Raw genomic sequence first — 57671 nt, forward strand, 5'->3', positions numbered from 1 at the left:
CTGACACACCATCGCGAGCAGGCTCGCTCCCACAATGGATGGGTTTGTTCCTGGTGATTTACTTGCCGGCGTTGATGGTCACCGTCTTGATCGCCCCCAACTCCAGGTCCCACTTCTTCAGGATCGCCTGGTAGCTGCCATCGTCGATCATGCTTTGCAGGGCGACTTTCACCGCTTCGCTCAGCTCGGGCTTCTTCTTGCTCACCCCAAGGCCGGTGAACTGCGAGGAGATCGGCAGGCCCACGGTCTTGTACATGTCCTTTTCCTGGGTCTTGAGATACGGCAGGGTTTCGCTGCCCTGCATCGCCGCGTCGATGCGGCTCTGGCGCAGTTGCGCACGGGCGTCGGCGGAGCCTTCGGTGCCGATCACGTTGATCGCGGGCTTGCCGGCGGCTTCACAGTTGGCCTTGCTCCACTCGGCGATTTCCGCCGGGAAGGTGGTACGTCGGCTGGTGCCGACTTTCTTGCCGCACAGATCGATGATCTCGTTGGTGTCCTTGTTTTTCTGCAAGGTGTAGAACTGCGGGCCGCTGGTGAAGTAGTCGACGAACGTCACGCTGGCCTGGCGTTCGGCGGTGTCGGTCATGCCCGACAGAACCATGTCCACGCGGTCGGTGGTCAGGGCGTTGATCATTTGCTCGAAGCCGGTTTCCTGCCACTTGATTTTCACGCCCAGGCGTTCGGCCAGGGCATTGCCCAGGTCAACGTCGACGCCGGTCAGGGTGTTGGTGGCCGGGTCCTTGAAGTCCATCGGCGGGTAGTTCGGCATGATCGCGACCACGATCTCACCCTTGGCCTTGATGCTGGCCGGAAGTTCGGCGGCGAAGCTGAAGCCGGAAGCCATAACGCCTGCGAGTACTGCTGGAATAACGAAGTTCTTCATGGGTCGTTCTCTTATGAGTGTTGTTTTCACGCCAATCGGCGTTCAGGTTCGAACGGCAGAAATGAAGCTTTGAGTGCGAGGGTTTTGCGGACTTATTAGTATTTCTTCGGGGCTTCCTGCCTCCACGATCTGCCCGCCGTCCATGAACACCATGCGATTGGAAACTTCGCGGGCGAAGCCCAGTTCATGGGTGACGACGATCATGGTCATGCCGGTCTGCGCCAGATCGCGCATCACCGACAACACCTCACCGACCAGTTCCGGGTCGAGTGCCGAAGTGGGTTCATCGAACAGCATCAGCTTGGGTCGCATGGCCAGCGCACGGGCGATGGCGACACGTTGCTGCTGACCACCCGACAGTTCGATCGGGTAGCTGTTGCGCTTGTCGGCCAGGCCGACGCGGGCGAGCAGTTCCAGGGCTTCTTCGGTCGCCTCCTTGGGCGAACGCTTGAGCACCTGGCACGGCCCTTCGATGATGTTTTGCAGCACAGTCATGTGCGGAAACAGGTTGAAGCGCTGGAACACCATGCCGGTGGACAGGCGCTGGCGGGCGATCTGGGTTTCGGTCAGTTCGTGCAGCTTGTTGCCGACCACGCGGTAGCCCACCAGTTCGCCGTCGACCCACAGGCCGCCCTTGTCGATCTTTTCCAGCTGGTTGACACAGCGCAGCAGGGTGCTCTTGCCGGAGCCCGACGGGCCGATGATGCACAGCACTTCGCCCTGATCGACTTCGATGTTCACGTCCTTGAGGGCGTGGAACTGGTCGTAATACTTGTTCAGGCTCACGGCCTTGACGATGCTTCTCATGTCGGATTCCTCAAGAACGCTTGCCGGCGCCGCGAGCGAAACGTCGCTCCAGACGGCTTTGACCGAAGGACAGCACGGTGACGGTGGCCAGGTACCAGATACCGGCGACGATCAGCAGCTCCATCACGCGGGCGTTGGCGTAGTAGATGTTCTGAGCGTTGTAGAGCAGTTCCGAGTACTGGATGACGCTGGCCAGCGAGGTCATTTTCACCATGCCGATGAACTCGTTACCCACCGGCGGAATGATGATCCGCATGGCCTGGGGCAGGATGATCCGACGCAGTGCCTGCAGGCGCGGCATGCCGATCGACTTGGCCGCTTCGTACTGTCCGGTGTCCACCGAGAGCAGGCCGGCGCGCACTACCTCAGCGGTGTAGGCGCCCTGGTTGATGCTCAGACCCAGCAGGGCGGCCACGAACGGCGTCATGAGGCTGACGGTGTCGAGCTCGAACACGCCCGGAATGCCGATGGTGGGGAAGATCAGCGCCAGGTTGAACCACAGCAGCAGTTGCAGGATCAGCGGCGTGCCGCGGAACAGCCAGGTGTAGGTCAGCGCGACATAGCGCAGGATCGGGTTGGCCGACATGCGCATGATTGCGGTGATCACCCCGAACACGATGCCCAGGGCCATCGCCAGCACGGCCATGACGATGGTGTTGAGCAATCCCCACATGATCGCCTGGGAGGTAAGAAACTGTCCGATGTACGACCATTCGATCTTGCCTTCGGCGAAGGCGCGCACCAGGCCCAGCAGTGCGATGACGATCAGGGCGGCAAAGAACATCCGCCCGTAGTAGCGCCGGGGCACGTGTTGATACTGGGTGATGTCGAACTGGTTTTCCGCCAGTTTGCGCTCGGCCTGGAGTCGTTGTGCCTGTGTCTGGCTCATGTTGTTTCTCCGTACACCGCCCGTTCAAACCGGCGGCATATATGGTTGTTCAGGTGAAACACTGTCCCTGTGGGAGCGGGCTTGCTCGCGAATGCGGTATGTCATTCAACGAGGATGTCGACTGACAGTGCCTCTTCGCGAGCAAGCCCGCTCCCACAGGGGTTTTGTGTCTGCTTCAGAGGCGGAACCCCTGATAGTCCTCGGTCCAGCGCTGCTGCGCGGCGAGGGCGGTTTTCAGGCGACCGATCTGCTCGCGCACCTGTTGCGGCGCGGTGCCGCCCCAGCCATTGCGGGCGGCGATGGCGGCTTCCAGGGTCAGGCTTTCGCGAACTTCCGGCGTCAGGCGCGGGTCGATTTCCGCCAGCAGCGCCGGCGAGGCTTCCCACAGCTCGATATCGTGTTTCTCGCAGGCCTTGACCAGCGCGCCGGTGATCTCGTGGGCTTCCTTGAACGGCACGCCACGCACCGCCAGCCAGTCGGCGACTTCGGTGGCGAGGGTGAAACCAAGCGGTGCCTGACGACGCAATTCCTCGACGTTGACCGTCATGGTCGCCACCATCCCGGCCATCGCCGGCAGCACCAGCAGCAGGGTGTCGACGCTGTCGAGCACGTGATGCTTGTCTTCGCTCAAGTCGCGGTTGTACGACAGCGGCAGGGATTTGAGCGTGGACAGCAGACCGGTCAGGTTGCCGATCAGGCGACCGGCCTTGCCTCGCGCCAGTTCGGCGATATCCGGGTTCTTCTTCTGCGGCATGATCGAACTGCCGGTGGCGTAGGCATCGTCCAGAGCGATCCAGCGGAACTGGCGCGACGACCACAAACAGAACTCTTCGGCCAGACGGGAAATGTTGACCCCCAACATGCTGGCGATGAACAGGAATTCAGCGACGTGATCGCGACTGGCGACGGCGTCGATGGAGTTTTCGCACACCCCGCTGTAACCCATTTCCCTGGCCGATTGCTGCGGCAGGCGGGCGATAGCGGAGCCGGCCATGGCTGCGGCACCCAGTGGCGACAACGAGGTGCGTGCGTCCCAGTCGACCAGGCGCTGCACGTCACGCAACATCGATTGGGCGTGGGCCAGCAGGTGATGAGCGAAGACGATTGGCTGCGCCTGCTGCAGGTGGGTGAAGCCGGGGCAGATGCTCTCGACGTGTTGTTCGGCCTGATTCACCAGCGCCTGTTGCAGCGCCAGCACTTCCACGGTCAGGGTGCGGACGTGATCACGCAGGAACAGGCGCAGGTCGTTGGCGGTCTGGTCGTTGCGCGAGCGGCCGGCGCGCAGCTTGCCGCCCAGGGCGCCAAGGCGCTCGGTCAGCAGGCGTTCGATGAACGTGTGGACGTCTTCGTCGTCCAGGGTCGGCGCGATGCTGCCAGCGCGGAAATCGCTGCCGATCTGCTCCAGGGCGTCGAGCATGGTCCGGGTTTCCTGCTCGCTCAGAAGTCCTGCGCGCTGCAATTCCCGGGCATGGGCCTTGGAGCCGGCAAGGTCGTACGGCGTCAGGCGGAAGTAGCGCTCGGGGCAACGGGAGAGGGCGGCCAGGGCTTCGGACGGACCGCTTTTGAAGCGAGCACCCCAGAGACGGTCGGTGGTTTGAGACATTGTTGTTTTCCTCGTCGATAACGCGAACTGAAAGCGTGTGCCAGACCTGAAATCCGCGGCGAAAAACATTCGCTCAAGATCAGATCAATTCAAATTCAAGGGCAGGGGAACAGCGCAGTTGCAAAGGGGCGAGAGCTGATCGAGATGTCAGCTTTTAATGCTTGCAGATCAGTGGTTTGGCACTGATGTGCGGGATTTTTTGGCAGTTGCCAAGCCTGGTTTTCTGTGTTCATTATTATTTAGGCCAGCTATGTTTTTGTTGTTGGGCACAGATTGTTGAATTGGGCGCCAGAGGTAAATAAGCATTATGGAAACCCCACTTTCCAATTCCGGAAACCCGCCGCTGAAAGCCACGCAACGGGCGCCGCTGGCCCTCAGTGGGCTGGATTTCAAACTGCTCAAGGTGTTCAAGGCGGTGGTCGAGGCTGGCGGTTTCAGCGCGGCGCAGAACGAATTGAACGTGGGTCTGGCAGCCATCAGCAAACAGATCTCGGACCTGGAAATCCGCATTGGCATGCGCCTGTGCACCCGCGGTCGTGAGGGCTTTCACCTGACTGAAGAGGGGCGCATTGTCTATCAGGCGTCCAATGACTTATTTGCTTCCGTTGACAACTTTCGTGATCGACTTAGTTCAGCACAAAACGAACTTGTCGGTGATCTTGGTGTGGGGGTTATTGATAATACGATTTCCGATGCGTCATCGCCGTTAGTTGCTGCGCTTAGAGTGCTGAGCGAACAATATCCGAAAATAAGATTTCAACTTCAGGCCTCTCAGCTCGATGAAGTGGAACGGGGCGTGGTAGAGGGTCGGCTGGTGGCCGGGATCGTGCCGGTTTATCAGCAGCGGGAGGAGTTCGACTACTACCCGTTATACGAGGAACGCTCGGAGGTTTATTGCGCTGTCGGCCACCCGTTGTTCACTATTCCGGCCGATCAGATGAGCAGCGACATGCTCAAGGATTACGAGTGTGTTAATCACCGCTATGCGATTCATCGAGACAAACTCAACTTCGCTCACTACGACAGTTCCTCTGCCTCGGCGACTCAGGTCGAGGCCGTGGCACTGTTGATCAGGACCGGTCGCTTCGTCGGCTTTCTGCCGCAACATTACGCGGCGCAGTGGGTGGCGCAGGGACAGTTCCGGGCACTGTGTCCGGAACTGATCCACATCGCGACACCGTTCAATCTGATCCTGCGTCACAACGTTGTGCGCAGTCCGCTGGTCAAGGCATTCGCCCAGGCGCTGGGCGTGGATCTGAAGTCCACGACCTGAGGACGTCAGGCGACGCCCTGCGCCGGCCACTGCTGATGCGGGATCGGCAAATTGCGCGACTCACCGCGACCCATCGGGAAGTACATGAAGCCGTTGCGTGACAGGCGCTCGGCGTCATACAGGTTGCGTCCGTCGAAGATCACCGGGGCCTTGAGGCGCTGGCGGATCAGGTCGAAATCCGGGGCCTTGAACTGCTGCCATTCGGTGCAGATGATCAGCGCATCGGCGCCGTGCAACACCGATTCCGGGGTGCCCATGAGCATCAGTTTCGCCTCGTCCGGATACAGGTTCTGGGTTTCCTGCATCGCTTCGGGGTCGAACGCACGTACGCTGGCGCCGGCGGCCCACAGGGCTTCGAGCAGCGCGCGGCTCGGTGCATCGCGCATGTCGTCGGTGTTGGGCTTGAACGCCAGGCCCCACAAGGCGAAGGTCTTGCCGCGCAGGTCGCCCTTGTAGAAGGCTTTGACGCGTTCGAACAGCTTGTGTTTCTGCCGCTGGTTGATCGCTTCCACCGCTTGCAGCAGGTCGCTGGAGCAGTGGGCTTCCTCGGCGCTGTGGATCAGGGCGCGCATGTCCTTGGGAAAGCACGAGCCGCCGTAGCCGCAACCGGGATAGATGAAGTGGTAGCCGATACGCGAATCGGCGCCGATGCCCAGACGCACCGATTCGATGTCGGCGCCCAGGTGTTCGGCCAGTTCGGCGATTTGGTTGATGAAGCTGATCTTGGTCGCCAGCATGCAGTTGGCGGCGTATTTGGTCAGCTCGGCGCTGCGCAGGTCCATGAACATCACGCGGTCATGGTTGCGGTTGAACGGCGCGTACAGGTCGCGCATCACGTCGCGTACCTCATCGCGTTCGCAGCCGATGATGATCCGGTCCGGACGCCGGCAATCGGCCACGGCCGAGCCTTCCTTGAGAAATTCGGGGTTGGAGACGATATCGAACTGCAGCAGGCGGCCGACCTTGATCAGGCATTTGTCGATGTGCTCGCGCAGTGCATCGCCAGTGCCCACCGGCACCGTGGACTTCTCCACCAGGATTACCGGTTGCTCACGGTGACGCGCCACCGCTTCGCCGACCGACATCACGTGACGCAAGTCCGCCGAGCCATCCTCGCGGGACGGCGTGCCGACGGCGATGAACAGGACCTTGCCATGTTGTACGGCAAACTTTTCGTCGGTGGTGAACTGCAGGCGTTTGGCGTCCAGGCTTTCACGCACAAGACTGGCCAGCCCTGGTTCGAAGATGCTCACGTGACCCTGTTGCAACAACTCGACCTTTTTCCGGTCAATGTCCATGCACACCACGTCATGGCCGACCTCAGCCAGGACGGCTGCCTGCACCAGACCGACGTAGCCGCTACCGAATACACTGATTTTCATGGGCAATTCCTGTCCTGGTCCTCTCAGGATCAGAATTAGCAGCCCCATGTTTCAGTTCATCTATCGGTTGAATGGGTCTTGGTCGGATCGACAATTGACTTTCCAGACCATGACCGGCAGCGTAACGACCTTATTTTTTGCGTTTTTTGTATTTTTTCATTCAAGGCTGTTTCGTTTGACTGACTTACCCGCTGTTGATGCAACCCTCCCCAAACCCAATCCGCTGACGATGTATCTGGCGCGACTGGCGCCTTCCAGCCAATTGACCATGCGCTACGTGCTGCAGGACGCTGCCGACCGCCTGGGTTTCGAAGACGTGAACATCGAGGAAATTCCCTGGCACGGCTTGCAGCCTGAGGATGTGATTGCGCTGGTGGCGACGTTGCGTGCCGATGGTTACGCGCCCAACACGTCTTCGCTGTACGTCAACGCGGTGCGCGGGGTGATGAACGAGGCGTGGCGCATGAGCCTGATCAGCCAGGAGCATCTTCTGAAGATGCGTTCGGTGAAGGGGATTGCCGGTACGCGCCTGTCCCAGGGGCGAAATCTGCGGCGTTCGTTGATTCGCGAATTGATGGATGTCTGTGCGGCCGACCCCCGGCCTCAGGGCCTGCGGGATGCGGCGGTGATCGCGATTCTGTATGGCTCGGGGATGCGCAAGTCCGAATCGGTGAACCTGGAGCTGAGCCAGGTCGATTTCGCCGAGCGCAGCCTGCGGGTCACGGCCAAGGGCAACAAGCAATTGATCAAGTACGCGCCGGCCTGGGCGTTCGCCAAGCTCGATGCCTGGCTGGAGTTTCGCCGCTCACAGCTCAAGGAAGGGGAGGAGGACGATGCCTTTCTCTTCAACCGCATTCGCCGCGGCAGTCACATCACCCGCGAGCGCATCACCAAACACGCGATCTATTACATCGCCCGCCAGCGTGGGACGCAGGTCGGGGTCAAGATCATGCCCCATGATTTCCGCCGCTCGTTCATTACCCGGGTGATCGAGGAACATGATCTGTCGATTGCGCAGAAGCTGGCGCATCACAGCAATATTCAGACGACAGCCAATTATGATGTGCGCGATGACAATGAGCGGCGTCGGGCGGTGGATCGGTTTGATCTCTGATTTTGACCTTGCAGATCTATCCATTCCACACCTGTAGGAGCCGAGTTGTTCGCGATGCTTTTGGGTTGTGCACATATCCATTGCTGCCGGCGCGGCTGCTTTCGGTTCCGCCCTGACGGTCGGGTCACTTTTGGCAAACGCCCCAAAAGTAACCAAAAGGTCTCGCCCCAACGTTCGGTCCCTCGCCAAGGCTCGGGATCCCTTCGCTCCGGCATTCATCCGGGGGCATCGCCTCCGGTTTGCTTCGCTGCACCTCCTCTCGATGTGTGCGGCTTCGCCGCACGGCGCTGCGCGCCTTACCCCCGGATGAACGCCTCCACTCAGCCTGCCGAAGGGCGGGTGGATCAAAATCAAAAGCTAGAGCTCTCGAGGCGAGCTGACACTCGACCTGTTTGTTGGCACCGCGCGCATTCCGTAGGGGCGGGGCTTACCCGCGAAGGCGGTATGACATTCGCCCCCAATTTTGCGGATGCACCAAGAACCTCTGTGGGAGCGGGCTTGCTCGCGAAGGCGGCCTAGTAGCCGACCTGATCTCTCGGATGTACCTGGACCCATTGTGGGAGCGAGCCTGCTCGCGATGAATGCTCAGACACCGCGGGGTATCAGCCAGTCAGCGTTATCGTTAACGAACATCGCGAGTGAACTCGCTCCTACAGTGGTTCGCAGGCGCTCACAGAGTTTGTGTTTGACCACAAAACCGGTTTACAGCCAGAAACTCACCGCATACCACCCCAACACCCCCATCACCAGCGTATACGGCAATGCCATCCACACCATCCGCCCGTAGGACAACCGAATCAGCGGGGCAATTGCCGAGGTCAGGAGGAACAGGAAGGCGGCTTGGCCGTTGGGGGTGGCTACGCTGGGCAGGTTGGTGCCGGTGTTGATGGCAATGGCCAAGGTCTCGAAGTGTTCGCGGGTCATTTCGCCGGCGAGGAAGGCGCGTTTGACTTCAGTGATGTATATGGTCGCCACGAACACGTTGTCGCTGATGGCCGACAGCAGGCCGTTGGCGATGTAGAGCATGCCCGGCTGCTGCGATGGGGGCAGGGAAATGACCCATTGAATCAGCGGCGTGAACAGTTGCTGATCCTGGATCACCGCCACCACCGCGAAAAACACCACCAGCAGCGAGGTGAAGGGCATCGCGTCCTTGAACGCGGAGCCCAGGCGATGTTCGTCGGTGATGCCGCTGAACACGGTGATCAGCACAATCACCATCAGCCCGATCAGACCCACTTCCGCCACATGAAACGCCAGCGCGGCAATCAGGATCAGTGCCGCCAGGCCCTGCACAATCAGTGCTGCACGCTGGCGGGTGGTGCGTTCGGCATTGTCCTGCGCCGCGTAATCCGCCAGCACGGCGCGCACGTTGTCCGGCAGCAGGGTGCCGTAACCGAACCAGCGCAGCTTCTCCAGCAGTACGCAGGTCACCAGGCCTGCCGCCAGTACCGGCAGTGAAACCGGGGCGATCTTCAGGAAAAACTCGGAAAAGTGCCAACCCATCTCATGGCCGATCAACAGGTTCTGTGGCTCACCCACCAGGGTGCAGACGCCGCCCAGTGCCGTGCCCACCGCGCCGTGCATCAGCAGACTGCGCAGGAAGGCGCGGAACTGGTTGAGATCGTCATGATGAAGATGGGGCAGGTGCTGATCATCGCTGTATTCGCTGTCCTGACGCGGATCGTTGCCCGAGGCCACGCGGTGATAAACCGAATAAAAGCCCACGGCGGCGCTGATGATCACCGCGGTCACGGTCAAGGCATCGAGAAACGCCGACAGAAAGGCCGACAGGAAACAGAACATCAACGCCAGCAAGGCCTTGGAACGCACGCCCAACAGCAGGCGCGAGAACAGGAACAGCAGCAGATCCTTCATGAAGTAGATGCCGGCCACCATGAACATCAGCAGCAGGATCACCGGGAAGTTGTGCACCAGCTCGTCATACAGCGCCTGCGGCGTGGTCATTTTCAGCAGCAGGGCTTCGACCAGCAACAGGCCGCCGGGCATCAGCGGGTAGCATTTGAGTGCCATGGCCAGGGTGAAGATGAACTCCAGCACCAATAACCAGCCCGCCGCCACCGGGCCCGCAGTCCACAGCACCAGTGCATTGAGAAGCAGAAAACCGACAATACACAGTTTGTACCAGCGGGGAGAGTTGCCGAGAAAGTTGTGGGCGAACGCTTGGGCCATGGAGCCGGACATCGGCTACTCCTTGTTTTAAGAAGCGCGCAAGTTGCCGTAAGCGAGCGAGAAGTTCAAGCGTAGGAAAAATTACAGTCAGCCCAGATAACGGACGACGATTGCGTGGTAGTTACCGTCCAGGGAATAACCGCCGACGACGATATTGCCGTCGGCCTGAACAGCCAGTGAAGTGGCGGTATCGAGACTGCGACCCAGGCGAGTGCGAATCCATCCCGTGCAGTCGCCGAAGTTGCGGTCCAGTTGTCCGTCGGGCAAGTAGCGGCCCAGCATGAAGTCCGCATCGACGCCGCCAATGGTCGCGCCGGCCGTGACTACTGTGCCGTCGGGTTGTGCCTGGGCGGCGGTCCACTGACAGCCGATGCGACCGACTTCCAGCAGGTGCGGCAGACCGTCATTGCAGTGCATGTCGGGGCGGCCATTGACGTGAATTTTCAGTGAGAGACAGCGCATGGGATCGCGGCTGCTGCCGAAGCACTGCACCTCCCCGTTATCGTGCTGGATGATCTGGCTGACCTGGGCACCGTGGCCACAGGCCTTGAACGTCATGAAACCATCTACGGCAAATCGCTCGTCCAGGCTGCCATCGGCGTTGTAGCGCGCCAGCAGGCCTTCCTCCGGGAAGTTGACCGAGCCTCCCACCAGAATTCGTCCATCGTGCTGCACCCGCAGGCTGTTGAGCCAGGTGTTCATCAGCAGATGCCGGACCACCACGAATCCGCGGCCGTTGAAGCTTGAGTCCAGGGTGCCGTCGACGTCGAGGCGAATGAGCATGCCGGCATGATCGGCCAGTTCGAAATGGTGGTTGGCGATCAGCACGATGCGGCCATCCTGCTGAACCCCGGCATCACAGGCTTCGGCGCCCGGTACGCCGGGAGGCAGCCAGAGGTCTCGAACCCCGTGGGACAGCTTGCCCGGCAGGCGCACGACGCAGCGTCCGTTGTCGCCAAAGCCTTGCACCGGTCGCCCTTGGGAGTCGAACAAGGCCACGGCGGGGAGGGTGCGGTGGGCATTTTCATAGTGCAGACCGATCAACAGAATGCGGCCGTCCGGCAATGCATGGACTTTGCCGGCCATAGCCTCGAAGCCAGGTTCGAACTGCCCGATGACGCTGCCCTGCGTGCCGAAGCTCAGGTCGGCCGAGCCATCCTCCAGCAGACGGGCCAGGCCGAATCGGCTGCCATCCGGCACGCCGACCTTGGCCGCCACCAGCAATCGGCCCTGCCCATCGATGGCAATACCGTTGGCCATGCTGGAAATGCTGCCGGCGAAGTACACCTGGGTTTTGCCGTGGTTGGCGAAGGAGATATCGAGATGGCCGGCGCTTTCGAGTGTCGGCTGGAGGGTCAGAACAGACGGGACTGCCATGCACGCTTCTCCTTGCGAGTCGTCTTTATCCACGGCTCTATCCATGGATTTGGAAGTGGCGACTTATAAGGAGGTTATTCAAGCTCTGAAAGCTTTAATGCACAACTGACAGAACTAACAGACGGAGAGTCGCTGTGTGCCACAACAGTGTCTTTTCGAACCAAAGCCAAGCCTGCAAAGGATTCAAGCAGGCGAAAGTTCAATTAGAAAAGTTTCGCAAGTACGCCTGTTTACCAAACGCAGGGCAACTAACGACGGGAGGAGGGTGGGTGCGGATTACCCCGGGGTAATCCGCAAAACGATCAGTGCGGCATCGACCAGGACTGCAACTTGTAGCCTTCCTGGCTCAGTTCTGCACGGGCCTGTTCAAGCAGGCGTTCGAGTTGCTGAGGGTCGGTGTAGGCGCTGCTGGGGATCTGCTTGCGGCCTATACTGTTGTTGGTGCGGTCGATGACGGTCAGGCTGAGTTCGCCGTTGCCGTCCTGTGGCGCCCAGGCCACGCATTGGAAGGGCTTAAATGCGCGGTCGGCAATCAAAAGAGCTTCGTTGATACGCAGCGGGGCATTCATAGGATGGTCTCTCAATAGGCCCAATCAAGTGATGTGCCGACAGTTGGGCTTACCGTTCGGCTGGTTACTTGTACTGATGCGCGCAACAGTGGTTCGGGTCACACATAACGAAAAGAAATTTCAACTTTCTTTCACCGGCATAACACCAACGCTCGTTTTGAAAGCTGAATGAAAGGATCCAAAGTCGGTAGGTAACTAACAAAGCGCCTTCTTATAACTATTTACGCAGCAACTCTATAGTCAAACGTTACAAGGTGCCGTCAAATTCTTGCTAACGTTACAGTCGGGTCCGCCAAATGACTGTTTTTAATAATATTTCCTAGAATTTGGCGCCAAGGAACAGTCATGAATGAAGCGCCTGCCTTAAGACGTCTATTAGTGGTTGACCCCTGCGACGACTGCCATCGTCTGTTACCTGGATTACGCTCCGTGGGTTGGGATGTCGACAGTTGTTCATTGGAAAACGCCGCCGATCGAACCTGTGACGTGGGCCTGCTGCGCTTGCAGCCTTTTCATCTGGAGCGACCGGATGCGGTCAAGGAATTGATCAGCCGCAGCAATACCGAGTGGATCGCGGTACTCAATCAGGAAGTGCTGCGTTTGCAGAACGTGGGCGACTTCGTCTGTGAATGGTTCTTCGATTTTCATACCCTGCCGTTCGATGTTTCCCGGGTTCAGGTAACTCTGGGGCGGGCATTCGGCATGGCCCGCCTGCGTGGGCAAGGCACTGTCCATATTGATCAGCCCGAGCATGAGCTGCTGGGCGACAGCAAGCCGATTCGGGAACTGCGTAAACTGCTGAGCAAACTGGCGCCCACTGAGTCGCCGGTGCTGATTCGCGGTGAAAGCGGCACCGGCAAGGAACTGGTCGCACGGACGCTGCACCGACAGTCCCAACGGCACAGCAAACCCTTTGTCGCGATCAATTGCGGGGCGATCCCGGAGCACTTGATCCAGTCCGAATTGTTCGGCCATGAAAAGGGTGCTTTCACCGGCGCCCATCAACGCAAGGTCGGGCGTATCGAGGCGGCCAATGGCGGCACCCTGTTCCTCGATGAAATCGGTGACTTGCCGCTGGAGTTGCAGGCCAATCTGTTGCGCTTCCTGCAGGAAAAACACATCGAGCGGGTCGGTGGCAGTCAGCCGATTCCGGTGGACGTGCGGGTGTTGGCGGCGACTCACGTCGACCTTGAGGCGGCGATCGAGAAGAAACGCTTCCGGGAAGACCTGTATTACCGCCTCAACGTGCTGCAGGTGGTGACTGCGCCGCTGCGGGAGCGTCATGGTGACCTGTCGATGCTGGCCAACCATTTTTCCCACTTCTACAGCCATGAAACCGGCCGCCGTCCGCGCAGTTTCAGCGAGGATGCGTTGATTGCCATGGGCAAGCACGATTGGCCGGGCAACGTTCGTGAGCTGGCCAACCGCGTGCGCCGTGGCCTGGTGCTCGCCGAAGGGCGGCAGATCGAGGCGCGGGACCTGGGGCTGATCAGCCAGCAGGCCGTCGCCACGCCGATGGGCACCCTCGAAGACTACAAGACCCGGGCCGAACGCCAGGCGTTGTGCGATGTATTGAATCGCCACAGCGACAACCTCAGCGTCGCCGCCAAGGTCCTGGGCGTGTCGCGGCCGACGTTTTACCGGTTGCTGCACAAGCATCAGATCCGTTGACCCACCAATCTGTAGGAGCGAGGCTTGCCCGCGAATGCGTCAGGTCAGCCAACATCAATGTTGACTGTGCCGGCCTCTTCGCGGGCAAGCCTCGCTCCTACAGGTATCGTGATTCCCCTGTAGGAGCGAGTTCACTCGCGATGGTCGTCAACGATGACGCTGGGCATCTGGCACCCCGCAGTATTCTCTGGTTCATCGCGAGCAAGCTCGCTCCTACAGGTATCGCGCAAAAAAGAGCCCCGCTGCGATTGAACATCGCAGCGGGGCTTTTGCTTGCCGATCAGAAGTAGTACGGGAATTTCAGGCTGAACTGGAAGTCCGGCGCATCGTCGGTCATGCCGATCGACAGGTTGGGAACGATGGTCAGGTTGTCGGTGGCCGCAATGGTCATGCCGATGTTGAAGTAACCGGCGTTGGCGTCGCTGGACGTCACCGATTCCCAATCCCCGCCATCCTGCTTGATCTTGCTCTTGCGCTGCACCACGTCAGACACCGAGAACGACATACTCATCTTTTCGTTCAGAGCGAATGCGATACCGGCACCGATCTGGAAGCTGTCGCCGATGCGAACCTTGCCCGGCGTATCCACGTTGACTGTGGAACTGATGTCGTCGAAGGATTCTTCGAAGTTGTGGGTATAGGACAAGCTACCGAACAGTACCGCCGGGTCAAAGGTCTTGACCAGCGAGATCCCCGGCGTGATCGACCACACGCCGTTGCCGGTCGGCAGGGTGTCAGGCACGAACAGGTTGGAGTTGGCGTCCGTCTGACGCAGCTTGATGCCGAACGGGTCCTTGCCGGTTGGCGCCTTGACCCGCAAGGTCACGACGGCATCGGGCGTGTTCACCGACTCGTCCATGAACTTGTAGGCGATACCGAAGTTGACGTCGCCAATGGTCGGATCGCGGGTGACCGTGTCTTCGGTCGTGACGTTCGAGGCGCCACCGTTGCCGCCACCGGACTGGTAGGTGGATTCGCGGTAGATCACCGGCACGTTCAAGTCGAATTGCCAGCGATTGTCGAAGTTGTAGCGGCCGGTCAGGTCAAGGGTCCAGGTATCGGCCTTGATCCGGTCCAGGTTGATGTTGCCAAGGAAAATCGAGTCCAGGGCGAGAAAGCCGTTGAGGATCAGCTGGCGCGTATCGTAACGCGAATAGGTGAGGCCGGTTTCGAAGCTGAACTTGCCGCCGCCGAAGAAGCCGCTGGCCTCGTCATACAGGTTGGAAACGCTTTGCGCCGGCTGCGAATCGTCCGCCAGCGATTGACCGTAGGAACTGCCAGTACCACCCCCACCTGCACCACCTGATGCGGCTGCGGCACCTGTCCCCGTAGCGATTTGCGAATTGCCTTTCATGTCAGCCGGCGACTTGGCCAGGCGTTTTGGAGCGGGAGATGCTGGTTGATCTTCGACCTGGCGGACCCGTTGTTCGAGGACCGCCAGGGCTTTTTGCTGTACTTCGTATCGTTGCTTCAACTCCAGAAGTTCCTGCTTCAGAAGCTCCACCTCCGCATCCGGTGCTGCCTGCACCATCACCGCCGGGAGAAGAGCGCCCAGACAAACAACTGCGCGCAGTGGTACTGATCGATACATGAATCAAGCCGTCCCTAAATGCCCAATGGTCGAGACTCAGCGTAGTTCAATATCCAAGGGTGCGAAGTGCGTTGAGTTGAGTCAGATTGCAGTCCAATGCGCCAGCACTCGGGCCATTATTATTGAGAACCACGTTGAGCTGAGTAAGGTTGCTGACCATGTTGCTGTTACCCAGTAGCCGGGTATTTTGCAGCAGGCCGCCCTGGGCGACTTGTTGCATGGCAGAACCCTGATTGTTGTTGGCCGTAATGGCCATCTGTATACCACCGCCCGTTGCGGACACTGCAACGTTGCCTGCAGCATTGCCGCCGGTAATGGTCTGGCCTGCCATCAGCGCCTGACCCTGGCTGGGTACCAACGCCGGGGCCGTACTGGCCTCTTTGACGTCGATGCTGATGTTGTTGTTGGAACTGTTGCCATCGCCCGCGGCACGTGTGACTTGAGTAATGCCCTGGGTCACGGTGAGGTTGGCGCCGCCGGTCACGCTGCCGGTGCCATGCTCCTGCGAATTGCCACTGTTACCGCCACCGCTGTGCGAGTAGGTAGAAACATAGAACTGGGGTTTTACCGTTGCGGCCTGAATCTGCATCGAAGTCGATGCGCCGATCATGTCGCCACTGGCGTTGCGCCAGCTACTGCTCATCACTACACCGAAGCTGATAATCCGCCCCGGCATCACATAACGACCACGCAGCTCGGCCAGCTCCTGGTCCTTGATTTCGATGGGTTTGAATCCGTTTGCAAAACCTGAGGTGCTCGCTACCAGACAGGCAGCGGCCAGCCAATAAGAGGTTTTCATCTGCTGCTCCCGGAGCATCCTGCTCTATCATCTTTTAGGCGATTAAAAGAAGTCGCTCTGTATGAAGCCGAAATCCATCAGTTCCGCATCTTTGACCGGGTTGAAACTGTCCAGCTTGTTCTTGGCCGTCAGGGGTTCCGGTGGGCTGCGCAAGGCATTTGCCTTGTCGTAACCAGGACCTACGATGGCAAAGACGATGCCGTTCCAACCTTTGACAAAGTCCTCGTGGGAGTAGCGTTTATGGCCGAGTACCGGGTCGCCGATGTAGACCCAGTCCTTGTCGGCCCGCTGCAGCACCACGAAGTGCTTGTAACCGCGAATATCCACCAGTACCACCACCGGGATCGTCACTGAATCGAGTCTTTCCGGCGGAATCTTGTAGCCCCGGGCACGCATGCCGATGCTTTCAACGTAGCGCTTCATGTCCAGCATGGAGAAACCTTGAGTACGAACAAGGTCCTGGTCAGCATTGACCAGCATGCCTTTGATGACGTGCTCCTCATCGACGTCGAGCCAATAGGCCTGGCGCAGTACCGTTGCCAGTGCGGCGGCGCCGCAGCTGAAATCGGTTTTTTGTTCGACGATGTCCATGAACTTGCGCTCACGCAGACTCTGCACCTGCTTGTACACTAGTACGCCACCTGGAAGGGCGGCAACCGGCATCTGTGCAGCCTCGGTCAGGCCGGACAGACAGAGCAGGGCAACGAGAGCAGTCTTGTGCATTGTCGATACGCCTTGGGACTGTGGAAAAAAGCCCCGTTGCCGGGGCTTTCCTTTGTATCGCGATTACTGGCAGGCGCGGCAGCCGGCAGCGATCGACAGCGAGTTGCTTTGTTGGTTGCCTACACCGGCAGCGTTGTTGAAGCCCGCGTTGCCGTTGAAGTTGTTACCAACGTTAGTCATGTTAGCAGTGTTGGTAACTGGGTTTTTCCAGCCGTCTGCAACCATGACCTGTTGGGTGTACTGACCAGCCAGATCGAAGGTGCCCATGGCCTGGAACTTGAACTTGTCATCGCCATTGTTGCCGCCGTTACCGCCGTGGCCGCCCCGGTCGTTGTTGCCATAACCACCGCCGCCGTGGCCGCGATCCTCTTCGACGGTACCAGTGCCTTTGGCCTGGAATTTGCCATCAGCCTTGAAGGTGCTCTTGAGGGTTTCGGTTTTCCAGGTTTGGGTGCCATAGTTGCTGACTTCCAGACCGCTGGAGGTCTGGTTGGCCGCAGCCGCAGCGCCTGCTACACGGCCGCCCGATACGGCGATCGCCAGGTTGTTTTTCTGTTGGTTGAAGTTGCCGGCAGCGTTGTTCACACCGATGTTGCCGGAGCCGCCGTTACCCACATTGCTCATGTTGGCAGAGGCAGTGCTCGAGTAGTTGTAAACGGTGTTGGCGGTGTTGTTCTGAGTGGCGCTGGACACGGCGATTGCGGAACCGAAGATGAAGCTTTCGTCAGCAGTGGCCAGAGCAGCGGCGTTGTCTTGTTGGTTGCCGTCGCCAGCGGCGTTGTTCATGCCGGCGTTGCCGTTGCCGCCATTGCCTGCGTTGTCCATCCGGGCGTCATTGCGGGTGCCCTGGTTCAGTACGCCGTTGCCGTTGCTGTCCTGTGAATCAAGCACGGCGGCCCCAGCGCCTGCGGTGATGGACAGAATTTCTTCGAAGGTAGGGTGCTTGGGCTGCTGGTTGCCATGCCCATTGCCGTTACCGTTGCCATGACCGCGATCATCATCGCGACCGCCTGCTTGTGCTGCGATTGCCATCACTGCTGCGAGAGCGAAAACCAGTGGTTTTAAGGCCATTGAAGGTTTCATGGTGTTTCTCCGTGCTTATTAGTTGGTTAAGTGTTGGTACTTTCTAATCGCACTGCGGTTTGGGTCAGTCAGCGACCCGGATGCTCAGGGTGTTAGCCATTCGGTTCCCCACCCCTGCACTCTGGTTCACCTGGATTACCCCGCGGCTGCCGGTGAAGGCCTGGTCGCTTGTGACGACCTGGCGACTGCCGGTTTGGGTGCCAGTTGCTCCTGAGCTTGGTAGCAACGCCACGTTCTGTTGAGAAAGGGCGCTATCGTCAACGGCTTGCGGACCGGCACTGATGCTGATGCGCATGGCGTTGGCCATCTGGTTGTTGGCCCCGGCGCCCTGGTTGACGCCCAGTACACCGTTGCCATTACTGAAAGAGGTGCCGCCGATGTTGGCCGTCGCGTTGATTGACCGGTCGGCAGGTGTGGTGATTTTCTGATTGATGCTGGTGGTAGCGCCGGCTTCGGTGCCGATGGCAATGGCGCGAACGTTGGTCTGTTGCTGCTGATCGCCAGCTGCCTGGTTGACGTTGAAGTTGCCTTTGTACTGGGAGCCGGAGTTTTGGATGTTGGCGGTATCGACTGCGTTGACTTTTGAATCGGCCATGGCGGTGGTGCAGGCGAACATGGCGAGGAAGAGGACGGTACGCTTCATGTCATTGACCTCCGGCCATTCTGGTAAGTGGAGCAAGGCCGGTGCTCATGGCACGGTTGATGGTTCCGGAAATCGCGCCGCCGCTACCGCCACCGTGGCCGGCGTTCATGCCAGGCATGCCATTTGGATTGGTGACGGTGTTGAGGCTTTGCAGGCCATTCAGAGCCTGGCCGTTACTGCCGCGAAGCGCAGCACCGCTGGTGACCCCGGCAATGTCGGCATCGCTCAATTCGCCGTTGATGCGAGCTGAAGGATTGGTGTTGACTGTGGTGGGGTAGGGGTCTTTGCCACCGGCACGGCCGATAGGTACCGGTTGCACGTCACGTGTCAGCACGATGACGCCGTTGCCTTCGGCTTGTACATTCAGACTGAGTACCGAGGTAGCGGCACTTCCTATCAGGAGGAGGCAGGTCAAGCCTTTATTGAATGTCCCCACGGCAGCGATTCCTTCTTGTTGTGGGCTGGCCCCTGGTCAGCGTTGTGAAGGAGAGAGCGAAAGCTGTGCCGGTTTTTGAAATCAGCAGTAATTCAACGACTTGCAGATTTTGTCCGGGAGTGGGGTATGCGATCTGTTTCAACGCTGAGACAAGGCCAAGGGCCCGAAGCCGTCTAAATCGCTTGCAATGCTCTGGAACGGGGGTTTGCGAGGTGGTGTTTCAAAGGCTTAACAGCGCGGACTGAAACAGGGGCAGGAGCGTTCAATCTGGCCCTTTGCGGGCAGATGGGTGTTTCACCAACGGACACTTTTACCCCGCAATAGGGGAAAACGGCGGGGAATTTGCCCCAATATCAGGGGCAGGCAGCGAGCAGTCTTGATACCGCCATGAAGGCTTGGAATTGGCGCTCGGCCCAGTCGCCTCGCAGAATCTGCAGCGGTTGTCGGTGGGATTGGAGCCAGGCGAGGGTGTCGTCGAAGAAGGTCTGACGTTCATGCAATTGGGGTTGGCAACGCATGCCGTCGTCCGTCCAGTCGACGTTTTCCGGTGACAGCAGCAGGTGCAGATCGTAGTGACGCGCCAGCAGGGCCTGTTCGATCCAGGCCGGGCAATCACCGAACAGCGCCTGACTCCAGAGCATGTTGCTCAGCAGGTGTGTATCGAGGATCAGCAGATCCGGTTGCTGGGTGCGGGCCTCGTCCTCCCAGCGCAACTGGCCGCTGGCGATCTCCGGGATATCGGCCAGGCAGGTATCACGCTGGTGATGCTCGATGAACCAGCGCACGTATTCGCCTACGACGATCCCGCCAAAGTGCTTCTGCAACTCGGCCGACAGCCAGCTCTTGCCGCTGGACTCGGGGCCCGTAAGTACCAGTACTTTCATGTGCGCAGCGCCGGAGCCGCGCGCCAAGTGCGCCAGCCTTGCACCGCTAGCAGCAGGAACAGGCCGTAGAGCGCGGCCGTCAGGTGCAGATCCTTATAGATGAACAGTCCGACGTAGATCACATCCACGGCGATCCACAACGGCCAGCACTGCACGCGTTTCTGCGCCATCCAGACCTGCGCCACCAGGCTGAAACCGGTGAGTGCCGCGTCCAGCCAGGGTTGGGCCGCGTCGGTCCAGTGGGCCATGGCTGCGCCCAGCAACAGGCTGGCGACCGCGCCGATCAGCAGGCCGTAGAGCACGGAAGAACCTTGCAGATGGCTGACCTCGCGCCCGTGGCGCATGTCGCCCGCGCGGGTCCATTGCCACCAGCCGTAGATTTGCAGGGCGGCGTAAATCACTTGCAGCAGCATGTCCGAGTACAGCTTCACTTCGAAGAAGATCCAGCTATAGATCAGCACCATGACCAGGCCGATCGGCCAGCACCAGGGGTTCTGTTTGACGGTCAACCAGACGGCAATCACGCCCAGGGTGGCGGCAAACAGTTCGAGCCCGGTCATGCAGGTTCCTTGGGGGAGAGAAGAGGGCGCGGATTGTAGCGCCACAACCTCAAGTACGGAACTGGCGCAGCAACCCGTTCAACTGCTCGCTCAAATCCTTCAGGCGCACACTTGCCGCGCTCGACTGTTGGGCCGCCAATGCCGTGTTATGGGACAACCCGGCCGCCTGAGTGACGTTCTGGTTGATGTCTTCGACCACATGCGCCTGCTGCAGCGTCGCGCTGGCGATCGAGGCATTAAGGCCGGTGAGGTTGCGCAGGGCCTGGCTGATGGCATTGAGGCTCTCGCCGGCCAGGCCGGCCTGTTCGATGGTGAGTTGCGAAGCCCGGCTGCTTTCGCCGATCACTTTGACCGCCGCTTCCGAATGATTTTGCAGGCGTTCGATCATCGACTGGATTTCCGCCGTGGACTTCTGGGTGCGCTGAGCCAGCAGGCGCACTTCATCGGCCACCACAGCAAAACCTCGGCCTTGCTCACCGGCTCGGGCCGCCTCGATGGCCGCATTGAGCGCCAGCAGATTGGTCTGCTCGGCGATGGAGCGAATCACCTCCAGCACACTGCCGATCTGGGTACTCTCTGCCGCCAGGGTCCGAATCACTTCCACGGCCTGATCGATGGTCGAAGACAGCGTATCGATCTGTTGCAGGCTGCCATCGATATTGACCTGGCCCTGTTGCGCCTGGGTTTCGGCATCGCGCATTTCGCTGGCGGCCTGTTCGGCGTTCTTCGCCACATCATGTACGCCATAAGTCACTTCATTCATCGCCGTAGCCACCAGTTCCATCTGCTGCGACTGCTGCTGGCTGCGCTGCTGGGCCTGGGTGGCATCGTTGCCCAGTTCACTGGAAGACTGGCCCAGCGCCGTGGCGGACGTCTGCAATTGACCGATGACCCCGCGCAGCTTGGCGGTGAAGGCGTTGAAGTGATGGGCCAACTGAGTGATTTCATCCTTGCCGTGGGTGTCGAGATTGCGGGTCAGATCGCTTTCGCCACTGGCGATGTTGGCCATGGCGTTGACGGTCTCGCGCAGTGGCTGGGCGATGCTGCGGGCAATCATGAACACCAGCAGCACCATGATCACGGCGATCGCCAGGCCGATGGACGACGCCTTCCACACCTGGCCATAGAACTCGGCCTGCATGTCATCGATGTACACGCCCGAGCCGATCACCCAGCCCCAGGGCTCGAACAGTTTGACGTAGGAGGTCTTGCCCACCGGATCGCTGGCACCCGGTTTCGGCCAGCGGTAGTTGATCAGGCCGGCACCCTTGGCCTTGGCGACGGCAACCATTTCGTTGAACACCGCAAAACCGTCCGGGTCGCGAATGGTCGACAGGTTCTGGCCATCGAGCTTCGAGTTGACCGGGTGCATGATCATCACCGGCGTCAGGTCATTGATCCAGAAGTAGTCGTTCTGGTCGTATCGCAAACCGCGCACGGCGTTCAACGCCTGTTTCTGCGCGGCCTCGCGGGTGAGGGTCCCGGCAGTTTCCAGATCGTGGTAGTAGGCGAGAACGCCACTGGCGGTCTGCACCACATGCTGGGTCTTCTGCGCCTTGGCCTGATACAGATCCTCGTGAATCTGCTTGAGCATGATGACACCGAGGGCCAGGAGCATCGTGACGGCCACGACCAGGATGAGCCACAGGCGGCGACTGATCGACATATTGCGCAAGCTATTCATAACGCGGTGCTCCGGTTTCTTGTTTTTGTAATTTGTACTCGTCGGCTTCCTGCCTGGCCCGAGAACGTTGCAACGTTTTTCAGGCTTGTCTGATAGCATTTCGGCCCGGGGTGGAAAAACCTGAGTTCAAACTGAGATTTCACGGAGTTTTCCCGGAACTGCGGGTATCTTGTGCGCGCGAGTCAGCGACTACGCCTAAAACGATTTGAAAAATATTGACGGGACATGCGCCATTGCATGGCCTTTGGGGGATTGATGGATCTTTGGACTGCCTTTCAGGCGTTGATTCTTGGGGTTGTAGAGGGACTTACGGAGTTCTTGCCCATTTCCAGTACCGGGCACCAGATTATCGTGGCCGACTTGCTTGATTTCGGTGGTGAGCGCGCCATGGCGTTCAACATCATCATTCAACTCGGCGCGATCCTGGCGGTGGTCTGGGAGTTTCGCCGCAAGATTTTCGACGTGGTCGTCGGCTTGCCGACGCAGCCGAGCGCACGGCGCTTTACCGCCAACCTGCTGATCGCCTTCCTGCCGGCAGTGGTGCTGGGGGTGATTTTCGCCGACCTGATCCACCATTACCTGTTCAATCCGATCACCGTGGCCGCGGCGCTGGTGGTGGGCGGCGTCATCATGTTGTGGGCGGAAAAACGTCAGCATGAAGTGCACGCTGAAACCGTCGACGACATTAACTGGAAGGATGCGCTCAAGGTGGGCTTCGCCCAGTGCCTGGCGATGATTCCGGGTACTTCGCGCTCCGGCGCGACCATCATCGGCGGCCTGTTGTTCGGCCTGTCGCGCAAGACCGCCACCGAGTTCTCGTTCTTCCTGGCCATGCCGACGATGGTGGGCGCTGCGGTCTACTCGGGCTACAAGTACCGCGACCTGTTCGTGCCATCCGACTTCCCGGTGTTTGCCGTTGGCTTTGTCGTCGCCTTCATTTTCGCGATGATCGCCGTTCGTGGGCTGCTCAAGTTCATCGCCAATCACAGCTATGCAATGTTCGCCTGGTACCGCATCGCGTTTGGTCTGCTGATTCTGGCGACCTGGGCATTCGGCTGGGTTGACTGGACTGCGGCCAAGGCATGAGTGAGGCCGGCGTACGCAAGCAGGCGAGCAGCGGCATCCGTAATCTTCGGCTGAAATGGCTGGTGTTTACGGTTCTGTGCGCACTGCCGCTGTATGGTTCGGTGTCGTTCTGGTTGCGAGGGGTATCGTTGGTGCCCCTGGCGGCCTATGGCGTTGTCAGTGTGCTGGCGTTCTTCCTCTATTGGAGTGATAAGCGCAAGGCTCGCAGCGACAGTTGGCGTACGCCGGAGAATGTCTTGCACGCGGTGGTGTTAGCCGGCGGCTGGCCGGGGGCGTTGCTGGCGCAGCAGGTGTTTCGGCACAAGACGCGCAAGGTGTCGTTTCAGGTGCTGTTCTGGGGGATTGTGTTGCTGCATCAGGTGTTCTGGGTTGATCAGATATTCCTGCAGTGGGCTGGCGGGTTGTTGCGGTAACACCTCTGGGAACTGACTTGCCATCGATGGCGGTGTCTCGGGCGACGTCCGTGTGTGATGTGCCGACCTCGTCGCGGGCAAGCCCGCTCCGACAGGGATTGTGATATCCCCGCGGGAATTTGCCGGATCTACGCTTCGTTCAGCACATGCGCATGTCCTATGGTCGAGACGTGAACGGCGCTGCCTGCGGGCGGGGCGTACATGCCGGAGCTGCGTACGAGCAGCGACCGACCCGACTGCTCTCCGCTCGCAGAGGCTTGCAGTTCCACGGTCAGGGTGCAGGTGTTGCCGCTAAAGTCGCGGTCAGTGACGACGGCGCGGCAGCCGGTGACTTCGGCGGTGTGGGGCAGGATGTTGGCCAGTTGCAACTGTTCGGGGCGCAGCATGATTTGGGCGGCGCTGTTGTTGCGGTGGTTGTTGACGGGGATGCGGCCCAGGTCGCAATGGGCCCAGCCGGCTTCGATGCGGGCCGGCATGACCACGGCATCGCCCAGGAACAGCGCGGTCTGGACATCGCCGGGGTAGCGGTAGAGATCCAGCGGATGGCCGGACTGCACCAGGCGACCATGGCGCATCACCGCCAGTTGATCGGCGAAGGACAGCGCTTCGCTCTGATCGTGGGTGACCAGGATGGTGGTGACGCCGGCTTCGGCCAGCAGGCGTGCCACCAGTTTGCGCATGTTGGCGCGCAGGCCGGTGTCGAGGGCCGAGAACGGCTCGTCCAGCAGCATCAGCCGTGGTTGCTGGGCCAACGCCCGTGCCAGCGCCACCCGTTGCTGCTGACCGCCGGACAGCTCATGGGGCCAGCGCTGGGCCATATTTGAATCCAGCGCGACGCTGTCCATCAGTTCGGCGATGCGCTGATGCCTTTCTTCACCCTTGGTCGCCAGGCCGAAGCCAATATTCGCCGCCACCGTCATGTGCGGGAACAGCGCGCCGTCCTGCGGCACATAGCCGATCAGACGCTGGTGTGCCGGGACTTCATGGGTGCTGTCGACCAGGGTCTGGCCGTTGAGCGAGAGTCGGCCGGAGTCCGGGAACTCGAAGCCGGCGATCATCCGCAACAGGGTGGTCTTGCCCGACCCCGACGGACCGACGATCACCGTGCGGCTGCCGGTGGGCACCGACAGGCTGACGTTATCCAGGGCCTTGTGCGTGCCGTAGTGTTTGGTGAGCGAATGCAGTTCCAGAGTGTTCATCGGCCGGCCGTTTTCTTGGATTGGTGATAAAGAATTGCGGTCAACGGAAGCGACAGCACAATCATCATCAGGGCATAGGGCGCCGCAGCGGCATAGTCGATTTCGCTGGTCATGGCCCAGAAACCGGTAGCCAGGGTGCGCGTGCCGTTGGGGGCGAGCAGCAGGGTGGCGGTCAGTTCGTTGGTGATCGCCAGGAATACCAGCGCGGCGCCCGCCGCCGCGCCCGGCGCCGCCAGACGCAGGGTGATCAGCCACAGCGCATGGCTCGGCGAGCGGCCGAGGCTGCGCGCCATGTTCTCCAGTTCCACCGGTGCCTGGGCGATTCCCGCCCGCAGGCTGACCAGCGCCCGGGGCAGGAACATCAGCAGATAAGCCAGCAGCACCGTGATGGTGGTCTGGTAGATCGGCCGGGCGAAGTGGATGGTCACGGTGACCAGTGCCAGCGCAACGACAATTCCCGGCAGGGCGCTGGTGATGTAGTTGCAGCTTTCCAGCAACCGTTGCAGGCGGCCGGGTGAGCGAATCGACAGCCAGGCGATCGGAATCGCCGCGCAGGTGGTCAGGGCCGCGCCTGCCACGCCAAACAGCAGAGTCTGCTCAAGTGCCGGCAACAGCTCAGGCAAATCCCAGACCTCCAGTCCTCCGGCAATCAGCCACTTGCCCAGCGTGATCAGGGGCACGCCCAAGGCCAGGGCACAGGTGACGATCTGCAAGAGCAATGCGAACAATGTTGCCGGACGCCTCAGGTTGACCACCCGTTGTTCCCGGGCGCTACCGGAGCCGACGCGGGCATAGCGGGCATGGCCACGGGCGGCGGATTCGACGGTCAGCATCACCAGGCAGCACAAGGCCAACACCCCAGCCAGCAGATTGGCGGCAGGTCCGTTGAAGGTGGATTTGAACTGATCGAAGATCGCCGTGGTGAAGGTGTCGAAGCGGATCATCGCGTACAGGCCGTACTCGGCCAGCAAATGCAGACCCACCAGCAGCGCACCGCCGCAGATGGCCAGGCGCAGTTGCGGCAGCACCACCCGGAAGAATACCGCCCAGGGCTTGAGGCCCATGGATTCGGCGACGTCCTCGATGGCCGGGTCCAGTCGGCGCAGCGTCGCGGCAACCGGCAGGTACAGGAACGGGAAGTAGGCGATCACCGAGACCAGCACCCCGGCGAACAGCCCGTGAATCGGCGGCACCAGACTGACCCAGGCATAGCTGTGGACGAACGCCGGCACCGCCAGTGGCGCGGTTGCCAGCAACGACCAGGCGCGACGGCCGGGCAGGTTAGTGCGTTCGGTGAGCCACGCCAGGGTCACCCCCAGCGTGATGCACAAGGGCACGGTGATGACGGTCAGCAACACGGTGTTGACCATCAGTTCCCCGACCCGAGGCCGGAAAACCAGCGGCACCACCTGGCTCCAGCCGGTATCCAGGTAAACGCCGATGACGAAGGCGATGGGCAGCAGAGCCAGCAACGAAACCAGCAGCGACAGGCTGACCACCCACGCGCCGCCACGGCTCGCGAGCAGGTCGCGCGATCGTCGACGCAGGTTGGCGGATGTCTGCTGTGCGACATCCGCCGGCAGGATTTCAGGTATCAATTAAAGCAGTCCGGCCTGAGTCATCAGCTCCACGGCTTTTTTGCTGTCGAGTTTCGACGCATCGACGCTTGGCGCATCGAGCTGCTGCAAAGGCACCAGTTTGGGGTTGGATTGCGCGTCTTTGCCCACGGCATATTCAAACGACTTGCCGTCCCTGAGCACCGCCTGACCGTCCTTGCCGGTGATGTACTTCAGGAACGCCTGGGCCTGTTCCTGATGTTTGCTGGAAGCCAGCACGCCGCCACCGGAAATGCTCACGAACGCTCCCGGATCCTTGTGCTTGAAGTAGTGCAGGGCAGTGTTCTTGCTGTTCTCGCCGGTCTTGTTCTGATCGACGTAGTAGTAATAGTGATAGATCACGCCGCTGTCGATCTGCCCGGCATTCACCGCCTTGAGCACCGAGCTGTTGCCACGGTAGGCGGTGAAGTTGGTTTTCATCGCCTTGAGCCAGTCGAGGGTCGCGGTTTCGCCTTTCTGCTGAAGAATCGCCGCGACGATGGCCTGGAAGTCGGCGCCGCCCGGCGATGCAGCCCAGCGACCTTTCCATGCAGGGTCAGCGAGATCCATGATCGATTTCGGCAGTTGCGCTTCGGTCAGCTTGCTCGGGTTGTAGACGAACACCGTCGAGCGTGCGGCGATTCCGACCCATTTGCCGTGGGCCGGACGATAGGCGGGGTCGACCTGTTCCAGCGTGGCCTTGTCGACCGGTGCGAACAGGCCCGCGTTGTCGACCAGGACCATGGCAGGGGAGTTTTCCGTCAGGAATACGTCTGCCGGCGAGGAAGCGCCTTCCTGCACGATCTGGTTGCCCATCTCGGTGTCGTCGCCATTGCGCAAGGTAACCGGAATCCCGGTTTCCTCAGTGAAGCCCTCAACCCAGGCTTTGGTCAGGCCTTCGTGCTGCGCGTTGTACACCACGATGCCGACGCTATCGGCTGCATACACGTGGCCGGCACTCACCAGAGCGGTGGCCAGCAGGGCTTTTTTCAGGAAGGACGGGATTCGGGCGATCATGCTATGGCAGCTCCAGTATTTTGATCGAGCAAGCAGATTCGACGGCGGGGACGTCGATTATTGTAGATCAATAGGAATCATTTGCAGGTTTGGGGCGGCGGCAAATGTAATGGGTGAAATGAGAAAAATTCGTTAATTGTTTGTGGTGCTCAAAACTGTGGGAGCGGGCTTGCTCGCTCCCACAGGGGGGTTGTGTTGTCAGCCGGGATTTGTGGATGGGCAGGCCTTCTGCGTACCGTTAGACGCCTGGCTGATCAAGGCTGCCAGGCGCTTTACGTTGGTCTGCTGCGCCGCCACCAGTTCATCGATGGACGGGCCTGAGCGGGTCTGCAAGGTGCTGCGGCAAGACATCGTCACGACGTCGTCACTGCGCAAACGCCACTTCACATCCAGCAACCCGTATTGGCCGGGAATCGAGTCGAAGCGCTGCACTTCAAGACGTACCGAGACCTTGCGTTGCGGGCTGCCGTTGACCATCTGATCGAGCATGGCGCTGCGCAGTTCGTCCACCAGGCTGGCTCCCCACCACTGGGTTTCGAGGATAGCCATGCCGGTATTGCCCTCGCGTACGACGATCTGCGGGCGATCAACTTGAGGTGGAACCGTCAGGGCTTCGATCTGGATATCCGTGGTCGCGCGGGTGTTCCCGCTCGGCATCGCCGGGGTCAGGGTGTGGAACTGAATCGGATCGCTGCGGCAGGCGGCCAGCAAGGACAGCGCGGCGATCAACGCGATTTTCAGCGGAAAAGCCATGGGTGATGCTCCTTTGGTCATTTGCTTGGCGGCCCTTTCAAATCGATTGGCGCGGCGTTGTCCGGCCGGCCGCGAATCAGCGATTCCGGATGGCGTCCCAGGTAGTCCGCGAGGTCACGCAGAGAGCGCGAAGTGCGTCCGAGCTCTTCCAGGGTCTGACCCAGTTTTTCCCTCTGCGGCGAATCGTCGGCGAGGGTCGAGTTGGCCGATTGCAGCGTGGTATTGGCCGATTGCAGGGTCTTGCTCACGTCAGTGAGGGTGTTGGAGACACCGGGCAAGGTCTTGGCGTTGAACTGGCCGAGGGTTTTGCGCATCTCCACGAGGTTGGCGTCCAGATTGCTTGCAATGCGCTCGATAGGCAGTTGATTGATCTTGGTGACCATGGCCTCGAGTTTTTCCTGCAACTGCTCCAGGCTGCCCGGAACGGTGGGGATTACCACCGGACGCGCGGTCGGATCGAACGCGACTTTCTCCGCTTTCGGGTAGAAATCCAGGGAGATGTACAACTGACCGGTCAGCAGGTTGCCGGTCCGGGCCTGGGCACGCAGACCGTTCTCGATGAACGCGCCCATGATCCGCGCTGAGCCGGCTTCGTCATTGGGGTCATGATTCAGGGCCTGGAGCATTTTGGTATGGGCCTGCCCCAGGCGCTGCGGGTAAATCACGATGCCGACATTGACGGGGAAGCTGCGTTTTTTCGCGTCGAAGTCCAGGTTGACCGACACCACCTTGCCGATCTCCACGCCGAGGAACTCCACCGGCGCATCGACCTTGAGCCCGCGCAGTGCCTGATCGAAACGCAAGGCCAGGTACTGAGCCTTGCCACTGGGCGGGGCGAGGGCGGTTTGCTGATCCTCGAAGAGCTCATAGGCATATTCTTCGGCCGCCGGTTTGTCGTTCGGGCTGTATTCGGGGGCGCGGAACGCGATGCCGCCCACCAGCAGCGACGACAGGGATTCGGTTTTTACCGCGAACCCATTGGCGCCGACGTTGACGTCAATCCCGCTGGCATTCCAGAACCGGGTGTTTTCGGTCACGTATTGATCATTGGGCGAGTTGATGAACAGGTCGATATTCACGCCCTTGCCGTCGGGGTCCAGCGCATAAGCCACCACCTGGCCGACGGGAATCTTGCGGTAGTAGACGGGGGAGCCGATGTCGAGCGAGCCCAGGTCCGGGGTGTGCAGGGTAAAGCGTTTGCCCGGTTCGCCGTAGGTGATCGGCGGCGGGTTCTCCAGGCCCTGGAAGTTCTTCGCCCGGCTGTTGTCCTGGCCGATGTCCGCGCCGATGTAGTCGCCGGACAGCAGGGTGTCGATACCCGATACGCCGCCGGCGCCGATCCGTGGCCGCACCACCCAGAACTGAGAATCCTTGCGGGTGAAGCTTTCGGCCTGCTTGGCCAGTTTAATGGTGGCGTTGACGCTCTTCTGGTCGTCGCTCAGTTCCACGTCTTCGACATGGCCGATGACCACGCTGCGGTACTTGACCTCGGTCTTGTTGGCGACCAGCCCGCTGCCGGTCTTGAAGGTCACGACGATGGTCGGTCCCTGCTGCATGATGTTGTGCACCACCAGCGAGATCCCCACCAGGACCGCGACGATCGGCACGATCCACACCAGCGACACGCTGAATCGCCGTGTCTTGATCGGCGCCTGGCCGGGGGCCTGTGGCCCGTCAGTGGCTTGTTGCTTCATCCGTGACCTCCTCAAGATATGAACCTTCGTCGCTGGTATCCCAGATCAGACGCGGGTCGAAACTCATGGCCGAGAGCATGGTGAACACCACCACCAGACCAAAGAACAGAATGCCCGCGCGCGGTTCGATGTCGGCCAGGGCCTGGAACTTCACCAGCGAAGCCACCAGGGCCACGACTATCACGTCGAGCATCGACCAGTAACCGATGACCTCGACGAAGCGGTACATTTTCGAGCGCTCCTTCTGCGCCCATAAACTCTTGCGCTGTACGGTGATCAGCAACGTACCCAGAGCGACGAATTTGATGCCCGGCACCGCGATACTGGCGATGAAAATGATCAGGGCGATGTCCCAGGCTCCGGCCTCCCAGAACTCCAGCACGCCGCTCATGATGGTGCTGTCGGCACCGTTGCCGACCATCTTGGTGTTCATCACCGGCAGCAGGTTGGCCGGTACGTAGAACACCAGCGAGGTGAGCAGATACGCCCAGGTGCGGGTCAGCGAGTTGGTCTTGCGCCGGTGCAGCGGCGCGCCACAGCGCGGGCATTCGTGGGGTTGATCGGTCATGTCGCAGGCCAGGTCACAGCTGTGGCACAGGCACAGATTCAGCTCGGCGGCTGTTGGTGGTGTTGTCTGTGAGATTGTCATTGCAGATCCCACAGGTCACGGATGTCACGGCCGGCGATACGGATCATCATCAGGCTGAGGATGGCCAGGGCGATCAGACCGATGCCGGGCAACACATCGAGGAAACCCGCGAGCTTGATCACCGCCACCATCGCGCCCAGCAGGCAGACTTCGAGCATGCTCCAGGGCCGCAGCGTTTCCAGCCAGCGCATGCAGAACTTGAAGGCCGGGGCTCGCTGATGGCCGAGAGCGAAGCAAAGGACCCAGATCAGCAGCACCAACTGGAAGATCGGGGCGATGATCATGGCGATAGCCGCCACCATCGCAATGAAGGTAATCGGCCCCAGGCTCAGTGCCAGCACCGAGTCCCACAGGGTCGCGCTGTTCTTCAGGCCTTGCAGGCTGATGCTCATGACCGGGAAGAAATTGGCGAAGATCCACAGCATCAGCGCGGTGAGGGTCAACGCCAGGCGTTGCTCGACCGTCAGGCCGTTATAACGCTGAAGCACGCCGCCGCAGCGGGTGCACAGGGTCTTCTGATGTTTGGCGAGCGTGGTTTTCTCGTACACGCAGTCGCAGTGCTCGCAAATGATCAATTGGTCTGTCGTTGCCATGGGCCAGGCTCGATGAATGCAGAATTGATGAGCACCCCCTCAATATAGAAGTGACTCGCGATTGAGCAAATCGAAAGACTGAACGAACTACGGACCGGGTTTAGTCTGACGCCACTCCATTGTGCCGAACACATACCTGTGGCGAGGGGGCTTGCCCCCGTTCGGCGGCGCAGCCGTCGTAAAACCTACATGCAAGGTTTGCCTGATGGAATGCTGGGGGCCGCTTCGCAGCCCAACGGGGCGGTGCGACGTTTCGACGAGCCCCCTCGCCACAAGGTATTGATCGCCTGTTCTGTCTTTATCAGCCAAGAACTTCACGCATGCGATACCAGAGCATGCCCAGCGCCAACAATGGCGAGCGCAACGCGCGGCCGCCGGGGAAGGTCATGTGGGGCACGGCGCTGAAGACGTCGAAACCCTGGCTGTGCCCGGCATGGATCGCTTCGCCGAGCAGTTTGGCGCACCAGTGCGTCACGTTCAGGCCATGGCCGGAATAGCCCTGGGCGTAAAACACGTTGGGGTGCTGGCTCAGGCGGCCGACCTGGGGGAAGCGATTGGCGGTGATGCCGATCTTGCCGCCCCATTGATAGTCGATGCGCACATCCGCCAGTTGCGGGAAGACCTTGAGCATCTGCGGGCGCATATAAGCCGCGATGTCCCGTGGATCACGCCCGGAATAATGGCAGGCACCACCGAACAGCAGACGCCGGTCCGCCGAGAGCCGGTAGTAATCCAGGCCGACTTTCTGGTCGCACAGCGACAGGTTGTGCGGGATCAATTGCGTCGCCAGCTCTGACGACAAAGGCTCGGTGGCGATGATATAGCTGCCGGCCGGCAGCACCTTGCCGCTGAGTTTCGGTTCGAGCTCCTCCAGATGCGCGTTGCACCCCAGTACCAGCGTGCCGGCGCGCACCGTACCGCCGGCGCAACGCACCTGCACCGTGCTGCCGTGGATGATGTCCAGGGCCGCGCTCTGCTCGAAGATCCGCACGCCCAGGCCCTGGGCCACGCGGGCCTCACCCAGCACCAGATTCAACGGGTGCAGATGACCGGAGCCCATGTCCACCAGGCCACCGGCATAGACGCCGGAATCAACCACCTGCTCACGGATCTTCCCGGGCTCGACCAGACGTATTTCGTGGACGTAGCCGGACTCCTTCAGGTGCGCATGTTCGGCCTTGAGCCCAGCAAACTGCGCCGAGGTGTTGGCCAGCTCGCAAAAGCCCCAGCGCAGGTCGCAATCGATGCCGTGCTCACGAATCCGCCGGCCCACCAGTTCCACCGACTCAACGCCGGCACGCTCCATATAGGCCACGCCCTCGGCACCCACATGCCGGGCGAAGCCGCTGACGTCATGACCGATGCCGCGAATCAGCTGCCCGCCATTGCGCCCGCTGGCGCCCCAGCCGATGCGCCGGGCCTCCAGCAAAATCACCGAGAGCCCGCGCTGAGCCAGTTCGATGGCGGTGTTGACGCCGGTAAAACCGCCGCCGATCACGCAGACATCGGCCACCAGGTCCTCATTCAGCGTGGGGAAGGGCGTCAGGTGATGGGCCGAGGCCGCGTAGTAAGACTGCGTATGTTCCTGGGTGTACTGGTTCATTGGTTGGACTTCACTTTGCTCCAGGAACGGGTCATCAGTCGCATGATCGACTGTGGCGGCGTGGTGGAGATGTAGAGCTTGTCGAGGACTTCCTGGGGCGGATACACCTCGGGATTGTTCACCAGTTCGGCATCCATGTATTGCTTGGCCGACGGGTTCGGGTTGGCGTAGCCGACCGAGGCGCTGACCTTGGCGATCACTTGCGGGTCGAGCAGGTTATTGATGAAGGCGTGAGCTTCTTTCTGGTTGCTGGCATCGGCGGGAATCGCCAGCAGGTCGAACCACAGGTTGCTGCCTTCCTTGGGAATCGCGTAGGCGATGTTCACGTTGTTCTTGGCTTCCTTGGCGCGGTTGGCGGCCTGAAACACGTCGCCGGAGTAACCGAAGGCCACGCAGATGTCGCCGTTGGCCAGGTCCGATACGTACTTGGAGGAATGGAAGTAGGTCACGTAAGGGCGGATGCTCAGCAGCTTGGCCTCGGCCTTCTTGAAGTCCTCGGGTTTTTCGCTGCGCGGGTCCATGCCCATGTAGTTGAGCACCGCCGGGAACACTTCATCCGCCGAGTCCATCATCGACACGCCGCACTGGCTGAGTTTCTTGATGTTTTCCGGCTCGAACAGCACAGCCCAGGAGTCGATGTGGTCGACGCCCAGCACTTGCTTGACCTTGTCGACGTTGTAGCCGATGCCGTTGGTGCCCCACAGGTAAGGCACGGAATGCTCGTTGCCCGGATCGTTCTTCTCCAGCAGGGCGAGCAGTTTCGGGTCGAGGTTCTTGAAGTTCGGCAGCTGCGAGCGGTCGAGCTTGAGGAAGGCGCCGGCCTTCACCTGACGGGCCAGGAAGTGGTTGGACGGCACCACCACGTCATACCCGGTGCGCCCGGCGAGCAGCTTGCCTTCGAGAGTTTCGTTGGAGTCGAAGACGTCGTAGATCACCTTGATCCCGGTCTTGGCCTGGAAGTCGGCGAGAGTGGTTTCGCCGATGTAGTCGGTCCAGTTGTAGACGCTGACGGTGGGCTGGGCCTGGGCTACGGCGCTGAACAGAGTGGCCAGGGCGAGCGGGACCATGGATTTCATTAGACGCATTTCGACACCTCTTGGAATTGTTGGAATTTTTTGGGTGATTCTTCTGGGCTTTTTGTAGGAGCGAGGCTTGCCCGCGAAAGGGGCAGCAGATTCAACATCTTCATTGCCTGACCGGACGCCTTCGCGGGCAAGCCTCGCTCCTACAGGGGAATGCGTTCCAAATGTGGGAGCGGGCTTGCTCGCGAAGGCGGTGTCTCATTCGACGAAGATGTTGAACCGGATGGCCTCTTCGCGAGCAAGCCCGCTCCCACAGGGGAATGCATCTCAAATGTGGGAGCGAGCCTGCTCGCGATGGGTTTATCAGACGCTGAGAAGCAAAAATTCACGCTCCCATGAACTGATCACCCGCTTGAAGTTCTCGTGCTCGGCGCGTTTGACCGCGACATACCCACGCACGAACTTGCTGCCCAGGTAGCGGCCGATGACGTCGCATTCTTCCATTTGGGTCAGGGCGTCTTCGATGGTGATCGGCAGGCGCAGGTTGCGGCGTTCATAGGCGCGGCCTTCCACCGCTGCACTCGGCTCGATGCCGTCGACCATGCCGATGTAACCGCACAAGAGGCTGGCGGCGATCGCCAGGTACGGGTTGGCGTCGGCTCCCGGCAGGCGGTTTTCCACGCGCATCGCTTCCGGGCCGGACGTCGGCACGCGCAGGCCTACGGTGCGGTTTTCCTCGCCCCATTCCACGTTTACCGGCGCCGAGGTGTCCGGGAGGAAACGGCGGAACGAGTTCACGTTGGGGGCGAACATCGGCAGCACCTTGGGGATGTACTTCTGCAAGCCGCCGATGTGCTGGCGGAACAGATCGCTCATCTTGCCGTCGGCATCGGCGAAGATCGGCTTGCCGGTGGCGATGTCCACCACGCTCTGGTGAATGTGCATGGCGCTGCCGGGCTCGTCGCCGATCGGCTTGGCCATGAAGGTTGCGGTCACGTTGTGCTTGAGCGCCGCTTCGCGCAGGGTACGCTTGAACACGGTGATCTGATCGGCAAGATCCAGCGCGTCGCCATGACGGAAATTGATTTCCATCTGCGCCGGGCCGTCTTCGTGGATCAGCGTATCGAGGTCCAGGCCTTGCAGTTCGCACCAGTCGTAGACGTCTTCGAACAGCGGGTCGAATTCGTTGGCCGCGTCGATGGAGAACGACTGACGACCGCTTTCCGCGCGGCCCGAACGGCCTAGCGGGGCTTTCAATGGCAGGTCCGGGTCTTCGCATCGCTGGGTCAGGTAGAACTCCATTTCCGGCGCGACGATCGGCTTCCAGCCCTTGTCGGTGTACAGCTGCAGGACTTTCTTCAGCACGTTGCGCGGCGACAGTTCGATCGGGTTGCCGAACTTGTCGAAGGTGTCGTGAATCACGATTGCGGTCGGCTCGATGGCCCATGGAATCACGTACACCGCATCGGACACCGGCTTGCAGACCATGTCGATGTCGGCCGGGTCCAGCAGGTCGTAGTAGATGTCGTCGTCGACGAAGTCCCCGGTTACCGTTTGCAACAACACACTTTCCGGCAGGCGCATGCCTCGCTCATGCAGGAACTTGTTGGTGGGTGCGATTTTGCCGCGTGCGATGCCGGTCAGGTCACTGACGACGCACTCGACTTCGGTAATCTTGTGATCTTTCAGCCAAGTGAACAGCTGATCGAAAGGGGCATTCATAAAGACCTCGTTATTGGTTTTGTGAACGCGGGGGAAGGGTGATTTCATCTGTCAGGCGCTTCCCACATGACGCGTTGACGACTATCTTGGGCGAGGCTTCAGCTTCCATCTATCCACTTTAAGCAGGACAAAACGCACCAAAAGAGTGCGTAAGGTCACCCATGACAACGTGCAATTCACTGCAGGTTCAAGCGTTCAACACCGCCGATGTCGCCGAGCAGATCCGCGCCACACCGGGCTGGGTCCAGCATTACCAACAGATGTCGCCTGGGCATTTCGCAGGCCAGGTGCGCTATCTGGATTTGCAGGGCGTGGAGATTTACGAAGAGTCGATGAACACGCGGGTCGAGCAGAATTTCAGCGCGCCGCCGGGTTCGCTGGCGTTCTGTTTCGACCGCAGCGACAACGCGCTCTACGTGCTCAATGAAGAAAGTCGCAACATCTGGATCACGCCTGAGAACTATCAGGAAATCGCCGTGGTGTTCGGCCCGCAGTTCGTCCAGCGTCATGCGCTGGATGTCGCTCGCCTGGAAGGCCTGTTCCTGGCGCCGCTCAATTGCCAGCAGAACGTGTTGTTCAGCCGCTGGCTGAGCAGCACCCTGACGCAACTGTCGCAAACCATCGATCCGCCGAGCCGCGAAGCCCTGACCGAGCAGTTGCTGGACGATTGCCTGTTCATTCTCGACAACGCCTGTGTGCGTCTGGACCAGGGCGCATTGCAGCGCCGGGCGGGGGAGCGGGCAATCATGAAGCGGGTGGGGGAATGGGCGGCGGATACACCGGAAGAACAGCTGAATCTGCTGGAGCTGGCGCAGGTCGCCGGGGTTTCATTGCGCCAGTTGCAGCATGCGTTCAAGACCTACACCGGCATGGCCCCGACCCAGTGGCTGCGCCTGCGTCGACTCAACAGCGCCCGGCGTGAATTGCTCAGCCGCACGCCGACGCAAACCACCGTCGCCGAAGTGGCGATGCACTGGTCGTTCTGGCATTTGGGCCGGTTTTCCAGCAGCTACCGCGCGCTGTTCAAGGAGTTGCCCAGCGACACCCTGAAACGCGCGAGCACCGCACAACCCGCAGGGCGCGGGCGGCGTTAGAAGGTCGGCGGGGTAATCACCCAGATCACCACGGCGTCCACGTCACCGGGGTTGCCGTAGCGGTGCGGTTCCTGGCTGGAGAAGCTGAAGCTGTCGCCTTCGTTGAGCTGGAAATAGCGCTCGCCCACCCACAATTCGAACTGGCCGGACAACAGGTAACCGGCTTCTTCGCCTTCGTGGCTGTAGCTTTGCTGGCTGTAGGTGCCCGGCGGGAAACGCGAGTGGAGCATTTCCAGTTGGCGGTTCGGCGGCGGGGTCAGCAGCTGATCGACGATGCCATCCTCGTAATGCACGCTCAGGCGACTGTTCTTGCGCACCACCACGCCATCGTCTTCGGGGTTGGTATTGGCTTCGCTGGCGAAGAACCACTGGATGGTCACGCCCAGGCTGCGGGCGATGTTGAACAGCGCCGGGATCGACGGGTAGGCGAGGTTGCGTTCCAGCTGGCTGATGTAGCCGGCGGTGAGTTCGCTCTGCTGCGCCAGCTCCGCCAGGGTCATGCCCCGACGCTTGCGCAGGCCGCGAATGCGCGTGCCGAGGAAATGCGGCTCGGTGCTGCCGGTGGACGGTGATGGGGTGGTGCTGTTACTCATAGTTGCGAACCTGCATCGTCTGTAGGAGCGAGCATGCTCGCGATGGTGGTCAACGATAATGTTGGCGGCCTGACACCCCGCGGTGCCTGTGCCTCCATCGCGAGCATGCTCGCTCCTACAGGGGGGCGATCATCTGAAGGCCCGGAGTATAAACAGCCTCAAAGCTCCCACGCGACTTTCAGCCCTTCATAAATCGCTTCTTCGGCGGTACGCGGTGCCAGGCAGTCGCCGATGCGGCGGAATTCCACCAGACCCTTCAATTCATCCCCCAGCGTGTCGACCGGCTGATGCCCCTGGCACAGCACCAGGGTGTCGATGTTTTCCATCAGCATCGCCTCGCCACTGGCGGTGTGTTGCAGGTAGACAGTGTTGTCGTCGCAACCGTACAGCCGCGCATACGGCGTGATCGGGATGCCCAGTTTGTGCAGCTCGCCGGCCAGTTGATCGCGCACGTACAGCGGCAGGTTTTCCCCGCAATGGGTGCCGTTGACCGCCAGTTGCACCTGATGCCCGGCGCGGGTCAGGCGTTCGGCGATGCCGGGGCCGATCCAGTCGCAGCGCCAGTCGACCACCACCACCGAACGGCCGATTTTCACCTCATCGCGCAGCACCTGCCAGGCATCCACCACCTGCAATTCGCCGCCGCGCTCGAAGTGCGGCCAGTAGGGTTCGGCGCCGGTGGCAACGATCACGATGTCCGGTTTTTCCTGCTCCACCAGCGCCCGGTCGACCCGGGTGTTGCGCACCACGCGCACGCCAGCGAGTTCCATTTCCCGTTGCAGGTTGGTGCTGGCGCCGCCGAATTCGCTTCGGCGTGGCAGCAATTGCGCGAGCAATACCTGGCCACCCAGTTGTGAGCTGGCTTCGTACAGCGTCACTTCATGCCCGCGTTGCGCCGCCACTGCAGCGGCCTTCATGCCGGCAGGGCCGCCGCCGGCGATCATGATGCGCTTGCGGGTTTTCGCCGGCTGGCGCTGGCCGAAGATCAGCTCGCGCCCGGTTTCCGGGGCCTGGATACAGGAGATCGGCAGGCCTTTGTGGAAGTGCCCGATGCATGCCTGATTGCAGGCGATGCAGGCGCGCACGTCTTCGACGTGGCCGGTGTCGGTCTTGTTCGGCATCTGCGGGTCGCAGATCAGCGCGCGGGTCATGCCGCAAACGTCGGCCTGGCCCCGGGCGATGATCAGCTCGGCTTCCTGGGGCTGGTTGATGCGCCCGGTAACGAACAACGGAATGTCCAGGCTGGCCTTGAAGGTCCCGGCTTCCTTGGCCAGGTAGGCCGCTTCGATGGCCATCGGCGGCACGATATGCACCGCGCCACCGAGTGACGCCGAGGTGCCGGCGACGATGTGCACGTAATCCACTTGCGTCTGCAGCAATTTCACCGCGGCCAGGGATTCGTCCTCGGTCAGGCCTTCCGGGTCGCGCTCGTCGGCGGAAATACGCAGGCCGACGATGAAGTGGTCATCGGTGCTGGCGCGAATCGCGGCGATGATTTCCCGCAGGAAGCGCAGGCGCTGTTCCAGTTCGCCGTTGTAGCCGTCGGTGCGGCGGTTGACCCGCGGGTTGATGAACTGCGCCGGCAGATAACCGTGGCTGGCCACCACTTCCACGCCGTCGATCCCGGCCTGATGCAGGCGCCGGGCGGCTGCGGCGTAACCGGCGATAATCTCGTCGATCATGTCCTGATCCAGCGTACGCGGCATCACCCGGAAGCGCTCGTTGGGCACTGAGGATGCGGAGTAGGCCACCGCCAGCAACCCATCGCTGGACTCCATGATTTCCCGCCCCGGATGGAACACCTGGGACAGCACCACGGTGCCGTGGGCGTGGCAGGTTTCGGCGAGTTTGCGGTAGCCGTCGATGCACGCATCGTCGGTGGCCATCAGCACATGGGAGGTGTACCGCGCACTGTCATGCACGCCGGCCACCTGCAACACGATCAGCCCGGCACCGCCTTCGGCGCGGGCCCGGTGATAGGCGATCAACTGTTCGTTGACCAGGTTGTCGGTGGGCATCGAGGTGTCGTGACCGCTGGACATGATGCGGTTTTTCAGGCGCTTGCCACGGATCTGCAAGGGTTCGAACAGGTGCGCGAAGGCAGGTGTCGAGGTGGACATGGGGCGGGTACTCCAGCGGGTTCAAGCCGAAAGACCGGGTTTTCGGCATTGTTATTATTGGTCTATATAAATTTACCAAAAGTAAAAAAATAACATAAATATTTACTGAGGGTGAAGTTTTACTCGCCGTTATCTCCGGTGAACAGCTCAGTGCGGCTGGACGGGCGTGGGGTTGCGCACGTACTGTCTGCACCTGCCGATCAGCCTGGAGACCCAAAACAATGAACGAGATCGCGACCCATCTGCCACGCAGTGCCACGGAACAACGACTGCGCGAAGAGTTGGCGGCCTGTTATCGCCTGATTGCGCATTTCCGCATGACTGATCTGATCTTCACCCATATTTCGGTGCGTTTGCCGGGGCCGGAGCATCATTTCCTGATCAACCCTTATGGGCTGATGTTCGACGAAATCACCGCGTCGAATCTGGTGAAGATCGATTTGCAGGGAAGGGCGGTGGAGCCTTCGCCGTATCCGGTCAATCCTGCGGGGTTTGTGATTCACAGCGCGATTCACGGGGCTCGAGAGGATGCGCAATGTGTGTTGCATACCCACACCAAGGCCGGGTGTGCGGTGGCGGCGTTGAAGTGCGGGTTGTTGCCGGTGAATCAGATTTCCATGGAGTTTTATGGTCGGGTTGCGTACCACGACTATGAAGGTGTGGCGCTGGATTTGAGCGAGCAGCAGCGGTTGGTGGCGGACATCGGGGACAAGCCGGTGTTGATGTTGCGTAATCATGGATTGTTGACCGTGGGGGAGACGGTGAGTCAGGCGTTTTTGCGCATGTATTACCTGGAAAAGGCTTGTGAGATACAGCTGGCTGCGCAGGCGGCTGGGGAGTTGGTGTTGCCGTCGGCTGAGGTGTGTGAGCATACCGAGCGGCAGTTCAATGAACCGGGGCGGCCGTTGGAAGAGGGTGAGCTGAGTGATCCGGATGCGATGCAATTAGCTTGGGCGGCGATGTTGCGGTTGTTGGATCGCGTGGCGCCGGGGTATCGGGATTAAGTTGGGTTGATGGTTGGTTGGGCCGGCCTCTTCGCGGGCAAGCCTCGCTCCTACGGGATTCGATGTCGTTCACGATTTCCTGTGCCGCCACCGTCCACTGTAGGAGCGAGGCCTGCCCGCGAAGGCGGTGTTTCAGACAACAACTGTGCTCGGGTGTACTCGATGTTCGCTCTTGCTGTACAGTCGTTCAGCTCACCTTGAAATCCCGAGCCCCATGACTGAACCCAGGAGCATGTCGCCATGAATCAGGAAGCCCGTTTTTCCCGCATGGAACCGGAGGTACGCAAGGCCAATCTGATCGAGGCGACGTTGGTGTGCCTCAAGCGGCATGGCTTCCAGGGCGCTTCGATTCGCAAGATTTCCGCTGAGGCCGGGGTGTCGGTGGGGCTGATCAGCCATCACTATTCCGGCAAGGACGAACTCGTGGCTGAGGCCTACATGTCGATCACCAGCCGGGTCATGACCCTGCTGCGCGACGCCATGGAGCAGGCCGCTCCCAATGCCCGCGAGCGCCTGTCGGCGTTTTTCCGCGGTTCCTTCTCCGCCGAACTGCTCGATCCGCAACTGATCGACGCTTGGCTGGCGTTCTGGGGCGCGGTGAAAACCGCCGAGGCGATCAACAAGGCCCACGATGATTCCTACGGCGAGTACCGCGACATCTTGAGCAAGGTGCTGAAGGACCTTGCAGCGGAAGAGGACTGGGAAAACTTCGACGCCGATCTCGCCGCGATCAGCCTCAGCGCCCTGCTCGATGGCCTGTGGCTGGAGCTTGGCCTGAACCCCGGCACCTTCACCCCTGAGCAGGGCATCCTGATTTGCGAAGCCTGGGTCGATGGGCTTCAGGCCGGTGGCCGCCAGCGTTTCTGCGTGCAGACGAGCAGCTGTTGATCGACTGTTCAGCTATCGATACTCTCAAGCCTTGATGCAGCAAAACACTCTAATAAGAAATACGCCTTCGGGCCTGTGCAGGACACCCAGCAATGACTCCTCGGGTACTGATCGTCGATGACGATCCGCTGATTCGCGATCTGTTGCACGCCTACCTTTCCCAGGAAGGTTACGACGTTCATTGCGCCGCCACGGCGGAACTGGCCGAAACCTTCCTGGCCAGCCAGACCGTTGACCTGGTCATGCTCGACATCCGCCTGCCGGGCAAGGACGGCCTGACCCTGACCCGTGAACTGCGGGTACGTTCGGAAGTGGGGATCATCCTGATCACCGGGCGCAACGATGAAATCGACCGCATCGTCGGCCTGGAATGCGGTGCCGACGACTACGTGATCAAGCCCCTCAACCCCCGCGAACTGGTGTCCCGGGCGAAGAATCTGATTCGCCGGGTGCGCCACGCGCAATCGCCACAACCGGTGGCCACGGTGGCCAAACCGGTCAAGCAGTTCGCCGACTGGGCGCTGGACACCGATCGCCGCCGCCTGATCGATCCGGCCGGCGGCGAAACCCTGCTGACCCACGGCGAATACCAGCTGCTCAGCGTGTTCCTGCGCAACAGCGGCCACACCCTCAGTCGCGATCAATTGATGGACCAGATCCGCAACCGCGAATGGGTGCCCAACGATCGCTCCATCGACGTGCTGGTGGGCCGCTTGCGCCGCAAGCTGCACGACGATCCCGCCGAACCGCAATTGATCATCACCATCCATGGCGCCGGCTACCTGTTCACGGCCAGTCTGGCGGCGTGATGGCGGTGCGGCGACTGCTCTGGCTACTGCTGACGCTGGTCGCCAGCCAATGCGCCTTTACGGCAGAGAAAGTGCGCTACTGCGATTATCCGGTCTATCCGCCGATTTCCTGGAGCGACGGCAAGCAGGTTCGTGGCCTGGCGCCGAGCGTGGTGAAGAAACTGTTCGGCGAACTGGGCTACGAGGTCGAGATCGTGGTGTTGGGCAACTGGAAACGCTGCCTGCTCGATGCCGCCGAAGGCCGGGTCGACGTGGTGCTGGCTTACAGCAGTCCGGAGCGCGAGCGCAGCATGCTGTTTTCCACGGTGCCGGTGTTGCGTGAGGAAGTGGCGTTGTTCATCAATCGCCAGCGCCCGGTGAAATTCGAGAAACTCGAAGACCTGGCCCATTACCGCGGCGGCCTGCTGTTCGGTGAAAGCTACGGCCCGGAGTTCGATCGCATGGTGGCGCAGAACAACAACATCGAATGGGTCTCGGACAGCCGGCAGAACTTCGGGAAGCTGATTCGCGGGCGCATCGACTTCATCACCCAGGAACGCCGCACCGGCCAGCTGTACGTGGAAAACCTGCCGGGTGCCCAGGACATCGTCGCCTTGCCCAATGCCCTGAGCGTCGACTATCTGCGGGTCGCGGTTTCCCGTCTTTCGCCGCTGGCCGCGCACATGCCGCAAATCAACGCGCAATTGCAGCGCATGGCGGACGCCGGTGACATCGAGCGCCTGCTCGACGAGAGCGAAGTGACCTATCGCGACATGATCAACCTGCCGGCGAACGAACGATGATCCGCGCCCGTCCCGGTGGTCTGCTGCGGCGCCTGCTGCTGTTCATTCTGTTGTTCAGCCTGTGCTTCACCGTGCTCGCCAGCAGTGTGCAGCTGTACATCGAATATCGCCGGGAAATGCGCGACATCGACTCGCGCATGGAACTGATCCGCGCCGGCTATCTGGCGAGCCTCGAACGCAGCCTGTGGGATCTGAACCAGGAGCAATTGAACGTGCAGTTGCGCGGCCTGGTGGATTTTTCCGATGTGGCGCGGGTGCACCTGACCAGTGCCGATTACGATCTAGTGCACGGCAATCCGTACCCCATAGGGCCGTTGCGCATCGAGCGCTTTGCCCTGGATTACCAACCGCCATCCGGACCGTTGCGCCACCTTGGCGAGCTGGAAGTCAGCACCGACCTGGGCGCGGTCTATCAACGCCTGTACGCGAGCGGCCTGACCAGCCTGTTGTGGATGGGCGCGTTTCTCTGCGGGCTGGCGGTGGCGCTGTCGGGTCTGTTCTATCGTCTGGTCACCCGTCATCTGAAAGTCATGGCCGAATTCGCTCGCAGCATTGCCGCCGGGCGTTGGCATGAGCCATTGCATCTGGGCAAGCGGCGCGGTGCACTGGAAGACGAAATCGACACCGTGGCCCACGCCCTGGACGACATGCGCCGGGCGATCCTCAGCGACATCGACCGCCGGGAAAGCGATCGCCTGGCCTTGCAGGACAACCGCGACGAACTGCAACGGATGGTCGAACGACGCACCGCCAGCCTGATGCGCGCCAAGGAGGAAGCCGAAGCGGCCAACCACGCCAAGTCACGGTTCCTGGCGACCATGAGCCACGAGTTGCGCACGCCACTGAACGGTATTCTCGGCATGGCCGAACTGCTGCGCGGCGCCAGTCTGAACCCGCAGGACAGCAAGCGTCTAGACGCCCTGCACAAGGCCGGCGAAGGACTGCTGAGCATCCTCAACGAAGTGCTGTTTTTCGCGAAACTGGAGGAGGGCGCGAGTCTGCCCGAGCCGGTGGACTTCTCGCTTCGCCAGTTGCTCGATGAAGTACTGACCCTGCTTGAGCCCAAGGCGCTGAGCAACGACACCATCCTGCTGTGCCGCGTGGATGAGCGGGTGGCGGTGCGTCATCACGGCGCCGAGCAATTTCTGCGGCAGATCCTCAGCAACCTGCTGGCCAACGCGATCAAATTCACCCAGGACGGCGAAGTCAGTGTCGAAGTGGCTTTGCTCGCGCAATCTGAAGGGCAGCATTTGCGGGTCAGCGTCACCGATAACGGCATCGGCATCACGCCCGAGATGCAGGCGAAGATTTTCGAGCGTTTCACCCAGGCCAGCGAAGAAATCGCCCAGCGCTTTGGCGGCACCGGCCTGGGGCTGGCGATCTGCAAACATCTGGTGGAATACATGGGCGGCAGCATCGGCGTCAGCAGTGAGGTCGGGCGCGGCAGTTGTTTCTGGTTCGAACTGACGTTGCACGCGGCGGGCGAAGTCATCGATGAGGCGCCGATCAGCACGCCGGGCGCGGCGCTGGACATTCTGGTGGTCGAGGATGTGGCGCTCAATCGCGAAGTGGCCGAAGGACTGCTCCAGCGCGACGGGCATCGGGTGTGGCTGGCCGAAGACGCAGAACAGGCGTTGCAACAGTGTGCCGGTCAAGTGTTCGACCTGATTCTGCTGGATGTGCACCTGCCAGGCATGAGTGGTGTCGAGTTGTGCAGCCGGTTGCGCGCAAGCGTTGGACCGAATCGCCAGACGCCGATGATCGCGCTGACCGCCAGCGTCCAGCCGGCGCTTGTTCGCAGTTATCTGGACGCGGGAATGGACGGTATCCTCGCCAAACCGCTGAAGCTCGAAAGCCTGCGCCAGGTGCTGGCGGGGCAGGCCACGGTCAAGGAGCCCCTGCAAGCGGGCGGGACCATGGACTGGCAACTGCTGCAAACCCATCGCACCTTGCTCGGCGAGCAGAAAGTGCAAGGGTTGCTGACGGTGCTACGAGATTCGATCTTGCAGCACCGCGAGGCACTGGACGAGGCGATCGAAGCTGACGATTGCACGGACGTCGCGCAACTGGCGCATCGGCTGGCCGGCAGCGGCGATTCCCTCGGCTTTCGCGGGCTGGCCGAGGTGTTGAGAAGGCTGGAAAGCGCGGCGTTGGGCAACGATGGATCTGCGATCCGAGGGCTGGCACCGACCGTTCAGGCGCAGATTCAGCGGGCGTTGCAAATCCTCGAAGACCTGCTGCAACGCTGAAATACATTTTTGTTACAACCTTCTACAACTGCGAACTTTACGTTCAACGGCAACTTACATGGCTTTCCAATAATCGACGCAACCGCCGCAGCGCGGTCTTCGAAGCTTATTGGAGATAATAATAATGATCCGCCGTAAAGCTGCTCCTTCCCTGCGCCGTGACGTCCTGTCATGCGCCTCGCACCTCTCTGAATGTTGAGGTGCCGACAATGACCTCAAACACTGATCGTCAAGGCATCCACCTGACCCGCGCCCTGAAAAGCCGGCACATTTTCATGCTGTCTTTGGGCGGCGTCATCGGCACCGGGTTGTTCATGGGCTCGGGCGTGACCATCAATCAGGGCGGCCCGTTGGGGGCGATCCTAGCCTATCTGGTCGCTGGTTTCCTGATGTACCTGGTGATGGTCTGCCTGGGCGAACTGTCGGTGCAGATGCCGGTGTCCGGTTCGTTCCAGACCCACGCCACCAAATACATCGGCCCGGCCACCGGCTTCATGATCGGCTGGGTGTACTGGATGAGTTGGGCCACCACCGTGGGCCTCGAGTTCACTGCCGCCGGGATGCTCATGACCCGCTGGTTCCCGACGGTGCCGATCTGGTACTGGTCGGCGTTTTTCGTGGTGGTGCTGTTCGGTCTCAATGCCTTGGCGACCCGTGCGTTCGGCGAGGCTGAATACTGGTTCTCGGGGATCAAGGTGGCGGCGATTCTCGGCTTTATCGTGGTGGGCGTGCTGGTGATCTTCGGCGTGATGCCGCTGACCAGTGGCGCACCGGCGCCAATGGCGAGCAACCTGATTGGCGACTCGCTGTTCCCCAATGGCCTGTCGGCGGTGTTCGCGGTGATGATGACCGTGGTCTACGCGTTTCAGGGTTGCGAGATCATGGGCGTGGCGGCCGGTGAAACCGATCAGCCGGAGAAAAGCATTCCGCGTGCCGTGCGCAACGTGGTGTTCCGCGTGCTGATTTTCTACGTGCTGGCGATCATCGTGCTGTCGGCGATCGTGCCATGGCAGCAGGCGGGGTTGATGGAGAGTCCGTTCGTGCAGGTGTTCGACATGGTCGGCATTCCTTACGCCGCGGACCTGATGAACTTCGTGATCCTCACGGCGATCCTTTCGGTGGGCAACTCGGGACTGTATGCCTCGACACGCATCCTGTGGGCGATGTCGAAAACCGGCATGGCGCCGAAAAGCCTGTCGCCATTGAGCAAGCGCGGTGTGCCGTTGCGCGCCCTGAGCATCACCCTGTGCTTTGCCCTGGTGTCGCTGCTGACCAGCTTCGTTGCGGCGGACACGCTGTTCATGGTGCTGATGGCGGTGAGCGGCATGGCCGGCACCGTGACCTGGATTGTCATCGCCCTGGCGCAGTACAAATTCCGCAAGGCGTACCTGCGTGACGGCGGCAAACTCAGCGACCTGAAATACCGCGCCCCGTGGTTCCCGGTGTTGCCGCTGACGTGTATTGCACTGTGCTGCTCGCTTTTCGTGTTCCTGGCGCTGGACGAAACTCAACGGCCTTCGCTGTATTGGGGTTTCGGGTTTATTGCGCTGTGCTATGGCGTGTACTTCCTGTTCCATCGCAAGCGTGAGGCCGTGCTGGCGCCGAGCTTGCCGAGCGCCTGATTTCCCGTACACAGCACATCCCCTGTGGGAGCGGGCTTGCTCGCGAAGGCGCCGTGTCAGACACCTCCAATGTCGGCTGACACGGCCTCTTCGCGAGCAAGCCCGCTCCCACATTTGTTTCTCTGTCGCGCACAAAATCTGTGATTACTACAAAACCCCGTAGGAGCAAGGCTTGCCCGCGAAGGCGTCCTCGAAATCGCCTTCGCAGGCAAGCCTTGCTCCTACAGGTCATGCGTCCGTCTGTCGGCAGTTGTTCGAAGTTGTAACAGCGACATCGCCTACATGCTACTTATCAAACAATATCCCTTATAAAACAATCTATTAGGCAATACCTGAGCCTGTTACAGCCCATTTCACCCCCCAATTGCCGTCTTACTGAACACTCGTTTAGTATGGCCTCAAGTCGCAACACCTCAGACCAATCAAAATAATTCGAGGACTCGCATGACTACTCACGATTCTCTGCTCACGCAGGTCGAAGCAGGCGTTGCCTGGATCACCCTTAATCGCACCGCACAGCGCAACGCGCTGGACATTCCGACCCTGAAAAAAATCCACGAACTGCTCGACGCCTACAACGCCGACCCAGCGGTGCGCGTCGTGGTGCTGACCGGCACCGGACGCAGCTTCTGTGCCGGTGCGGACCTGGACGAGTGGGCCGCCGCCGAAGCTCGGGGCGAACTGGAAAGCTATGGCTGGACCGAAACCGCCCACGCCCTGATGACCCGTCTGCACACCCTGGAGAAACCGACCATCGCCGCCATCAACGGCACCGCTGTCGGCGGGGGCATGGACCTGACCCTGTGCTGCGACCTGCGCATCGCCGCGCAATCGGCGCGCTTCAAGGCCGGTTACACCACTATGGCCTACTCGCCGGACGCGGGCGCCAGCTGGCACCTGCCACGGCTGATCGGCAGCGAACAGGCCAAGCGCCTGCTGTTCCTCGACGAACTGTGGAGCGCCGATCGTGCCCTGGCCGCAGGCCTTGTCAGCGAAGTCTGCGCCGACGATCAACTGCACGGCGTCGCCAGTGAACTGGCCGCACGCCTGGCCACCGGCCCGACCTTCGCCTTTGCCCAGACCAAGAAACTCATGCGCGAAGGCGCCGACCGCAGCCTGCCCGAACAACTGACCGCGGAACTCGCCGCCGGCCTGTTGTGCGGTCGCAGCGAAGACGGCAACGAAGCCTTGCGCGCCGCCATGGAAAAACGCGCGCCACGCTTCATCGGCCGCTAATCCAGCGATATCCCTCCATCAGCACACGAACAACAGGTAGCACCATGAATTTCCAACTGACCCAAGAACAAGAAATGTTGGTGGACTCGGTACGCAGTTTTGTCGAAAAAGAACTGCTGCCTTACGAAGACGAAGTCGACCGTGCCGACGAAGTCTCCCCGGAACTCGCGGCGCAGATTCGCGGCAAGGCCATCGCTGCCGGTTTCTATGCCTTCAACATGCCCGAAGAAGTGGGCGGTGGCGGTCTGGACTACCTGTCCCAGGCGCTGATCGAACGTGAGCTGTCCAAGGTTTCCTGGGCGCTGCACGTGTTTGTCGCGCGCCCTTCGAAAATCCTCATGGCCTGCAAGGGCGAGCAGATCAACGACTACCTGCTGCCGTGCATCCAGGGCGAGAAGATCGACTGCTTCGCCCTCACCGAGCCGGGCGCCGGTTCCGATGCCAACGCGATCAAGACCCGCGCCGTGCGTGACGGTGACGACTTCATTCTCAACGGCAGCAAGCACTTCATCAGCCACGCCGGCCACGCCGATTTCGCTATCGTCTTCGCCGTGACCGACACCTACGAGCACAACGGCCGCAAGCGCAACGCCGTGACTTCGTTCCTGGTCGATCGCAACACCCCGGGCATGACCATTCGCCGTGGGCCGAAGTGCGTAAGTAACCGTGGTTACCACACCTTCGAAATGTTCTTCGACGACTGCCGTGTGCCGGCTTCCAAAGTGCTGGGCGAAGTCGACAAGGGCTGGGAAGTGGCCAACGCCTGGCTGACTGCCGGCCGGGTAATGGTCGCCGCCAACTGCGTCGGCCAGGCGCAACGGGCGCTGGACGTGTCGCTGCAATGGGCTGCGGACCGCAAACAGTTCGGCCAGCCGATCGGCAGCTACCAGGGCGTGTCGTTCAAGTTGGCTGACATGGCGACGCAGATTCGCGCCGCCGAACTGCTGACCCTGCACACCGCCTGGAAAATGGACCAGGGCACCATGACCGACGGCGAGGCCGGCATGGCCAAGCTGTTTGCCAGTGAAGTGCTGGGTCGCGCGGCCGATGAGGCGGTGCAGATCTTCGGCGGCATGGGCCTGATGGACGAAGGTCCGGTGGAACGCATCTGGCGTAACGCGCGGATCGAGCGGATCTGGGAAGGCACCTCGGAAATCCAGCGCCACATCATTTCCCGCGAACTGCTGCGGCCGCTGCTGCGCTGATCCGCCCGGAGAATTCCCATGTCGCAATCGATTCGTGACAACCTCAAACGCATGCTCGCGCCCAAGCACGTGGCGTTCGTCGGCGGCCGCAGCATGGCCCGCGCCCTCAAGCGCTGCGCCGAAGGCGGCTACCAGGGGCAAATGTGGCTGGTCAACCCGCAGCACGACAGCCTCGAAGGCGTGCCGTGCGTACGCAACATCGCCGACTTGCCCTGCGGCCCGGACGCGGTGTTCATCGCCACCAACCGTGAGCTGACCCTGACCTGCGTCGCGGAGCTTGCCGCCATAGGCACCGGCGGTGCCATCTGCTACGCCTCGGGTTTCGCCGAAATAGGCGCCGAAGGCCAGGCCCTGCAACGCCAGCTGCTGGAAGCGGCCGGCGACATGGCCTTGCTCGGCCCCAACTGCTACGGCCTGCTGGACTACCTGCACAGCTCCGCGCTGTGGCCGGTGGCCCACGGCGGCAAGGCGGTGGAGAAGGGCGTGGCGGTGCTGACCCAGAGCGGCAACTTCGCCTACAACCTGTCCATGAGTGACCGCTCACTGCCGGTGGCCTATATGGCGTCGGTGGGCAATCAGGCGCAATTGGGCGTGGCGGAACTGATGGACGTGCTGCTCGATGAGCCACGGGTCACCGCCATCGGCCTGCACATGGAAGGCCTGAAGAACGTGCCGGGTTTCGCCCGCGCCGCGCACAAGGCGCTGGAGAAGGGCATCCCGATCATCGCCCTGAAAACCGGCGTCTCGCAGATCGGCGCCGAACTGGCCCTGAGTCACACCAGCTCGCTGTCCGGTTCCGATGCCTTGTACGACGCGCTGTTCGACCGCCTCGGGGTGATCCGCGTCAGCGGCCCGGTGAGCTTTGTCGAAACCCTGAAAGCGGCGGCCTGTGGCAACCTGCCGGCGGGCGACAGCCTGATCGCGCTGGCCTGTTCCGGTGGCGACGCCGGGCTGATCGCCGACTACTCCGAACGCAACGGCCTGACGCTGCCCAAGCTGGACAACGGACAGGTCGCGGAACTGGCCACCGTGCTGCCGAGCTACGCCAATCTGGTCAACCCGCTGGACTTCACCACGGCGATCTGGGGCGACGGCGAAGCCTTGAACACCATGCTCGACACCGCCCTGCGCACCGAAGCCGACGCGGCGATGCTGGTGCTCGATTACCCGGCGGAGTACACCGGCGAGCGCAAGGAATGCGACCTGTTGCTGGACTTGTACTGCAAGGCGCTGGAGCGTCATGGCAAGACCGGATTCGTCACTTCGGCCTTCCCGGAGCTGCTGCCACCGCATGCCCGCGAGCGTCTGCACGCCCAGGGCGTTGCGGCGTTACAGGGTGTCGAAGACGGCCTAGCCGCCTGGGGCCGCATCGCCGGTTACCAGCGCAATCGTCAGGCGCTGCTGGCCTTGGGTGAATCGGCACTGGTGCCGCTCTGCCCGCAAGCGCTTGCAGGCGAAGGCGAATTGCTCAACGAGTGGGATTCGAAACAGGCCTTGCGTGAGTTCGGCCTGCCGACACCAAACGGCGTGCTGAGCTCTGCGGCCAGTGCACTGCAGGACGCGCAAAAACTCGGCTACCCGCTGGTGCTCAAAGCGGTCAGCGCACAGCTGCCGCACAAGACCGAGGCCGGCGCCGTCGCGCTGAACCTCAAGGACGATGCCGCGCTGACTGCTGCGCTGGAAAAAATGCGCGCCAGCATCAAGGCCTACGCGCCGGACGTGGCCTTCGATCAACTGCTGCTGGAGCCGATGGCCAAGCCGCCACTGGCCGAGCTGATCGTCGGCATCAAGCGCGAAAACGATTTCGGCCTGGCCCTGGTGATCGGCGCCGGCGGCATCCTGGTGGAATTGCTCAAGGACAGTCGCAGCCTGCTGCTGCCGACCACCGACGGCGCCATCCGCCAGGCCTTGCTAAGTCTGCGTAGCGCCGCGCTGCTGCAAGGTTTCCGTGGGCGCGAAGCGGCGGATCTCGATTCGCTGGTGAGCGCGATTCGTGCGGTCGCCGACTACGCCTGCGAAAACGCCGCGCAACTGCTGGAACTGGATGTGAACCCATTGTTGGTCGGTGCCGACGGCACGACCGCGGTCGATGCGTTGATTCGCCTCGGCCATGCGTGAGGATCTGAACATGCAAAGCAAAACCTTGACCGGTGGCCAGGCGCTGGTGCGTCTGCTGGCCAACTACGGCGTCGACACCGTGTTCGGCATTCCCGGCGTGCACACCCTGGAGCTGTATCGCGGCCTGCCCGGCAGCGGCATTCGCCACGTGCTGACCCGCCACGAGCAGGGCGCCAGTTTCATGGCCGACGGCTATGCCCGAGTCAGCGGCAAGCCCGGCGTGTGCTTCGTCATCACCGGCCCCGGCGTGACCAACGCCGCCACCGGGATTGGCCAGGCCTACGCCGACTCGATTCCGATGCTGGTGATTTCCAGCGTCAACCACACCGCCAGCCTGGGCAAGGGCTGGGGAATCCTGCACGAATGCCAGGACCAGCGCGCGATGACCGCGCCGATCACCGCGTTCTCGGCAGTGGCCCTGACCGCTGAAGATCTGCCTGAGCTGGTTGCCCGTGCCTATGCGGTGTTCGACAGCGAGCGTCCGCGTCCGGTGCACATTTCCGTGCCGCTGGACGTATTGGCGGCACCGGTAGCCCGCGACTGGAGCAACGAAGTGGTGCGTCGTCCCGGTCGCGGCGCGCCAGCGGCGTCTGTTTTGGACGAAGCCGTTGCCAAGCTGCACGCTGCCAAACGCCCGATGATCATCGCTGGCGGCGGCGCCCTGAATGCCACCGCGCAATTGCAGGAACTCAGCACTCGTCTGGCCGCGCCGCTGTTCACCAGCGTCGCCGGCAAGGGCCTGCTGCCACCGGACGCGCCGCTGAACGCCGGTTCGTCCCTGTGCGTGGAGCCCGGCTGGAACCTGATCGCCGAAGCCGATGTGGTGCTGGCAGTCGGTACCGAGATGGCCGACACCGATTTCTGGCGCGAGCGCCTGCCGGTCAATGGCGAAGTCCTGCGGGTGGACATCGACTCGCGCAAGTTCAACGACTTCTATCCCTGCGCCGTGGCCCTGCAAGGCGATGCGCAACAGACCCTGGCTGCATTACTGGAGCGCCTGTCGCCAGAAGTGCGCGACGCGGGCGCGGCGATCGCCAAGGTTGCGGCACTGCGTGAAGCGGTGAAGAGCGGTCACGGTCCGTTGCAGTCGATTCATCAGGCGATCCTTTCGCGCATCGCCGCCGAACTGCCGGCCGATGCCTTCATCAGCACCGACATGACCCAACTGGCCTACACCGGCAACTACGCCTTCGACTCGCTGGCGCCACGCAGCTGGTTGCACCCGACCGGCTACGGCACCTTGGGATACGGCCTGCCTGCGGGCATCGGCGCCAAGTTCGGCGCGCCGCAGCGTCCGGGCCTGGTGCTGGTGGGGGACGGCGGTTTCCTCTATACCGCGCAGGAACTGGCGACCGCCGTCGAAGAACTGGACAGCCCGCTGGTGGTGCTGCTGTGGAACAACGATGCCCTGGGGCAGATCCGCGACGACATGCTCGGCCTGGACATCGAACCCATCGGCGTGCTGCCGCGCAACCCCGACTTCGGCGGCCTGGCCCGCGCCTTCGGGTGCACCGTGACCCAACCGCAAAGCCTGGCCGAACTGCAAACCGACCTGCGCAACGGCTTCAAGCGCAACGGTGTCACCCTGATCGAACTCAAGCACGCCTGCGCGCAGTGAAGGGGAGAAGACCATGCGTTTTTCCGATCTGACCCAGCGTATCGCCGGTGACGGCGCCGCGGCCTGGGATATTCACTACCGCGCGCTGGCCAAGCGCGAGCAGGGCGAGGACATCCTGTTGCTGTCCGTGGGCGACCCGGATTTCGACACCCCGCAGCCGATCGTGCAGGGCGCCATCGACAGCCTGTTGTCCGGCAACACCCACTACGCCGAGGTGCGCGGCAAGCGTGCCTTGCGCGAGGCCATTGCCAAGCGTCATCGCCAGCGCAGCGGCCAAATGGTTTCGACGGATGAGGTGACCGTGCTGGCCGGCGCGCAATGCGCACTGTTCAGCGTCGCCCAGTGCGTCTTGAATCCTGGCGATGAAGTGATCGTCGCCGAGCCGATGTACGTCACCTACGAAGCCGTTTTCGGCGCCTGCGGTGCCGTCGTAGTGCCGGTGCCGGTGCGTTCGGAAAACGGCTTTCGGGTAATGCCCGAGGACGTCGCCGCGCGCATCACCCCGCGTACCCGCGCTTTGGCCCTGAACAGCCCGCACAACCCGTCCGGCGCGAGCCTGCCGCGCAGCACCTGGCAGGCGCTGGCCGAACTGTGCATCGCACATGATTTGTGGCTGATTTCCGATGAGGTCTACAGCGAACTGCTGTTCGAAGGCGAGCACGTCAGCCCGGCGAGCCTGCCGGGCATGGCCGAGCGCACCGCGACCCTCAACAGCCTGTCGAAATCCCACGCCATGACCGGCTGGCGCGTCGGCTGGGTGGTGGCGCCGCCTTCATTGGCCGCACACCTGGAAAACCTGGCGCTGTGCATGCTCTATGGCTCGCCCGACTTTGTTCAGGACGCTGCCGTGGTCGCCTTGGAAAGCAATCTGCCGGAGCTGGACGCCATGCGCGAAGCCTATCGCCAGCGCCGCGATCTGGTCTGCGAAAGCCTGGCCGATTGCCCGGGGATCCGCGCGCTGAAACCCGATGGCGGCATGTTCGTGATGGTCGATATCCGCGAAACCGGGCTCAGTGCCCAGGCGTTCGCCGACCGTTTGCTCGATCGCCACGGCGTTTCCGTGTTGGCCGGTGAAGCCTTCGGGCCGAGCGCGGCCGGTCATATCCGTCTCGGGTTGGTCGTTGGCGCTGCGTCACTGCTTGACGCCTGCCAGCGCATCGCCCGTTGTGCTGAAGAATTGATGGAGGTTGAGGTAGATGCTTGATTACACCGCTCTGTATATCGATGGTCGCTGGCAAACCCCGTCGGGCAAAGGTATCGCCCAGGTCATCAACCCGGCCACCGAGGAAGTGGCCGGCAGCGTACCGCTGGGCGATGAACATGATGTCGACAACGCCGTGGCCGCAGCGCGCAAGGCCTTCGCCTCATGGTCGCGTACTCCGTCCAGCGTGCGTGCCGGGTACATCCGCGCCCTGGCCCAACAACTGAAAGCCCGTGCCGATGAAATGGCCGCGGTGATCACCACCGAGCTGGGCATGCCGGTGCAGTGGTCACGTTCGGTGCAGGTCGACGGGCCGATCATTGGTCTTGAGCAATATGTCGAACTCGCCGCCGTGATGGACGAAGTGCGTGAAGTCGGCAACTCACTGGTGATTCGCGAAGCGGTGGGCGTCTGCGCGTTCATCAACCCGTGGAACTACCCGCTGCACCAGTTGATCGGCAAGCTCGCCCCGGCGCTGGCGGCCGGTTGCACGGTGGTGGTCAAGCCGAGCCAGGACACACCGTTGCACGCGTTCCTGCTGGCACAGATGATCGAAGACATTGGCCTGCCTGCCGGTGTGTTCAACCTGGTCAGCGGACCGGGTTCGAAAGTCGGCGAAGCCCTGGCCAAACACCCGGACGTGGACATGGTGTCGTTCACCGGCTCCACTGGCGCCGGGGTGCGGGTCTCCCAGGCCGCGGCGCCTTCGGTCAAGCGCGTGTGCCTGGAACTGGGCGGCAAGTCGGCGCTGCTGATTGCCGAGGACGCCGATCTGGACGCCGCCGTGCGCTATGGCGTGCAGGACGTGATGATCAATTCCGGGCAGACCTGCACCGCGCTGACCCGCATGCTGCTGCCAGCCAGCCGTTACGCCGAGGCGGTGGAGATCGCGCTGGAAGAAACCCTGAGCCTGAAAATGGGCGATCCGCTGGACCCGCAGAGCTTCCTCGGCCCGATGTGCTCCGAGGGGCAGCGTCGCACCGTGCTCGACTACATCCGGATCGGTCAGGAAGAGGGCGCACGCCTGCTGTGCGGCGGCGAGTCGACGGCTGACTTCGAACGAGGCTACTACGTCAGCCCGACGCTGTTCGCCGACGTCAACAACAGCATGCGCATCGCCCAGGAAGAAATCTTCGGCCCGGTGCTGTGCCTGATCCCTTATGAGGATGAGGCGCAGGCCATCGAGATCGCCAACGACTCGCCGTTCGGCCTGTCCAGCGGCGTCTGGGCCGGCAGCACCGAGCGTGCCTTGCAATTGGGTCGTCAGTTGCGGGCCGGTCAGTGCTTCCTCAATGGTGCGGCGTTCAACTATCAGGCGCCGTTCGGCGGCTACAAGCAGTCCGGCAATGGTCGGGAGTGGGGGGAAGAGGGACTCAACGAATTCGTCGAAGTGAAGGCGATTCAGGTGTGACGTTTGGCGATTCAAGGTTAGACCGCACCGGGCCCAGGCCCGGTGCTTTGCGTGGTTTTGATAAAGCTGCAGAACTGGAATTCCATTAGCGATCTATCAGGGGCAAGGCAATGAGCGATAACAAAAACAAGATTACTCAAGCGAACCACGAACTGGGCTTCCCGCGTCGGGATTTCCTCAAGTACAGCGCAGCAGCGGCGGCGGTGGCCGGGGCGTTTTCCATGGGCCTGCCGTTTGGCGCCATCGCACAAGAGGCAACGCCCAAAGCCGGTGGCGTGCTTCGCCTGGGTCTCGCGGGGGCGAGTACCACAGATTCCAAGGACCCGGGTTCCTGGGTCGATACTTTTACCTTCGTCGGCTTCTCGGCGGTCTACAACACCCTCACCGAAATTGCCGTCGACGGCACGGCGATCCCTGAACTGGCCGAGAGCTGGACCTCGACGCCTGACGCGCGCATCTGGACCTTCAAACTGCGCCAGGGCGTGACCTTCCATAACGGCAAAACCCTGACCGCCGATGATGTGGTCGCCTCGATCCAGCATCACCTGGGTGACAAGTCCAGCTCGGCGGCGAAAACCGTACTGGGCGATGTGGCCAAGGTCAGCGCCAATGGCAGCGACAGCGTGGTGTTCGAACTGCACTCGGGCAACGCTGATTTCACCTACGTGGTCGCCGATTACCATCTGGTGATCATGCCGAGCAAACACGGGGCTGCGGATTGGCAGGCTGGCGTAGGGACCGGCGGCTATCGCCTCAAGGACTTCGAGCCGGGTGTGCGCATGACCCTGGAACGCAGTCCGGATTACTGGAAAGCCGGTCGCGCGCACTTCGCCAGCGCCGAGCTGATCGCGATTGCCGACGGCGCGGCACGAATCAATGCGCTGGTGACCGGCCAGGTGGATGTGATCAACAAGGTCGACCTGAAAACCGTGGCCCTGCTCAAGCGCAACCCCAATATGGTCATCGAAGAGACCAAGGGCGCCCAGCACTACACCTTCCCGATGCTCACCGACAGCCAGGTGTTCGCCAACAACGACGTGCGCCTGGCGATGAAGCACGCGATCAACCGCGAAACCCTGCTGGCCTCGGTGCTGCACGGTTATGGCCTGGTGGGCAACGACCATCCGATCCAGCCAGGCAGCCGCTTCATCAACACGGCGCTGGAGCAGCGCACCTACGATCCGGACAAGTCGCGTTTCTACCTGAAACAGGCGGGCCTCGATTCCCTGAAGGTTCGCCTGCAGGCGTCCGATGCGGCGTACACCGGCGCGGTGGACGCCTCGGTGCTGTTCAAGGAGCAGGCCCGCGCCGCCGGGATCGACATTGAGGTGGTGCGCGAACCGGCCGACGGATTCTTCTCCAACGTCTGGATGAAGCAGCCGTTCACCACCTCGTTCTGGTACAGCAGCCTGACCGCCGACCGCATGTTCAGCATCGGCTACGCCAAGGGCGCGGCCTGGAACGAAACCCACTGGGATAACCCGCGCTTCAACCAGCTGCTCAATGCTGCTCGCGGCGAAATGAACGACCCGCTGCGCCGCGAGATGTACAACGAAATGCAGGCCCTGTGCCGGGACGATGGCGGCGCGATCGTGCCGCTGTTCGCCAGCTCCGTGGCCGCACGCTCCAACCGCGTCGCCCACGGCGGCCAGACCGCGCCGTATGGCGAACTGGATGGGTTGCGGGTGATCGAGCGTTGGTGGCAGGCGTAAGCCAATTGCCGAAGCAATGAAGATCCCTGTGGGAGCGGGCTTGCTCGCGAAAGCGGTGTGTCAGTCGCCATCTTCGTCAACTGACAGTGCCTATTCGCGAGCAAGCCCGCTCCCACAGTAGGGAATTGCAGTCTTCAAAGGTGTGCCCATTTAAGGAACTACGCAGTGAACAGTATTTTCAAGCTGCTACTTCAACGTCTGGCATTGGGGCTGTTATCGCTTTTCGCGGTGTCAGTGATCATTTTTCTCGCGGTCGGCATGCTCCCGGGTGATATCGCCCAGGCCATGCTCGGCCAGTCCGCCACCCCGGAAACCGTGGCGGCCTACCGGGCGCAACTGGGGCTGGACCTGCCGCCGCTGACCCGCTTCGGCCACTGGATCTGGCAACTGCTGCACGGTGACCTCGGTATGTCGCTGGCCAACCAGCGGCCCATCGCCGATCTGGTCGGCACGCGATTGGGCAACACCTTCAGCCTGGCGTTGCTCGCCGCGCTGATCT

The 57671-nt window shown here is 61.4% G+C and carries 49 protein-coding genes and 1 pseudogene (1 of these 50 running past the window's edge); 20 read left to right on the forward strand and 30 right to left on the reverse strand.

Features of this window, described 5'->3' with window-relative positions; all coding sequences use genetic code 11:
- Positions 1-58: 58 nt before the first annotated feature.
- The 4 genes from K9857_RS02285 to argH form a co-directional block, all read right to left on the reverse strand.
- On the reverse strand, positions 59-883 hold the full coding sequence (locus K9857_RS02285; protein WP_224533295.1) for an ABC transporter substrate-binding protein: 825 nt from the start codon (positions 881-883) through the stop codon (positions 59-61).
- Between the two features lie 42 nt (positions 884-925).
- Entirely contained in the window at positions 926-1690 is a 765-nt protein-coding gene (locus K9857_RS02290; protein WP_224533296.1) for an amino acid ABC transporter ATP-binding protein, read from the reverse strand.
- Between the two features lie 10 nt (positions 1691-1700).
- Positions 1701-2579 carry an amino acid ABC transporter permease gene (locus K9857_RS02295; RefSeq protein ID WP_224533297.1) on the reverse strand — a complete coding sequence of 293 codons (879 nt, stop codon included), beginning with the start codon at positions 2577-2579 and terminating at the stop codon, positions 1701-1703.
- A gap of 175 nt (positions 2580-2754) precedes the next feature.
- Entirely contained in the window at positions 2755-4182 is a 1428-nt protein-coding gene (gene argH, locus K9857_RS02305; protein WP_224533298.1) for an argininosuccinate lyase, read from the reverse strand.
- Between the two features lie 307 nt (positions 4183-4489).
- Here argH and K9857_RS02310 point away from each other — a divergent pair, with 307 nt between their 5' ends.
- Positions 4490-5455, forward strand: a complete 966-nt coding sequence (locus tag K9857_RS02310) for a LysR family transcriptional regulator (RefSeq protein ID WP_224533299.1) — start codon at positions 4490-4492, stop codon at positions 5453-5455.
- Positions 5456-5460: 5 nt separating this feature from the next.
- Here the strand turns inward: K9857_RS02310 and K9857_RS02315 are convergent, their stop codons facing one another.
- Complete coding sequence (locus tag K9857_RS02315; RefSeq protein ID WP_224533300.1) at positions 5461-6837, reverse strand: UDP-glucose dehydrogenase family protein; 1377 nt, start codon at positions 6835-6837, stop codon at positions 5461-5463.
- 229 nt (positions 6838-7066) lie between these two features.
- Between K9857_RS02315 and xerC the strand changes: the two genes are divergently transcribed.
- Positions 7067-7951, forward strand: coding sequence for a tyrosine recombinase XerC (gene xerC / locus K9857_RS02320; protein WP_224533369.1), 885 nt, complete (start codon positions 7067-7069; stop codon positions 7949-7951).
- A gap of 702 nt (positions 7952-8653) precedes the next feature.
- Here xerC and nhaB read toward each other — a convergent pair.
- From nhaB to K9857_RS02335, 3 genes are all read right to left on the reverse strand, one after another.
- The gene (gene nhaB / locus K9857_RS02325) at positions 8654-10156 is read right to left on the reverse strand and encodes a sodium/proton antiporter NhaB (protein WP_224533301.1); all 1503 of its coding nucleotides are present in this window, start codon (positions 10154-10156) and stop codon (positions 8654-8656) included.
- 75 nt (positions 10157-10231) lie between these two features.
- Complete coding sequence (locus tag K9857_RS02330) at positions 10232-11521, reverse strand: hypothetical protein (protein ID WP_224533302.1); 1290 nt, start codon at positions 11519-11521, stop codon at positions 10232-10234.
- Between the two features lie 302 nt (positions 11522-11823).
- Positions 11824-12090 carry a hypothetical protein gene (locus K9857_RS02335; RefSeq protein ID WP_175379829.1) on the reverse strand — a complete coding sequence of 89 codons (267 nt, stop codon included), beginning with the start codon at positions 12088-12090 and terminating at the stop codon, positions 11824-11826.
- A gap of 345 nt (positions 12091-12435) precedes the next feature.
- On the opposite strand from K9857_RS02335, the gene K9857_RS02340 reads away from it, so the two are divergent.
- Complete coding sequence (locus K9857_RS02340) at positions 12436-13761, forward strand: sigma-54 dependent transcriptional regulator (protein ID WP_224533303.1); 1326 nt, start codon at positions 12436-12438, stop codon at positions 13759-13761.
- Between the two features lie 280 nt (positions 13762-14041).
- On the opposite strand, the gene K9857_RS02345 is transcribed toward K9857_RS02340, so the two are convergent.
- The 10 genes and pseudogenes from K9857_RS02345 to K9857_RS30465 form a co-directional block, all read right to left on the reverse strand.
- Positions 14042-15352, reverse strand: coding sequence for a transporter (locus K9857_RS02345; RefSeq protein WP_224533304.1), 1311 nt, complete (start codon positions 15350-15352; stop codon positions 14042-14044).
- Positions 15353-15398: 46 nt separating this feature from the next.
- On the reverse strand, positions 15399-16169 hold the full coding sequence (locus tag K9857_RS02350; protein WP_224533305.1) for a hypothetical protein: 771 nt from the start codon (positions 16167-16169) through the stop codon (positions 15399-15401).
- Between the two features lie 24 nt (positions 16170-16193).
- Positions 16194-16874, reverse strand: a complete 681-nt coding sequence (locus K9857_RS02355) for a C39 family peptidase (RefSeq protein WP_224533306.1) — start codon at positions 16872-16874, stop codon at positions 16194-16196.
- A 63-nt stretch (positions 16875-16937) separates the two neighbouring features.
- The gene (locus K9857_RS02360; RefSeq protein ID WP_224533307.1) at positions 16938-17957 is read right to left on the reverse strand and encodes a heme utilization protein; all 1020 of its coding nucleotides are present in this window, start codon (positions 17955-17957) and stop codon (positions 16938-16940) included.
- Positions 17958-18021: 64 nt separating this feature from the next.
- Complete coding sequence (locus K9857_RS02365) at positions 18022-18600, reverse strand: adhesin (RefSeq protein ID WP_224533308.1); 579 nt, start codon at positions 18598-18600, stop codon at positions 18022-18024.
- A 1-nt stretch (position 18601) separates the two neighbouring features.
- Positions 18602-19036: a hypothetical protein gene (locus K9857_RS02370; RefSeq protein ID WP_224533309.1), complete on the reverse strand. Its 435-nt coding sequence runs from the start codon at positions 19034-19036 to the stop codon at positions 18602-18604.
- 353 nt (positions 19037-19389) lie between these two features.
- Positions 19390-19920 carry an AAA family ATPase gene (locus tag K9857_RS02375; protein WP_224533310.1) on the reverse strand — a complete coding sequence of 177 codons (531 nt, stop codon included), beginning with the start codon at positions 19918-19920 and terminating at the stop codon, positions 19390-19392.
- Complete coding sequence (gene pnuC, locus K9857_RS02380) at positions 19917-20480, reverse strand: nicotinamide riboside transporter PnuC (RefSeq protein WP_224533311.1); 564 nt, start codon at positions 20478-20480, stop codon at positions 19917-19919. Before pnuC ends, K9857_RS02375 begins: the two co-directional genes overlap by 4 nt.
- Before the next feature lie 49 nt (positions 20481-20529).
- Positions 20530-21264, reverse strand: coding sequence for a methyl-accepting chemotaxis protein (locus tag K9857_RS30460; protein ID WP_411961536.1), 735 nt, complete (start codon positions 21262-21264; stop codon positions 20530-20532).
- 123 nt (positions 21265-21387) lie between these two features.
- Positions 21388-22263 (reverse strand): annotated as a pseudogene (locus tag K9857_RS30465) (cache domain-containing protein); the annotation flags it as partial.
- A 156-nt stretch (positions 22264-22419) separates the two neighbouring features.
- Here K9857_RS30465 and K9857_RS02390 point away from each other — a divergent pair.
- Together K9857_RS02390 and K9857_RS02395 are read left to right on the forward strand one after the other, a co-directional pair.
- Positions 22420-23250: an undecaprenyl-diphosphate phosphatase gene (locus tag K9857_RS02390; protein ID WP_224533313.1), complete on the forward strand. Its 831-nt coding sequence runs from the start codon at positions 22420-22422 to the stop codon at positions 23248-23250.
- Positions 23247-23663 (forward strand): DUF1294 domain-containing protein, encoded by a 417-nt coding sequence (locus K9857_RS02395; RefSeq protein ID WP_224533314.1) that lies wholly within the window; start codon positions 23247-23249, stop codon positions 23661-23663. The genes K9857_RS02390 and K9857_RS02395 overlap by 4 nt, the downstream gene beginning before the upstream one ends.
- A gap of 128 nt (positions 23664-23791) precedes the next feature.
- On the opposite strand, the gene K9857_RS02400 is transcribed toward K9857_RS02395, so the two are convergent.
- The 10 genes from K9857_RS02400 to K9857_RS02450 all read right to left on the reverse strand — a co-directional run bounded on the left by K9857_RS02400 (position 23792) and on the right by K9857_RS02450 (position 35510).
- A complete protein-coding gene (locus K9857_RS02400; RefSeq protein ID WP_224533315.1) occupies positions 23792-24862 on the reverse strand; it encodes an ABC transporter ATP-binding protein in 1071 nt (356 codons plus the stop codon).
- A complete protein-coding gene (locus tag K9857_RS02405; RefSeq protein ID WP_224533370.1) occupies positions 24859-26457 on the reverse strand; it encodes an ABC transporter permease in 1599 nt (532 codons plus the stop codon). Before K9857_RS02405 ends, K9857_RS02400 begins: the two co-directional genes overlap by 4 nt.
- Before the next feature lie 3 nt (positions 26458-26460).
- Complete coding sequence (locus K9857_RS02410) at positions 26461-27474, reverse strand: iron ABC transporter substrate-binding protein (protein ID WP_224533316.1); 1014 nt, start codon at positions 27472-27474, stop codon at positions 26461-26463.
- A gap of 198 nt (positions 27475-27672) precedes the next feature.
- Entirely contained in the window at positions 27673-28227 is a 555-nt protein-coding gene (locus K9857_RS02415; protein WP_224533317.1) for a membrane integrity-associated transporter subunit PqiC, read from the reverse strand.
- Positions 28228-28244: 17 nt separating this feature from the next.
- Positions 28245-29921, reverse strand: coding sequence for an intermembrane transport protein PqiB (locus K9857_RS02420; RefSeq protein ID WP_224533318.1), 1677 nt, complete (start codon positions 29919-29921; stop codon positions 28245-28247).
- The gene (locus tag K9857_RS02425; RefSeq protein ID WP_224533319.1) at positions 29902-30570 is read right to left on the reverse strand and encodes a paraquat-inducible protein A; all 669 of its coding nucleotides are present in this window, start codon (positions 30568-30570) and stop codon (positions 29902-29904) included. Before K9857_RS02425 ends, K9857_RS02420 begins: the two co-directional genes overlap by 20 nt.
- On the reverse strand, positions 30567-31163 hold the full coding sequence (locus K9857_RS02430) for a paraquat-inducible protein A (RefSeq protein WP_224533320.1): 597 nt from the start codon (positions 31161-31163) through the stop codon (positions 30567-30569). Before K9857_RS02430 ends, K9857_RS02425 begins: the two co-directional genes overlap by 4 nt.
- 301 nt (positions 31164-31464) lie before the next feature.
- A complete protein-coding gene (locus K9857_RS02435) occupies positions 31465-32766 on the reverse strand; it encodes an NAD(P)/FAD-dependent oxidoreductase (RefSeq protein WP_224533321.1) in 1302 nt (433 codons plus the stop codon).
- Entirely contained in the window at positions 32763-33851 is a 1089-nt protein-coding gene (locus tag K9857_RS02440) for a polyamine ABC transporter substrate-binding protein (protein ID WP_224533322.1), read from the reverse strand. The genes K9857_RS02435 and K9857_RS02440 overlap by 4 nt, the downstream gene beginning before the upstream one ends.
- Positions 33852-34151: 300 nt before the next feature.
- Positions 34152-35510, reverse strand: a complete 1359-nt coding sequence (locus K9857_RS02450; protein ID WP_224533323.1) for a glutamine synthetase family protein — start codon at positions 35508-35510, stop codon at positions 34152-34154.
- A 161-nt stretch (positions 35511-35671) separates the two neighbouring features.
- Here K9857_RS02450 and K9857_RS02455 point away from each other — a divergent pair, with 161 nt between their 5' ends.
- On the forward strand, positions 35672-36604 hold the full coding sequence (locus K9857_RS02455; protein ID WP_224533324.1) for a helix-turn-helix domain-containing protein: 933 nt from the start codon (positions 35672-35674) through the stop codon (positions 36602-36604).
- Here K9857_RS02455 and K9857_RS02460 read toward each other — a convergent pair.
- Together K9857_RS02460 and K9857_RS02465 are read right to left on the reverse strand one after the other, a co-directional pair.
- A complete protein-coding gene (locus K9857_RS02460; protein WP_224533325.1) occupies positions 36601-37197 on the reverse strand; it encodes a cupin domain-containing protein in 597 nt (198 codons plus the stop codon). The two genes, K9857_RS02455 and K9857_RS02460, sit on opposite strands and share 4 nt — an antisense overlap.
- Positions 37198-37355: 158 nt before the next feature.
- Positions 37356-39317: an FAD-dependent oxidoreductase gene (locus K9857_RS02465; RefSeq protein ID WP_224533326.1), complete on the reverse strand. Its 1962-nt coding sequence runs from the start codon at positions 39315-39317 to the stop codon at positions 37356-37358.
- 221 nt (positions 39318-39538) lie between these two features.
- On the opposite strand from K9857_RS02465, the gene K9857_RS02470 reads away from it, so the two are divergent.
- The 14 genes from K9857_RS02470 to K9857_RS02535 all read left to right on the forward strand — a co-directional run.
- Entirely contained in the window at positions 39539-40321 is a 783-nt protein-coding gene (locus K9857_RS02470) for a class II aldolase/adducin family protein (RefSeq protein ID WP_224533327.1), read from the forward strand.
- Positions 40322-40561: 240 nt separating this feature from the next.
- Complete coding sequence (locus tag K9857_RS02475) at positions 40562-41209, forward strand: TetR family transcriptional regulator C-terminal domain-containing protein (protein WP_224533328.1); 648 nt, start codon at positions 40562-40564, stop codon at positions 41207-41209.
- 92 nt (positions 41210-41301) lie between these two features.
- Positions 41302-42018, forward strand: a complete 717-nt coding sequence (locus tag K9857_RS02480; protein WP_224533329.1) for a response regulator — start codon at positions 41302-41304, stop codon at positions 42016-42018.
- A 5-nt stretch (positions 42019-42023) separates the two neighbouring features.
- Positions 42024-42800 carry a substrate-binding periplasmic protein gene (locus K9857_RS02485; protein WP_224533371.1) on the forward strand — a complete coding sequence of 259 codons (777 nt, stop codon included), beginning with the start codon at positions 42024-42026 and terminating at the stop codon, positions 42798-42800.
- Positions 42797-45049 (forward strand): ATP-binding protein, encoded by a 2253-nt coding sequence (locus tag K9857_RS02490; protein ID WP_224533330.1) that lies wholly within the window; start codon positions 42797-42799, stop codon positions 45047-45049. Before K9857_RS02485 ends, K9857_RS02490 begins: the two co-directional genes overlap by 4 nt.
- A 209-nt stretch (positions 45050-45258) precedes the next feature.
- Positions 45259-46671, forward strand: coding sequence for an amino acid permease (locus K9857_RS02495; protein WP_224533331.1), 1413 nt, complete (start codon positions 45259-45261; stop codon positions 46669-46671).
- A gap of 444 nt (positions 46672-47115) precedes the next feature.
- Positions 47116-47907 (forward strand): enoyl-CoA hydratase/isomerase family protein, encoded by a 792-nt coding sequence (locus tag K9857_RS02500; RefSeq protein ID WP_224533332.1) that lies wholly within the window; start codon positions 47116-47118, stop codon positions 47905-47907.
- Positions 47908-47951: 44 nt separating this feature from the next.
- Entirely contained in the window at positions 47952-49112 is a 1161-nt protein-coding gene (locus K9857_RS02505; protein WP_224533333.1) for an acyl-CoA dehydrogenase family protein, read from the forward strand.
- 18 nt (positions 49113-49130) lie between these two features.
- The gene (locus K9857_RS02510; RefSeq protein ID WP_224533334.1) at positions 49131-51230 is read left to right on the forward strand and encodes an acetate--CoA ligase family protein; all 2100 of its coding nucleotides are present in this window, start codon (positions 49131-49133) and stop codon (positions 51228-51230) included.
- A gap of 10 nt (positions 51231-51240) precedes the next feature.
- On the forward strand, positions 51241-52848 hold the full coding sequence (locus K9857_RS02515; protein WP_224533335.1) for a 5-guanidino-2-oxopentanoate decarboxylase: 1608 nt from the start codon (positions 51241-51243) through the stop codon (positions 52846-52848).
- 13 nt (positions 52849-52861) lie between these two features.
- Positions 52862-54052, forward strand: a complete 1191-nt coding sequence (locus tag K9857_RS02520) for a pyridoxal phosphate-dependent aminotransferase (RefSeq protein ID WP_224533336.1) — start codon at positions 52862-52864, stop codon at positions 54050-54052.
- Positions 54045-55460, forward strand: a complete 1416-nt coding sequence (locus K9857_RS02525) for an aldehyde dehydrogenase family protein (RefSeq protein WP_224533337.1) — start codon at positions 54045-54047, stop codon at positions 55458-55460. The genes K9857_RS02520 and K9857_RS02525 overlap by 8 nt, the downstream gene beginning before the upstream one ends.
- 110 nt (positions 55461-55570) lie before the next feature.
- Complete coding sequence (locus K9857_RS02530) at positions 55571-57172, forward strand: ABC transporter substrate-binding protein (protein WP_224533338.1); 1602 nt, start codon at positions 55571-55573, stop codon at positions 57170-57172.
- A 165-nt stretch (positions 57173-57337) separates the two neighbouring features.
- Positions 57338-57671, forward strand: partial view of an ABC transporter permease gene (locus K9857_RS02535; protein WP_224533339.1) — the start only. The gene runs 626 nt beyond the window's last position; 334 of the gene's 960 nt are visible here — the first part of the coding sequence; it begins with the start codon at positions 57338-57340; its stop codon lies off the right edge, out of view.

Source organism: Pseudomonas sp. REP124 (genome assembly GCF_020164475.1).
In the GTDB taxonomy this organism is placed as follows: Bacteria; Pseudomonadota; Gammaproteobacteria; order Pseudomonadales; family Pseudomonadaceae; genus Aquipseudomonas.

Coding starts and splice junctions, on each gene's coding strand:
- K9857_RS02285 (WP_224533295.1), bottom strand. CDS start 883: ATGAAGAACTTCGTTATTCCAGCAGTACTCGCAGGCGTTATGGCTTCC.
- K9857_RS02290 (WP_224533296.1), bottom strand. CDS start 1,690: ATGAGAAGCATCGTCAAGGCCGTGAGCCTGAACAAGTATTACGACCAG.
- K9857_RS02295 (WP_224533297.1), bottom strand. CDS start 2,579: ATGAGCCAGACACAGGCACAACGACTCCAGGCCGAGCGCAAACTGGCG.
- argH (WP_224533298.1), bottom strand. CDS start 4,182: ATGTCTCAAACCACCGACCGTCTCTGGGGTGCTCGCTTCAAAAGCGGT.
- K9857_RS02310 (WP_224533299.1), top strand. CDS start 4,490: ATGGAAACCCCACTTTCCAATTCCGGAAACCCGCCGCTGAAAGCCACG.
- K9857_RS02315 (WP_224533300.1), bottom strand. CDS start 6,837: ATGAAAATCAGTGTATTCGGTAGCGGCTACGTCGGTCTGGTGCAGGCA.
- xerC (WP_224533369.1), top strand. CDS start 7,067: ATGTATCTGGCGCGACTGGCGCCTTCCAGCCAATTGACCATGCGCTAC.
- nhaB (WP_224533301.1), bottom strand. CDS start 10,156: ATGTCCGGCTCCATGGCCCAAGCGTTCGCCCACAACTTTCTCGGCAAC.
- K9857_RS02330 (WP_224533302.1), bottom strand. CDS start 11,521: ATGGCAGTCCCGTCTGTTCTGACCCTCCAGCCGACACTCGAAAGCGCC.
- K9857_RS02335 (WP_175379829.1), bottom strand. CDS start 12,090: ATGAATGCCCCGCTGCGTATCAACGAAGCTCTTTTGATTGCCGACCGC.
- K9857_RS02340 (WP_224533303.1), top strand. CDS start 12,436: ATGAATGAAGCGCCTGCCTTAAGACGTCTATTAGTGGTTGACCCCTGC.
- K9857_RS02345 (WP_224533304.1), bottom strand. CDS start 15,352: ATGTATCGATCAGTACCACTGCGCGCAGTTGTTTGTCTGGGCGCTCTT.
- K9857_RS02350 (WP_224533305.1), bottom strand. CDS start 16,169: ATGCTCCGGGAGCAGCAGATGAAAACCTCTTATTGGCTGGCCGCTGCC.
- K9857_RS02355 (WP_224533306.1), bottom strand. CDS start 16,874: ATGCACAAGACTGCTCTCGTTGCCCTGCTCTGTCTGTCCGGCCTGACC.
- K9857_RS02360 (WP_224533307.1), bottom strand. CDS start 17,957: ATGAAACCTTCAATGGCCTTAAAACCACTGGTTTTCGCTCTCGCAGCA.
- K9857_RS02365 (WP_224533308.1), bottom strand. CDS start 18,600: ATGAAGCGTACCGTCCTCTTCCTCGCCATGTTCGCCTGCACCACCGCC.
- K9857_RS02375 (WP_224533310.1), bottom strand. CDS start 19,920: ATGAAAGTACTGGTACTTACGGGCCCCGAGTCCAGCGGCAAGAGCTGG.
- pnuC (WP_224533311.1), bottom strand. CDS start 20,480: ATGACCGGGCTCGAACTGTTTGCCGCCACCCTGGGCGTGATTGCCGTC.
- K9857_RS30460 (WP_411961536.1), bottom strand. CDS start 21,264: ATGGAACTGGTGGCTACGGCGATGAATGAAGTGACTTATGGCGTACAT.
- K9857_RS02390 (WP_224533313.1), top strand. CDS start 22,420: ATGGATCTTTGGACTGCCTTTCAGGCGTTGATTCTTGGGGTTGTAGAG.
- K9857_RS02395 (WP_224533314.1), top strand. CDS start 23,247: ATGAGTGAGGCCGGCGTACGCAAGCAGGCGAGCAGCGGCATCCGTAAT.
- K9857_RS02400 (WP_224533315.1), bottom strand. CDS start 24,862: ATGAACACTCTGGAACTGCATTCGCTCACCAAACACTACGGCACGCAC.
- K9857_RS02410 (WP_224533316.1), bottom strand. CDS start 27,474: ATGATCGCCCGAATCCCGTCCTTCCTGAAAAAAGCCCTGCTGGCCACC.
- K9857_RS02415 (WP_224533317.1), bottom strand. CDS start 28,227: ATGGCTTTTCCGCTGAAAATCGCGTTGATCGCCGCGCTGTCCTTGCTG.
- K9857_RS02420 (WP_224533318.1), bottom strand. CDS start 29,921: ATGAAGCAACAAGCCACTGACGGGCCACAGGCCCCCGGCCAGGCGCCG.
- K9857_RS02425 (WP_224533319.1), bottom strand. CDS start 30,570: ATGACAATCTCACAGACAACACCACCAACAGCCGCCGAGCTGAATCTG.
- K9857_RS02430 (WP_224533320.1), bottom strand. CDS start 31,163: ATGGCAACGACAGACCAATTGATCATTTGCGAGCACTGCGACTGCGTG.
- K9857_RS02435 (WP_224533321.1), bottom strand. CDS start 32,766: ATGAACCAGTACACCCAGGAACATACGCAGTCTTACTACGCGGCCTCG.
- K9857_RS02440 (WP_224533322.1), bottom strand. CDS start 33,851: ATGCGTCTAATGAAATCCATGGTCCCGCTCGCCCTGGCCACTCTGTTC.
- K9857_RS02450 (WP_224533323.1), bottom strand. CDS start 35,510: ATGAATGCCCCTTTCGATCAGCTGTTCACTTGGCTGAAAGATCACAAG.
- K9857_RS02455 (WP_224533324.1), top strand. CDS start 35,672: ATGACAACGTGCAATTCACTGCAGGTTCAAGCGTTCAACACCGCCGAT.
- K9857_RS02460 (WP_224533325.1), bottom strand. CDS start 37,197: ATGAGTAACAGCACCACCCCATCACCGTCCACCGGCAGCACCGAGCCG.
- K9857_RS02465 (WP_224533326.1), bottom strand. CDS start 39,317: ATGTCCACCTCGACACCTGCCTTCGCGCACCTGTTCGAACCCTTGCAG.
- K9857_RS02470 (WP_224533327.1), top strand. CDS start 39,539: ATGAACGAGATCGCGACCCATCTGCCACGCAGTGCCACGGAACAACGA.
- K9857_RS02475 (WP_224533328.1), top strand. CDS start 40,562: ATGAATCAGGAAGCCCGTTTTTCCCGCATGGAACCGGAGGTACGCAAG.
- K9857_RS02480 (WP_224533329.1), top strand. CDS start 41,302: ATGACTCCTCGGGTACTGATCGTCGATGACGATCCGCTGATTCGCGAT.
- K9857_RS02490 (WP_224533330.1), top strand. CDS start 42,797: ATGATCCGCGCCCGTCCCGGTGGTCTGCTGCGGCGCCTGCTGCTGTTC.
- K9857_RS02495 (WP_224533331.1), top strand. CDS start 45,259: ATGACCTCAAACACTGATCGTCAAGGCATCCACCTGACCCGCGCCCTG.
- K9857_RS02500 (WP_224533332.1), top strand. CDS start 47,116: ATGACTACTCACGATTCTCTGCTCACGCAGGTCGAAGCAGGCGTTGCC.
- K9857_RS02505 (WP_224533333.1), top strand. CDS start 47,952: ATGAATTTCCAACTGACCCAAGAACAAGAAATGTTGGTGGACTCGGTA.
- K9857_RS02510 (WP_224533334.1), top strand. CDS start 49,131: ATGTCGCAATCGATTCGTGACAACCTCAAACGCATGCTCGCGCCCAAG.
- K9857_RS02515 (WP_224533335.1), top strand. CDS start 51,241: ATGCAAAGCAAAACCTTGACCGGTGGCCAGGCGCTGGTGCGTCTGCTG.
- K9857_RS02520 (WP_224533336.1), top strand. CDS start 52,862: ATGCGTTTTTCCGATCTGACCCAGCGTATCGCCGGTGACGGCGCCGCG.
- K9857_RS02525 (WP_224533337.1), top strand. CDS start 54,045: ATGCTTGATTACACCGCTCTGTATATCGATGGTCGCTGGCAAACCCCG.
- K9857_RS02530 (WP_224533338.1), top strand. CDS start 55,571: ATGAGCGATAACAAAAACAAGATTACTCAAGCGAACCACGAACTGGGC.